41 protein-coding genes and 1 tRNA gene (2 of these 42 cut by a window edge) are annotated in these 57,671 nt (G+C 51.0%); 19 read left to right on the top strand and 23 right to left on the bottom strand.

From position 1 onward, the window contains the following. The 6 genes from HF894_RS08800 to HF894_RS08775 all read left to right on the top strand — a co-directional run. Positions 1 to 444 carry the 3' portion of a FecR family protein gene (locus tag HF894_RS08800; protein ID WP_246593185.1) on the top strand. It extends 573 nt beyond the left edge of the window, so the window shows 444 of its 1,017 coding nt (coding positions 574-1,017); the start codon falls outside the window, past its left edge; the stop codon is at positions 442 to 444. A gap of 17 nt (positions 445 to 461) precedes the next feature. Further along, entirely contained in the window at positions 462 to 3,872 is a 3,411-nt protein-coding gene (locus HF894_RS08795; RefSeq protein WP_204971669.1) for a TonB-dependent receptor, read from the top strand. 23 nt (positions 3,873 to 3,895) lie between these two features. After that, the gene (locus HF894_RS08790) at positions 3,896 to 5,695 is read left to right on the top strand and encodes a RagB/SusD family nutrient uptake outer membrane protein (protein ID WP_022021797.1); all 1,800 of its coding nucleotides are present in this window, start codon (positions 3,896 to 3,898) and stop codon (positions 5,693 to 5,695) included. Between the two features lie 85 nt (positions 5,696 to 5,780). Continuing rightward, positions 5,781 to 7,169 carry a sulfatase gene (locus HF894_RS08785; protein ID WP_239481086.1) on the top strand — a complete coding sequence of 463 codons (1,389 nt, stop codon included), beginning with the start codon at positions 5,781 to 5,783 and terminating at the stop codon, positions 7,167 to 7,169. A 276-nt stretch (positions 7,170 to 7,445) separates the two neighbouring features. Further along, positions 7,446 to 9,488 carry a beta-glucuronidase LacZ4 gene (lacZ4, locus tag HF894_RS08780; RefSeq protein WP_204971668.1) on the top strand — a complete coding sequence of 681 codons (2,043 nt, stop codon included), beginning with the start codon at positions 7,446 to 7,448 and terminating at the stop codon, positions 9,486 to 9,488. Between the two features lie 117 nt (positions 9,489 to 9,605). Next, positions 9,606 to 10,499, top strand: coding sequence for an EamA family transporter (locus HF894_RS08775; RefSeq protein WP_246593184.1), 894 nt, complete (start codon positions 9,606 to 9,608; stop codon positions 10,497 to 10,499). 30 nt (positions 10,500 to 10,529) lie between these two features. Here the strand turns inward: HF894_RS08775 and HF894_RS08770 are convergent, their stop codons facing one another. Then, entirely contained in the window at positions 10,530 to 11,279 is a 750-nt protein-coding gene (locus HF894_RS08770; RefSeq protein WP_246593183.1) for a class I SAM-dependent methyltransferase, read from the bottom strand. 199 nt (positions 11,280 to 11,478) lie between these two features. Between HF894_RS08770 and HF894_RS08765 the strand changes: the two genes are divergently transcribed. From HF894_RS08765 to HF894_RS08755, 3 genes are all read left to right on the top strand, one after another. Further along, positions 11,479 to 12,012, top strand: a complete 534-nt coding sequence (locus HF894_RS08765; protein WP_246593182.1) for a Crp/Fnr family transcriptional regulator — start codon at positions 11,479 to 11,481, stop codon at positions 12,010 to 12,012. Between the two features lie 87 nt (positions 12,013 to 12,099). Then, positions 12,100 to 13,254 (top strand): acyltransferase, encoded by a 1,155-nt coding sequence (locus HF894_RS08760; protein ID WP_204971666.1) that lies wholly within the window; start codon positions 12,100 to 12,102, stop codon positions 13,252 to 13,254. 12 nt (positions 13,255 to 13,266) lie between these two features. Then, complete coding sequence (locus HF894_RS08755) at positions 13,267 to 13,932, top strand: DUF1349 domain-containing protein (protein WP_204971665.1); 666 nt, start codon at positions 13,267 to 13,269, stop codon at positions 13,930 to 13,932. Between the two features lie 518 nt (positions 13,933 to 14,450). Here the strand turns inward: HF894_RS08755 and HF894_RS08750 are convergent. Then, a tRNA-Gln gene (locus tag HF894_RS08750) sits at positions 14,451 to 14,521 on the bottom strand. Positions 14,522 to 14,665: 144 nt separating this feature from the next. Between HF894_RS08750 and HF894_RS08745 the strand changes: the two genes are divergently transcribed. Further along, a complete protein-coding gene (locus tag HF894_RS08745; protein WP_204971664.1) occupies positions 14,666 to 17,905 on the top strand; it encodes a S41 family peptidase in 3,240 nt (1,079 codons plus the stop codon). 100 nt (positions 17,906 to 18,005) lie between these two features. Here HF894_RS08745 and topA read toward each other — a convergent pair whose 3' ends face one another. The 4 genes from topA to HF894_RS08725 all read right to left on the bottom strand — a co-directional run bounded on the left by topA (position 18,006) and on the right by HF894_RS08725 (position 25,786). Beyond that, positions 18,006 to 20,360 (bottom strand): type I DNA topoisomerase, encoded by a 2,355-nt coding sequence (gene topA / locus HF894_RS08740; protein WP_204971663.1) that lies wholly within the window; start codon positions 20,358 to 20,360, stop codon positions 18,006 to 18,008. Positions 20,361 to 20,453: 93 nt separating this feature from the next. Then, entirely contained in the window at positions 20,454 to 22,112 is a 1,659-nt protein-coding gene (locus HF894_RS08735; protein ID WP_204971662.1) for a TonB-dependent receptor, read from the bottom strand. A gap of 30 nt (positions 22,113 to 22,142) precedes the next feature. Further along, positions 22,143 to 25,175 (bottom strand): tetratricopeptide repeat protein, encoded by a 3,033-nt coding sequence (locus HF894_RS08730; RefSeq protein WP_204971661.1) that lies wholly within the window; start codon positions 25,173 to 25,175, stop codon positions 22,143 to 22,145. Between the two features lie 83 nt (positions 25,176 to 25,258). Continuing rightward, positions 25,259 to 25,786, bottom strand: a complete 528-nt coding sequence (locus tag HF894_RS08725) for an NUDIX domain-containing protein (protein ID WP_204971660.1) — start codon at positions 25,784 to 25,786, stop codon at positions 25,259 to 25,261. Positions 25,787 to 25,912: 126 nt separating this feature from the next. Between HF894_RS08725 and HF894_RS08720 the strand changes: the two genes are divergently transcribed. After that, positions 25,913 to 26,716, top strand: a complete 804-nt coding sequence (locus HF894_RS08720; protein ID WP_204971659.1) for an inositol monophosphatase family protein — start codon at positions 25,913 to 25,915, stop codon at positions 26,714 to 26,716. 11 nt (positions 26,717 to 26,727) lie between these two features. Then, on the top strand, positions 26,728 to 27,435 hold the full coding sequence (locus HF894_RS08715; RefSeq protein ID WP_204971658.1) for a ComF family protein: 708 nt from the start codon (positions 26,728 to 26,730) through the stop codon (positions 27,433 to 27,435). A 161-nt stretch (positions 27,436 to 27,596) separates the two neighbouring features. Here HF894_RS08715 and HF894_RS08710 read toward each other — a convergent pair whose 3' ends face one another. The 5 genes from HF894_RS08710 to HF894_RS08695 all read right to left on the bottom strand — a co-directional run bounded on the left by HF894_RS08710 (position 27,597) and on the right by HF894_RS08695 (position 33,203). Then, positions 27,597 to 30,137, bottom strand: coding sequence for a TonB-dependent receptor domain-containing protein (locus HF894_RS08710; RefSeq protein ID WP_204971657.1), 2,541 nt, complete (start codon positions 30,135 to 30,137; stop codon positions 27,597 to 27,599). Between the two features lie 181 nt (positions 30,138 to 30,318). Continuing rightward, positions 30,319 to 31,608, bottom strand: a complete 1,290-nt coding sequence (locus HF894_RS08705) for an MgtC/SapB family protein (protein ID WP_204971656.1) — start codon at positions 31,606 to 31,608, stop codon at positions 30,319 to 30,321. Positions 31,609 to 31,683: 75 nt separating this feature from the next. Continuing rightward, complete coding sequence (locus tag HF894_RS08700) at positions 31,684 to 32,151, bottom strand: CYTH domain-containing protein (RefSeq protein WP_021848791.1); 468 nt, start codon at positions 32,149 to 32,151, stop codon at positions 31,684 to 31,686. Further along, positions 32,152 to 32,286, bottom strand: coding sequence for a hypothetical protein (locus tag HF894_RS15275; protein WP_021848792.1), 135 nt, complete (start codon positions 32,284 to 32,286; stop codon positions 32,152 to 32,154). A gap of 146 nt (positions 32,287 to 32,432) precedes the next feature. Further along, the gene (locus HF894_RS08695; RefSeq protein WP_204971678.1) at positions 32,433 to 33,203 is read right to left on the bottom strand and encodes a carboxylesterase family protein; all 771 of its coding nucleotides are present in this window, start codon (positions 33,201 to 33,203) and stop codon (positions 32,433 to 32,435) included. Between the two features lie 388 nt (positions 33,204 to 33,591). Here HF894_RS08695 and HF894_RS08690 point away from each other — a divergent pair, with 388 nt between their 5' ends. The 4 genes from HF894_RS08690 to HF894_RS08675 all read left to right on the top strand — a co-directional run bounded on the left by HF894_RS08690 (position 33,592) and on the right by HF894_RS08675 (position 38,201). Further along, positions 33,592 to 35,907 (top strand): GH92 family glycosyl hydrolase, encoded by a 2,316-nt coding sequence (locus HF894_RS08690; RefSeq protein ID WP_204971677.1) that lies wholly within the window; start codon positions 33,592 to 33,594, stop codon positions 35,905 to 35,907. A 15-nt stretch (positions 35,908 to 35,922) separates the two neighbouring features. After that, a complete protein-coding gene (locus HF894_RS08685) occupies positions 35,923 to 36,723 on the top strand; it encodes a basic secretory protein-like protein (RefSeq protein WP_204971655.1) in 801 nt (266 codons plus the stop codon). Positions 36,724 to 36,952: 229 nt separating this feature from the next. Next, entirely contained in the window at positions 36,953 to 37,369 is a 417-nt protein-coding gene (locus tag HF894_RS08680; RefSeq protein ID WP_021848796.1) for a hypothetical protein, read from the top strand. A gap of 22 nt (positions 37,370 to 37,391) precedes the next feature. Further along, on the top strand, positions 37,392 to 38,201 hold the full coding sequence (locus HF894_RS08675; protein ID WP_218417850.1) for a hypothetical protein: 810 nt from the start codon (positions 37,392 to 37,394) through the stop codon (positions 38,199 to 38,201). A gap of 434 nt (positions 38,202 to 38,635) precedes the next feature. Here HF894_RS08675 and prfB read toward each other — a convergent pair whose 3' ends face one another. Then, positions 38,636 to 39,754 carry a peptide chain release factor 2 gene (gene prfB, locus HF894_RS08670; RefSeq protein ID WP_021848799.1) on the bottom strand — a complete coding sequence of 373 codons (1,119 nt, stop codon included), beginning with the start codon at positions 39,752 to 39,754 and terminating at the stop codon, positions 38,636 to 38,638. Between the two features lie 80 nt (positions 39,755 to 39,834). Between prfB and HF894_RS08665 the strand changes: the two genes are divergently transcribed. Then, entirely contained in the window at positions 39,835 to 42,762 is a 2,928-nt protein-coding gene (locus tag HF894_RS08665; protein ID WP_204971653.1) for a M16 family metallopeptidase, read from the top strand. A gap of 87 nt (positions 42,763 to 42,849) precedes the next feature. Here the strand turns inward: HF894_RS08665 and HF894_RS08660 are convergent, their stop codons facing one another. From HF894_RS08660 to HF894_RS08640, 5 genes are all read right to left on the bottom strand, one after another. Beyond that, positions 42,850 to 44,061, bottom strand: coding sequence for an acyloxyacyl hydrolase (locus tag HF894_RS08660; protein ID WP_204971652.1), 1,212 nt, complete (start codon positions 44,059 to 44,061; stop codon positions 42,850 to 42,852). A 25-nt stretch (positions 44,062 to 44,086) separates the two neighbouring features. Then, positions 44,087 to 45,118: a hypothetical protein gene (locus HF894_RS08655; RefSeq protein ID WP_204971651.1), complete on the bottom strand. Its 1,032-nt coding sequence runs from the start codon at positions 45,116 to 45,118 to the stop codon at positions 44,087 to 44,089. 59 nt (positions 45,119 to 45,177) lie between these two features. Further along, a complete protein-coding gene (locus HF894_RS08650; RefSeq protein ID WP_204971650.1) occupies positions 45,178 to 46,014 on the bottom strand; it encodes a DUF6261 family protein in 837 nt (278 codons plus the stop codon). Between the two features lie 238 nt (positions 46,015 to 46,252). Beyond that, positions 46,253 to 47,356: a hypothetical protein gene (locus HF894_RS08645; RefSeq protein WP_204971649.1), complete on the bottom strand. Its 1,104-nt coding sequence runs from the start codon at positions 47,354 to 47,356 to the stop codon at positions 46,253 to 46,255. Positions 47,357 to 47,397: 41 nt separating this feature from the next. Further along, a complete protein-coding gene (locus HF894_RS08640) occupies positions 47,398 to 49,179 on the bottom strand; it encodes an AMP-binding protein (protein WP_436627457.1) in 1,782 nt (593 codons plus the stop codon). 182 nt (positions 49,180 to 49,361) lie between these two features. Between HF894_RS08640 and HF894_RS08635 the strand changes: the two genes are divergently transcribed. Beyond that, entirely contained in the window at positions 49,362 to 50,432 is a 1,071-nt protein-coding gene (locus tag HF894_RS08635) for a M20 family metallo-hydrolase (protein ID WP_204971676.1), read from the top strand. Position 50,433: 1 nt separating this feature from the next. On the opposite strand, the gene HF894_RS08630 is transcribed toward HF894_RS08635, so the two are convergent. Genes HF894_RS08630 through dut form a run of 4 tightly spaced genes read right to left on the bottom strand, consistent with a single transcriptional unit; the run spans position 50,434 to position 54,561 of the window. Continuing rightward, positions 50,434 to 51,723 (bottom strand): murein hydrolase activator EnvC family protein, encoded by a 1,290-nt coding sequence (locus HF894_RS08630; protein WP_204971648.1) that lies wholly within the window; start codon positions 51,721 to 51,723, stop codon positions 50,434 to 50,436. Continuing rightward, complete coding sequence (locus tag HF894_RS08625) at positions 51,720 to 52,304, bottom strand: DUF4292 domain-containing protein (protein WP_204971647.1); 585 nt, start codon at positions 52,302 to 52,304, stop codon at positions 51,720 to 51,722. The genes HF894_RS08630 and HF894_RS08625 overlap by 4 nt, the downstream gene beginning before the upstream one ends. Beyond that, complete coding sequence (locus tag HF894_RS08620; protein WP_204971646.1) at positions 52,288 to 54,096, bottom strand: tetratricopeptide repeat protein; 1,809 nt, start codon at positions 54,094 to 54,096, stop codon at positions 52,288 to 52,290. Before HF894_RS08620 ends, HF894_RS08625 begins: the two co-directional genes overlap by 17 nt. Before the next feature lie 33 nt (positions 54,097 to 54,129). Continuing rightward, positions 54,130 to 54,561, bottom strand: coding sequence for a dUTP diphosphatase (gene dut, locus HF894_RS08615; protein WP_075319191.1), 432 nt, complete (start codon positions 54,559 to 54,561; stop codon positions 54,130 to 54,132). Between the two features lie 145 nt (positions 54,562 to 54,706). Between dut and HF894_RS08610 the strand changes: the two genes are divergently transcribed. Continuing rightward, a complete protein-coding gene (locus HF894_RS08610) occupies positions 54,707 to 56,035 on the top strand; it encodes a deoxyguanosinetriphosphate triphosphohydrolase (RefSeq protein WP_204971645.1) in 1,329 nt (442 codons plus the stop codon). 14 nt (positions 56,036 to 56,049) lie between these two features. Here the strand turns inward: HF894_RS08610 and HF894_RS08605 are convergent, their stop codons facing one another. Together HF894_RS08605 and HF894_RS08600 are read right to left on the bottom strand one after the other, a co-directional pair. Then, positions 56,050 to 57,018 carry a GNAT family N-acetyltransferase gene (locus HF894_RS08605; RefSeq protein ID WP_021848811.1) on the bottom strand — a complete coding sequence of 323 codons (969 nt, stop codon included), beginning with the start codon at positions 57,016 to 57,018 and terminating at the stop codon, positions 56,050 to 56,052. A gap of 33 nt (positions 57,019 to 57,051) precedes the next feature. Then, a protein-coding gene (locus tag HF894_RS08600; RefSeq protein ID WP_021848812.1) for a 1-acyl-sn-glycerol-3-phosphate acyltransferase crosses the window boundary here: on the bottom strand, positions 57,052 to 57,671 show its 3' portion. Its footprint extends 202 nt past the window's final position; only the last 620 of its 822 coding nucleotides appear in the window; its start codon lies beyond the right edge, outside the window — the gene reads right to left on this strand; it ends in the stop codon at positions 57,052 to 57,054.

Here is a 57,671-nt window from a genome sequence, read left to right as displayed (position 1 = left end):
GTATTGGGAACAGTCTTTGACCTCTGCGCTTACAGTGGCGACGAGATGGTGACAGTGGCTCTGGTGGAAGGATGCATCGCCATGAAGACCCCTCGAGGCACGGGGCTGGAACTGAAACCAGACGAGATGGCAAGTTATGACCGCCGGACGGGGAAAGTGGTGAAAGCCAGGACGGACGCGCGAAGAGTCGGTGACTGGACGGATGGCGGGTTGACCTTTGACAATACCCCATTTGAAGACATCGCCCGAAAACTGGAAAGAAAGTTCCAGCTGAAAATACACATTGGAAGTGAACGCCTGAAGAGAGAATGCTTCTCGGGATGCTTCGACCGCGATCAGGGACTGGACGACATCCTGCGGGAAATCAACGTGGACGGACGCTATACTTGGCACAGGAAGGATGGTACAATAACCATCATGGACAAAGCCAAACATTCATATTAACCATTAATCAACATTCCATGAAACTAAGAAAAATCGTCGTGGCGTTCCTGCTGGTTTGGGCAGGAAGCTCATGGGCGGGATTACCGCTGGAGGCCCAGGACCAGGGCCGGAAGTTCACCGTCAGGGTGGAAAACGTGACCATGAAGGAAGCTATTGAGGCAATCAAGGAAAAAGGTGATTATTCGTTCCTGATACGGAACAAGGATATCGACCTTACAAGAAAAGTTACGGTAGACGTCAATGAGGGTACCCTAGAAGAGATGTTGCGCCAGATGCTGGCAGACACCGACATACGCTATGAAGTGAACGGCAACCGTATCGTAGTGTTCCACTCGGCACCCACACAACAGGCGCGGGGTTCGTTCGTGCTGAAAGGTAAGGTCGTAGACGTACACGGTGAAGCTGTCATAGGTGCCAACATACGGGTGGTGGACGGCACGGGAGGTACCATTACGGACGTGGATGGCAACTTCAGCCTGGAGGTGAAGCCAGGTGACCGTATCACTGTTTCTTACATCGGCTACGCTTCGACGGAAATGGCCGTGGGCGATGGACAGCCTATTAGTGTGACGTTGCACGAGGACTCGCGCATGATAGATGAAGTGGTGGTCGTAGGCTACGGTGTGCAGAAGAAAGCTAACCTGACAGGCGCTGTTAGCAGTGTGAAGATGGATGAGGTGCTGGGCAACCGTCCTGTCGTGTCGGTGAGCAACGCTTTGATGGGCGCCATGCCGGGTTTGCAGGTGACAGGTACCTCTGGACAACCAGGTTCGGAACTCTCTTTTAATATTCGTGGTACGAACAGTATCAATGGTGGTAGCCCGCTGGTGTTGGTGGACAACGTGGAGATGGACATCAATATGCTGGATCCGAATGACATCGAGTCGGTAACGGTGCTGAAGGATGCGGCAGCTTCGGCCATCTACGGTGCGCGGGCGGCCTTCGGTGTCATCTTGGTGACGACCAAGAAGGGCAGCGAGGACAAGCGGTTGACCATCAACTATTCGAATAACTTCTCGTTCAGTACACCGATGAACATGCCCAAGAAAGCAAGCCCCATGGAGACCGTGCAGGCTTACAAAGACATGGGTTGGAATGGCACATACCGCACGGGTGAGGACATCGATACGTGGCTGGGTTTCTTGGAAGAATACCGTCAGAACCCGGGCAGCTATCCGGAAGGATATGCCGAGGTGGACGGCATGCGCTACCAGCTGGCTGAGACTGATCTTTTCGATGACATGCTGGAGACGGGCTTCCAGCAGACGCATAACCTAGCCGTGAGCGGCGGAACGAAAGGCTTGTCCTACCGCATGTCGGCCGGTATGGTGAGCCAGGACGGTGTGATGGTGACGAATAAGGACCGTTTCAAACGTTACAATATCTCGTCTTACATCCGTTCGGATGTCTATTCGTGGATTACGCCGGAGCTGGACATCAAGTACACCAATATGTCTTCTTCCATGCCCAACTCGTCGGCAGCCTATGGCATCTGGGGTGCGGCGGTGGCTTTCCCGTCCTACTTCCCGCTGGGCGAGGTGGAAACAAGCGACGGTGCCCTGTTGCCTGTCAACAGTCCGCGCAACCAGATCATGTTAGGAGCACCTAAACTGAACGACCGGGATAATGTCCGTATTTTTGGGAAGGTGACCATTACACCCTTCAAAGACCTGAAAATCATCGGCGAATATACGTTCAACCGGAAGGATAAGGAAAGTACGACCAATATCAACAAGTTTGACTATGCCAACGGCAACAGTAACTTCAGTCAGGAGACATCCACACCTAACTCAAGCTATGAGGTTGGCCGCGAAACGACTGACTATACCGCACTTAACTTTTACGGCACGTATGCCAAGACCTTCGGCAAGCATGATCTGACCGTCATGGGAGGCTTCAATCAGGAAAGCAGCTCTTACCATTACGTATGGGCACAACGCTTAGATATGATTAACGAAGACCTGCCGTCACTCTCGCAAGGCACGGGTGAATACAAGAACTCTGAAAGCTTCTCAGAATACAAGGTACGTGGCCTGTTCTACCGTATTAATTATGACTTTGCAGGCAAATACCTGATAGAGACCAACGGGCGCTATGATGGCTCGTCGAAGTTCCCGTCAGATAGCCGCTTTGGCTTCTTCCCTTCCGTATCGGCCGGATGGCGCGTCAGTGAGGAAGCGTTCATGGATTGGAGTGACTCTTTCCTTTCCAACCTGAAGCTGAGAGGGTCGTGGGGAAACATTGGTAACCAAAGCGTGGATCCCTACCAGTTTGTGCCTGCCATGAGCGCCGCCAATCCCAACTGGGTGGTGGACACGATCAAACCGACTACGCTGCAGCCGCCCGCATTGGTGAGCAACTCTTTCACTTGGGAGAAAGTGAGCACGCTGGACTTCGGCTTTGATCTGGGACTCTTCGACAACCGTCTGAATGCCACATTTGACTGGTATCGTCGCGATACGAAAGGTATGTTGGCGCCGGGCATGGAACTTCCTGGCGTATTGGGAGCCGATGCTCCGACTCAAAATACGGCCGATCTTCGTTCCAAAGGATGGGAAATCTCGGTAGACTGGAACGACCGCATAGGTGACTGGAGCTACTACGTGGGCTTCAACCTCTATGACTCGCGCACGCACATTACTAAATATAATAATGAGTCTCAGCTGCTGGGAGATAGATATTACCGTGAAGGCATGGAGTTGGGCGAAATCTGGGGATATGACACTGACCGTTTTTATACGGTGGACGATTTTGAAGAAGGCACGTTGCAGGCTGATCTCACGGGCGGCACCCTGAAACCGGGCATTCCCAAAGTGGAAGGATACAACCCTAATCCGGGCGATGTGCTCTATGTGGACCACAACGATGACGGCATCATCAACAACGGCGACAATACGGCGCTGAACTCCGGTGACATGCGCATCATCGGCAATAACACCCGCCGCTATCAGTACGGCATCCGCGGCGGTGCAAGTTGGAAAGGGATATCTCTCTCTTTCATCCTGCAAGGCGTGGGCAAGCGCGACCTTTGGATTATGAACGAATTGTTCTATCCGCAATATGACCCTTACAGCACTATCTTTAATACGCAGCTCGACTACTGGACCCCTGAACGTACGGATACGTATTTCCCGCGTCTCTATACGCAGGCAGCAGGTAACTCGGCTGCCAACCGCATGACGCAGACGCACTTCCTGCAAAACGGGGCTTACCTGACGATACGGAATATCAGCCTGTCATACACGTTCCCTAAACAATGGCTCAACCCTTGGGGCGTGCAAGGCTTGCAAGTGTTCTTCAGCGGTGAAAACCTCTTCACCTTCGATCACCTGCCGAAGGGGCTCGACCCCGAACGTTCGGCGGAGTATCGCGGTTTCAACTATCCGTACCTGCGCCAGTTCTCGTTTGGTATCAACCTGACTTTATAAACCCTAAAAACGACAGACAGAATATGAAAAAATATATTATGAGCATAGGTATCTGCCTGTGCATGGCATCCTGCCTCAACGACGGCTTCCTGGACGTAGATCCCAAAGACAGACAGACGGAAGCCACCGCCTTCAGTACTTACGACAATTTCAAAACCTACGCTTGGGGGCTGTATAATATCTTCTATGGATATGGTAATGATCAAAATATGAACTATTTCGAGGATGAATATAATGCTGATAATATGATACGCGCCGTCAGCGGCTTCGAAAGTCAGTATGCCTACCAGACCGCACGAGTAGAAGCGACGGATACGGAACACTGGGATTACAAATATATCCGGAGGGCTAACCTGATGTTGGACAATATTGATGGCTCGTCTTTGACGGAGACGGAGAAAGAGCACTGGCGCAGCGTGGGCTACTTCTTCCGTGCCTACAAATATTTCATGATAATGTCCGATTTTGGTGATATCCCTTGGATAGAACATGTGCTGACAGATGAGAGTCCCGAGCTGTACGCTCCCCGTGATTCGCGCGACCTAGTGGCAAAGAACATTCTGGAAAATCTCCAGTATGCCGCACAACATATCAAAGCCGAAGGCGATGGGGAAAATACCATCAACGCCGATGTGGTGAACGCATTGATTTCCCGTTACGGCCTCTTTGAAGGCACTTGGCGGAAATATCACGGGCTACAAGATGCGGAAACTTACCTTCGCGCTAGCGTAGAGGCTTCAGAAAAGGTGATGGCCAATTATACTACCCTGCATACGCCTTACGATGAGTTGTTCAATTCGGAAGATCTATCAGGAGTGGAAGGTATTATTCTTTACAAGAAATACGAGACTGCTCAATTGTGCCATGGCCTTACCCGTATGGTGCGTACTGGTGAATCGAAGATAGAGATGACCAAAGATGCTGTGGATAGCTATTTGTGCAGCAATGGTTTACCCATTGGCAATGTTAATAGTCAATATGGAGGTGACAAGGATGTCTATGCCCAGTTCACGGACAGAGATTATCGTCTTTACTTTACCGTATGCCCGCCTTATCGGGTAAACCTTACGGGCGCGGCGGCTACGTCTACCGGTTATGAGTTGACCGGAAATGCTCAAGATGAGCAGTTCATAAACCTTATGGCCCAAATCTCTGGCGAAACTTACCATCGCCTGCCCACACTCAACTTCAAGGGATTCTATGTGAAAGAGCAGCCTCACTTCACTTCCTATAACTGGAGTACGGCATGGAATGCTTCTGAAATGGGCTTCTGGATGTGGAAGTACTACAACATCCACACGGATTGCACCAACGCTACTGGTGTAAATACCACAGACGCACCCTTGTTCCGCCTAGGCGAAATCCTGCTGAACTATGCTGAAGCCAAGTGGGAACTGGGTGAGTTTGACAACAGCATAGCTGACTTGACCATTAATAAGCTGCGTCAGCGTGCCGGTGTGCAGCCGATGAACGTGGACGTCATTGGCGCCGATTTCGACCCGGCAAGAGATCCAGACGTGGATCCTGTCTTGTGGGAAATCCGCCGCGAACGTCGTGTTGAGTTGATGGGCGAAGGTTTCCGCTTCGATGACCTGCGGCGCTGGAAGAAAGGTGAGTACCTCAACAAGCAACCTCTCGGTGTCTACGTGGCTGATCCGTCTTACTACAACAATGCTGTGAAAGTCAATGCCGACGGTTACGCTTGGTTCTTCAACGAACCGTTAGGATGGCTGGACAAATATTACTTGCGTCCCATCCCGCTGAATCAGCAGGCGCTCAACCCACAACTGGGCCAAAATCCTGGCTGGGAGAACGAGAATTGATGTTTTTTCTTAATTTTATTACATCAATTTCTGAATGGCCATGAGCGTATTGAGACCATATACTCTGCTTTGCTCCGCCCTGCCGATGCTTTTTGCTTCGGCAGGGGCGGACGCCCAGGAACAACGTATGAATGTTCTCTTCCTGATGGCGGATGACATGCGCCCCGAACTGGGCTGTTACGGAGTGGAAGAAGTCAAAACTCCCCATATAGACCGTTTGGCAGCCGAGGGAGTCGTCTTTCGCAACGCCTATTGCAACATCCCCGTGAGTGGCGCCTCGCGCGCCAGCTTGCTCACTGGTGTCTATCCCCGTTATCCGGATCGTTTCATTCACTTCTCTGCCCGTGCCAGTAAGGACTGCCCCGAAGCCATACCGATCTCCGGATGGTTTACCCGCCACGGCTACCATACTGTGTCCGATGGCAAAGTGTTCCATCACATCGAAGACCATGCCGATTCGTGGAGTGAGCCACCTTTCCGCACTCATCCGGATGGATATGACGTCTATTGGGCGGAATATAACCGTTGGGAGTTGTGGATGAACTCCGAATCGGGTCGTCACATCAATCCGCGTACTATGCGGGGACCTTTCTGCGAACAGGCTGAAGTGCCGGATACCGCTTACGATGATGGCAAGCTGGCTCTGCGCGCTATCCGCGACCTGACTCGGTTGAAAGACTGCGGAAAACCTTTCTTCTTGGCTTGCGGTTTTTGGAAACCCCATTTGCCGTTTAATGCTCCCAAAAAATATTGGGACCTTTATCCACCTGGATCTATATCGCCTGCTCCGGATCGCTTCCGTCCTGAAGGGCTGCCACACCAAGTGAAGAACTCTGGTGAAATCAATGCTTATGCTTGTGTGGGAGACCCGACTGACACAACTTTCCAGCAGCAGGTAAAGCGAGGTTACTACGCTTGCTTGAGCTATGTGGATGCCCAAATAGGCAAGGTTCTCGATGCCCTCGACTCATTGGGATTGGCAAACAATACCATTGTCGTACTGCTGGGCGACCATGGGTGGAACCTGGGTGAACACAACTTTATTGGGAAACATAACCTGATGGACCGCTCCACGCATGTGCCCCTCATTGTCCGTGTACCGGGTATGCAGAAAGGCGACTGTCGCTCCATGGTGGAATTTGTCGACCTTTACCCCACTTTGTGTGAACTGTGCGGCCTACCTATGCCCGACGGACAACTGGACGGCAAGAGCTTTGCCCAAGTATTTCAAGACCTGCAAGCGCCTACCAAGTCTTGCGTCTACATCCAGTGGGAAGGGGGTGATAACGCTGTGGACAACCGTTTCAGCTATGCGGTATGGATGAAAGACAGTTTGCGGGCGGCCCACATGCTCTTCGACCACCATATTGATCCGCAGGAAGACCGCAACCGGGCGGATTTGCCGCAATATGCCGATGATGTCAGGCGTCTGTCTCGTTTCATCCGGCAAGTCAAAACTGAAAATATTCCTTGATAATAGTAATAAATAAATGTCCGCAAGAAGCCAATGTCATTCCCGCGAAAAGAGGATGACTAAGTACTGACGAGTTCTAGAATAGGTGGCACCTATTCCTAAAAAAGGTGGCACTGATTTATAGAAAAGGTGGCACTGATTTCTACAGTCCTCCTATGCAATACTTTGCCGACTCCGTACCTTGACATGGCTAAGTCGCAGGATAGACGATGGAAAGTCCAGAAGAAGACTTGGCTTCATGCGGATATTCATTAGTAATATTTAATCCCTGCTCTCATGCGCATTTTTCATTTTCTCTTGGCTGCCTGGCTCCTGCTATCCGCCACAGCCTCAGCTCAGCGTCAGGACATCTTGCTGGACAATCAGTGGGATTTCCGTTTTTCGCATCAGGTAGAAGGCAAGACCATCCGTGTTGATTTGCCGCATACCTGGAACGCCCAGGACGCCCTTTCCGGCAAATTAGATTACAAACGCGGCATCGGTAACTACGAACGCTGTGTTTTCATTCGTCCCGAATGGGAAGGTAAACGCCTTTTCCTTCGCTTTGAGGGGGCGGGCAACGTGGCCGATGTTTTTATCAACCATCGTCACGTGGGTCAGCATATAGGTGGTTATGGTGCTTTTGTGTTCGAGATTACCGACCGGGTAATTTATGGGAAAGACAACTCCGTACTAGTGCGTGTCAATAATGCCGAACGCCTTGACGTGATGCCCCTCGTGGGGGACTTCAATATGTATGGCGGTCTCTACCGTGACGTTCATCTCATCGTCACCGATGAAGTCTGTATTTCTCCCCTCAACTACGGTTCGCCCGGCGTACGCTTGATGCAAGACAGCGTATCGCATGAGTATGCCGCTGTCCGCGCTTTGGTAGATCTTTCCAATGGCACGTCTCAACCGCAGAAGGTGGAACTGAAATTTTGCCTGAACGATGGCGGCAAAACGGTCCGTGAGCTTCGGAAAGAACTGACCCTGCCCGCAAACAGTACCGTTTGCGATACTTTGCGCTTCGATCTTGCCAATCCACACCTGTGGGATGGCCGGCGCGATCCCTTCCTCTATCAGACTGAAGTAACCCTCACACGGGGAGGTAGCATTACAGACTGCGTCATTCAGCCCTTGGGGTTGCGTTTCTTTCACATCGACCCTGACCGAGGCTTCTTCCTCAATGGACGACACATGCCCCTTTACGGTGTATGTCGCCATCAGGACCGTCCGGAGATAGGCAACGCTCTGCGCACTTGCCATCATGATGAAGACGCCGCCCTCATGTTTGAGATGGGTGTCAACGCCGTACGCCTTGCCCATTATCCGCAGGCTACGTATTTTTACGATCTCATGGACCGTTACGGCATTATTGTGTGGGCGGAAATTCCATTCGTGGGCCCCGGCGGGTATGCCGACAAAGGCTTTGTAGACCTGCCCGACTTCCGTGCTAACGGTAAAGAACAACTGAAAGAACTCATTCGCCAGCATGGCAACCATCCGTCCATTTGCGTATGGGGGCTTTTCAATGAACTGAAAGAAACTGGAGACAATCCTGTAGAATATGTTCGTGAACTTAACGACCTGGCTCATCGCGAAGACCCTACCCGTCTTACCGTCTCCGCCAGCAATCAGTCCCAAGGCAGCCTCAACTTTGTTACCGACGCCATAGCGTGGAACCGTTATGACGGTTGGTACGGGGGCACCCCTGCCGACTTGGGCCGCTGGCTTGACGAGACCCACGGCGACCATCCGCAGCTTCGTATTGCTATCAGTGAATACGGTGCCGGTGCCAGTGTCTACCATCAGCAAGATACTTTGGCCAAACCTCAACCTACTGGTACCTGGCATCCGGAGAACTGGCAGACTTATTATCACATAGAAAACTGGAAAACCATTTCTTCCCGGCCTTATCTGTGGGGTAGTTTCGTATGGAACATGTTTGACTTCGGAGCCTCCCATCGTCATGAAGGCGACCGCCCCGGCATCAATGACAAAGGTCTGATCACTTTCGACCGCCGCACGCGCAAAGACGCCTTCTATTTCTACAAAGCCAACTGGCGTCCCGATGAGCCCATGCTCCATCTGGCCGAGAAGCGTTGCGTCCTTCGCACGCGTCCGCAGCAAACGTTCATGGCCTTCACCACTTGTTCTCAGGCGGAATTGTTTGTCAATGGGAAAAGCTATGGGAAAGTTGCGGCCGACGCATATGCCACTGTACGCTGGGAAGGCGTCACTCTGCAACCAGGCCTCAACGAAATACGGATAGAGGCATCCGCGGGCAAACGCCAGATCTTGACGGACAGCATGACTTGCACGTATCAGCCGCGCTGACAGTGTAGGTCCGATGAAAGACAAAGGAGGACGTGCCAAAATGAATGAGGGCACTTCCTCCTTTATTCGTTTTTTTCTGTAATTTTGCGGCCTGAAATTTTTAGCCAATATACAGAAATGATAAAGACCCTCAGTAAAAACGCCATTATCGGTTATCCGGCCGGTGTCATCACCGGCATCACGTATGGATTGAACCCCTTGTTTGCTGTTCCGTTGATGAAGGACGGGGCTTCGATTGAGTCTATCCTGTTCTTCCGTTATGCTATTGCCGTGCTGTTGCTGGGGGCGTTCCTGCTGTTGCGCAGGCACAGTTTTCGGGTCACGTGGAAGCAGGCGTGCGTGTTGCTCGTGCTGGGTTTGCTTTATACGACCAGCAGCCTTACCTTGTTCGAGGCATACAGGTACATCGCTTCGGGGCTGGCTACGACCATCGTGTTCCTCTATCCGGTCCTGGTAGCCATCATCATGGTCTTTCTGAAGGTAGTCCCCTCGTGGCCGGTATGGCTCTCCATCGGCATGACGTTCGTAGGGGTGGTCATCATGATGCAGAGCGATTCGTCGCAGACGGTCAACCCGATGGGCCTTCTGCTCTCCTTCGCCTCGGCTCTGGTGTATGCGCTGTTCATCGTCATCATCAACCGCAGCAAAGTCATCGGCAACATTTCGAACAGCCTCCTCACCTTTTACGCCCTTTCGGTAGGTACGATTGTCTTTCTGGGCAAGATTGCACTGTCCGATACAGGGGTAACGACGGGTCTGACGGGCCACACGGCCTGGCTGAGTCTGGTAGGGCTCGCCGTACTGCCTACCATCGTATCCACCGCCACGCTGGCCATCGCTACCCGCAACATCGGGGCCACCAAGGCTTCCGTGCTCGGTGTCTTCGAGCCCGTCACGGCCATTCTGGTAGGAACACTCGTCTTCGGCGAAGCGCTTACGACGAACATTGTTGTCGGTATTCTGATTTCGATGGTGGCCATCACGTTCATGATTGCCATGACCAAGCGATGAGGGGATTCCAAGTTACCGTCTCTCTCCTTCTTACATCTTTTGAGCAATATAGAAACCGTAACTATAATAGTCTTTATATTGCTTGTAGAAGTCAACTTCTTGTTTGTCCATCGATACAATGTTTCGTGCTACTTCCAGATGCCCGAACTCCTTCATAAAAGAGGGATGCCTTTCCAGCAATGGAAGGTAATAATTCTCCATCCAGCAATATTCGGGCAGAATGAAGTGGCCTAACACCTTGTATCCCAAGTCTTCCAGAACTCTGATTTTATTGGATACGGTATCGACTTCGGGATAAGCTTCTTTCCAAAACTGTTCTAACTCATTGGGACGCGAGCCTGTTGTCCACGACAATTCGGATACAGCCAGAATACCACCTTCTTTCAGAAAATTTTTCCAATAACCGGCTCCTTTCCGAAAGCCGATATTGTAAACCGCACCTTCGGACCAGATGATATCAAATTCGCCTTCGGCAAAAGGCAGATGATCTATGGAAGCCGCCAAAGAAGTGACAGAAGCTTTAAGGTGTGCGTTATGTATCCGTTCCTGCATCTTTTCCAAAAAGGTCTCAAATAGATCGACCGCCACTATTTCACCTTGTAGTTCTTGAGCCAGCGTGAGTGTCTGTGCACCAGTGCCGCATCCCAAGTCTGCCATTCTGTAGCACGTAGCCTTGTCAACTCGCGCTATATCCAAGGCAAGACGGGTCATTTCTTCACTACCCGGCCCTTGTCGGTCATTATTCAGATGCAAATGCATCATTAACTCCATTTCGTTCATGAGGGATCGTTTTATTTGTACAAATATAACAAAAGTAGAATAAAAAGCCAAACGGCCTCAATCCTGAGATTTATTTCAGGCTATAATATTCAATATATCAATCTCTTTTTGATTATAAATGACACATTTCCTATTTTTGTCCAACCTTACAACAAACATTATGGACCATATTATTGATTCTATAAAAAGCTTTATCGATATGGACAAGGAGACTCTCGATATATTCGTGAGCCACCTTCGTCCGATTAGAGTACCCAGGAAAACAATCTTGATCAAGCCTCTTGTCAAAGACAACAATGTGTACATGATTGAAAGAGGTATTGCCCGTTCTTTCAACCTCATCAACGGAAAGGAGATGACTTCCTGGTTCAGCCAGGAAGGAGAACTGATATATTCTACCAACAGTTTTTACGGTACAACGGAAGGATATGAAAACGAGCGGGTACAGGTACTCGAAGATTCGTTGCTCTACTATATTCCCATACCCGAATTGAAAGGACTCTGCTTCCGGCATATCGAGATATCAAACTGGTTGCGCCTGTTGCATCAGAAAGCTTTTGTCGAAATGGAAAGGAGACTCATCTACCGTTTGTACATGTCGGCAGAAGAGCGTTATAAAGATTTATATCAGAAAGATGCAGGAATATTCCAACGAGTCAATCTGAGTTATATCGCTTCCTATCTGGGAATATCACCCGTTACGCTGTGGAAACTAAGAAAGGACATTAAATAGTTAAAGAATTACTCCGCACAAGTCGTTCTGTTTTGTAACCTATGATACAAAATTGTAGTTTTGCGGCTGAACTTATACATAATACTCATGCCGCAAAATTTATCAACCAATCAGACATCAAGAATCGTCTGGCTTGATGTGCTAAGACTGTTTGCCATTTTTATGGTCATCTGCATCCATTGTTCAGATCCCTTCAATGTTTCGCCGGAAGCGCGCTCAAACCCGGAATTCAACCGTTGGGGAAGTATCTACGGTTCATTCCTCTGCCCGTGCGTACCCTTGTTCGTCATGATTACAGGCATATTGTTGTTGCCCGTAAAGATGTCTTTCGAAGATTTTTATAAGAAACGGCTCCTCCGAATAGCCTTCCCTTTTCTGCTGTGGTCGGTTTTATACAACCTGTTTCCTTGGATTACAGGGGTTCTTGGCTTACCGCAAACGCTGATATCGGATGTTTTTGCATACGCGCCAGCCGATGCTTCGCAATCATTCGCCGACGCAGCCAGGAATATTGCTCTGATTCCTTTCCAGTTCAATGTCTATACCGTACCGATGTGGTATCTGTATATGCTGCTAGGCCTTTACTTGTATATGCCATTTTTTTCTCTGTGGGTGGAACGGGCTACGGTAAAGCAGAAAAGGATATTCCTGGGATTGTGGTGTCTGACTCTTTTCCTGCCGTACGCTTATTCGTTCTTCTCGCCCAACTTGCTGGGTATCAGCGCTTGGAATTCCTTCGGCACACTTTATTATTTTGCCGGATTCAACGGTTATCTTCTTCTCGGACATTATCTGGCCAATGACGTCAGGGAGTGGAGCTGGACGAAAACACTTGCCGTCACTCTGCCTATGTTTGTGGCGGGCTATATTGTCACATACACAGGATTCAAGACCATAACTGCCAACCCCGACTGTTCGGAGCAGGAAATGGAGTTGTTCTTCTTGTATTGTTCCCCCAATGTGGCACTCATGACCGCTGCCCTGTTTCTCGTTGTCCGCAAGATTAAGATAAAGTCAGACAAGCTCATTTCTCTCCTCGCCAACATTACAAAATGTGGTTTGGGAATCTATATGGCCCACTATTTCGTTGTGGGGCTGGGATATGCCCTGGCCGATGCGATGGCCATACCTGTATCGCTCCGCATTCCGGTCACGGCAGTCATAGCTTTTGCCATCTGCTGGGCATTTGTTGCGCTTTGCTACAAGTTCTCTCCCAAGTATTCAAAATGGATTTTCGGATAATAACAGCCAATTATGAAACATTTAATCTTAATATCACTTATGTTTATAGGATGTAACCATACTTCCAACAATGAAACACCCGAACCGAAAGAATGCCGGGCAGGTAAGTTTGACCTGTGTATCAACTCACCTGAATATACTGTTCAAAATGACACACTGACCATCTATTGTCAGGAAAAAACCGACTTCTTCAACGCTCCCGACGGTATCCCACATACAGCAAACGCACCCTTGCTGCTGAAGGAAGTGGACAACACGAAACCTTTTACCTTCTCTGCACGGGTAGAACCAACTTTTCACGAGACGTATGATGCAGGAGCCATTTATATCTTCCACAGCAACCTGCTATGGCAAAAGTTTGCTTTCGAAATGGACGAACGGAAGCAGACAAGGCTTGTCACTGTACGGACGGCAGAAACATCCGATGACAATAATCATGATGCGATTACAGAAAAAGCTGTCTATATGAAGATTTCGTCGGATACGAAGCAGGTGGGTTTCTATTATTCCGTTGAAGGAAGCGTATGGCAACTGGTTCGCCTGTACCGAAACATATATCCTGCAAAGATTTATATGGCTATCAGCGTCCAATCGCCGATAGGCAAGGGTACCCGGGCAACTTTCTCCAACATAGAATTTACAGAGAACTGCATCGGAAACTTCAGGCTAGGTTTGTGACAGATTGACATTTTGACGCGCCGACCGCCTGAGAATCGCTCCGTTCGGCCCGATGGTAGGGCTGATGCAAAAAAACGAAGAGCGGAAGGTCTTATCCGTTCATTGTTAATGCGATAGCGAAATCCTTACAAAAATTCTGGAAGAAAAACGAGGCGGAAAGCCGCTCTATCAGGAGTCGGAAGCCCTAAAACGAAGGCTTTGAAGCCCGAAAACGGGGAAAATATAGTCTTTTCCCTCGTCAAACATTGCTTTTGCCGAGGGAAAACATACACTTTGCCGAGGGAAAACATGCAATCTGATGTGGGAAAACATGCACTTTGCCCCGCTTAAACATGCATTCTCCTGCCGGAAAGGGAAGCAGGAGGGCTGTTTTTCCCTCCCGTTTGCCTGATTTAAAAAAGGAACGTGCCAGCGAAAAGCGTGTTTTGCTGGCATTTTGTATCTGTTTCTGCTCGAAACGATGACACATTGAAAACAAAAACTCCGACATTCACGAGGAACATCGGAGTCTTTGTTCGTTGGACTACCAGGATTCGAACCTGGACAAACAGAACCAAAACCTGTTGTGCTACCATTACACCATAGTCCAAACTTTAGGTGCTTTCTGTTAAAAAGCGGTGCAAAGATAGGGGTTTCGGTGATAGCTTCCAAATATTCGGCTGTTTTTTTCAGAGGATTTGTTGATTTTGTCCTATCTTTGTGTTAGAAAATATATCTTATCAATACATTTTTTATGAAAAGACTGACATGCTCTATGCTGTTGGGCCTCACTGTTGCAGCTTCGGCTTTGGCCGGAACTCCGCTTTGGATGCGTGACGTACGCATCTCGCCCGACGGTACTCAGATCGCCTTTTGCTATAAGGGCGACCTCTACAAAGTGAATGCACAGGGAGGCGAAGCCGTAAGGCTCACCTCGCAGGTCTCTTACGAATCGTCGCCCGTGTGGTCACCCGACGGCCGTCAGATAGCTTTCGCCAGCGACCGTGAAGGCAATATGGACGTCTATGTGATGTCCGCCGATGGCGGAAGCGCGCGACGCCTTACCTATAACTCGGCTTCCGAAGTGCCCACGGCTTTCTCGCCTGATGGCCAGAAGGTCTATTTCAACGCTGCCTTGCAAGATCCCGCCTCGAGCGCTCTTTTCCCCACCTCGGCCATGACGGAGCTCTATGCCGTGCCTGTTGCAGGCGGACGGACAGAGCAGGTACTGGGCACACCTGCTGAAATGATTTGTTTTCTGAATGACGGCCAGGGTTCCTTCCTTTACCAGGATCGCAAGGGTTTCGAAGACGAATGGCGCAAGCACCACACGTCGTCCGTCACGCGCGACATCTGGCGCTATGACGCCACCACGGGCCGCCACACTAACCTGACCAACCGTGCTGGTGAGGACCGTAATCCAATCTTGTCGGACAACGGCACGGAAATTTATTTCCTGAGTGAACGCGACGGAGGTTCGTTCAACGTGTGGCGCATGGGACTGAACAATCCACAGGCCGTACTGCCTGTTACTACCTTTAAAACACACCCAGTGCGCTTCCTCTCACAAAGTAAGGGTACCCTTTGCTATACCTATGACGGTGAAATTTATACGCAGACCGTAGGCGGAAAGCCACAGAAAGTAAAAATTAGTCTGACGGAGGATGACGCTGATAATGTGGCTCGCCTCACTTTCTCGAGCGGAGCTACCTCGGCTACACCCTCAGCTGACGGCGAGCAAGTGGCCTTTATCGTCCGCGGCGATGTATTCGTTACTTCGGCCGACTATGCCACCACCAAGCAGATTACCCATACCGCGGCAGCCGAAGCCGACGTCTGCTTCGCTCCCGACGGACGCACCCTGGCCTATGCCAGCGAGCGCGGAGGCAACTGGCAGCTCTACCTGGCCAAGATAGCCCGCAAGGAAGACCCTAACTTTGCCAACGCCACCCTGATAGACGAGGAAGTGCTGTTGCCCTCCACGACTGTAGAGCGCACTATGCCAACCTTCTCGCCCGACGGCAAGGAGCTGGCCTTCATTGAAGACCGCAACCGCCTGATGGTCCTCAACCTTGAGACGAAGAAGGTACGCCAGATTACCGACGGCTCCACTTGGTACAGTACCGCAGGCGGCTTCACCTACCGTTGGTCGCCGGATGGCAAGTGGTTCGCCCTCGAGTTCATCGGCAATGGCCACGACCCCTATACCGACATTGGCTTGGTGAGCGCCGACGGCAAGGGACAGATCTTCAACTTGACGGGCAGCGGCTACTTCAGTTCTTCGCCCCGTTGGGTGATGGACGGCAATGCACTCCTTTTCAGCACCGAACGCTACGGCATGCGTAGCCATGCTTCGTGGGGTTCGTTGGAAGATGTTATGCTGGTATTCCTCAACCAGGATGCCTACGACAGGTATCGCCTGAGCAAGGAGGACTATGAACTCCAGAAGCAGGAAAAGGCCGAAGCCGACAAGGACAAGAAAGACAAGGACGATGATAAAGATAAGAAAGACGGCGATAAGAAGGACGAAGTGAAGCTCATTGAGGTAGAACTGGACGGCATCGAGGACCGCATCGTGCGCCTCACGCCCAACTCCTCACGCCTAGGCGACGCGATTCTCTCGGCCGACGGCGAAAGCCTCTACTATATGTCGGCTTTCGAAGGAGGCTTTGACCTTTGGAAGATGGACCTGCGCAAGCATGACACCAAGCTGCTGAAGAAGATGGACGCTGGATGGGCCTCGCTCACGCTGGACAAGAAAGGCGATAACCTCTTCATCCTAAGTGGACGCAGCATGCAAAAGATGAATACCAAGAGCGACAAGCTGGAATCCATCACCTACCGTGCTGAAATGAAGATGGACCTGGCCGAAGAGCGTGCCTATATGTTTGACCATGTCTATAAACAGGAAAAGAAGCGTTTCTACAACCTGAACATGCACGGCGTGGACTGGGACAAGATGTCGGCCGCCTACCGTAAGTTCCTGCCCCACATCAACAACAACTACGACTTCGCCGAACTGCTGAGCGAATGGCTGGGTGAATTGAATGTGTCGCACACGGGCGGACGCTACTATCCCTCGCTGGCTACCGACGCCACCGCCAGTCTGGGTCTGCTCTACAGCTGGACCGACCGTGGACAGGGGCTGCTGATAGACGAAGTGGTGGAGAAAGGGCCCTTTGATACGGCCAAGTCTAAGGTAAAGGCCGGCGACCGCATCGAGAAGATCGACGGGCAGACGCTGGATGCCAAGACCGACATCAGCCAGCTGCTCAACGGCAAGGTAGGCCGCAAGACGCTCGTCTCCTTTTACAGCCCTGCTTCGGGCGAACGCTGGGGCGAAGTGGTGAAACCTATCAGCAGTGGTGCCCTGAACGGCCTGCTCTACCAGCGCTGGGTGAAGCAGCGTGCAGCCGACGTAGAGCGCTGGTCGGGCGGACGCCTGGGCTACGTACACATCCAGTCAATGGACGACGGCAGCTTCCGCACCATCTATTCGGACATCTTGGGCAAGTATAATAAGTGCGACGGTATCGTCATCGATACCCGCTTCAACGGCGGCGGACGCCTGCACGAAGATATAGAGGTGCTGTTCAGCGGAGAGAAATACTTCACACAGGTAGTGCGCGGACGCGAAGCCTGCGATATGCCTAGTCGTCGCTGGAACAAACCCAGCGTTATGCTGCAATGCGAGGCCAACTACTCTAATGCCCACGGTACACCTTGGGTATACAGCCACCGCAAGCTGGGCAAGCTGGTGGGTGCGCCCGTACCCGGCACCATGACCAGCGTGTCGTGGGAAACTTTGCAGGACCGTTCGCTGATATTCGGTATTCCTGTAGTTGGTTATCGTTTGCCCGATGGCTCTTACTTGGAGAATTCCCAATTGGAGCCTGATATCTTGATACTCAATAATCCTGAGACCATCGTCAAAGGTGAGGATACGCAGTTAAAAGCTGCGGTAGATGAATTATTGAAGGAGATTGGAAAATGAATTATTAGTCCAGTGAAGATTTCTTAGAAATAGAAAGAGCCATATCGAACTCACTTAGAGTAAAGATATGGCTCTTTTTTTATCCTTTTAATATGATTTTTCACGTCGTTTTTTTGTGTGTGGTTTTGCCACGACGTGTTTTAGGTTTATTGGGGTCACTTTGGATTTTAATTAGATCCATACAAGCTTGTAGGTTAAGATCTTCGGGTGTAATGCCTTCAGGAATTTTATAGTTGCTTCCCTTATATGAAATGTAAGGGCCATAGCGACCATTCATAATTTCAAGCTCAGGATCCTCGTCAAATTTCTTGATGTGGCGTTTGGCTTCAGCTTCTTGTTTCTCTTTGATGAGAGCTACAGCTTCATCCAGTGTGACGGTCAGTGGGTCGATACCTTGGGGTAGGGAAGCGAACATGCTCTTCCACTGGGCGTAAGGACCGTAGCGGCCACTACTTACTTTGATTTCAGCTCCTTCGTATTCGCCAAGTGTGCGAGGTAAACGGAATAGCTTTAATGCTTCGTCCAGTGTGATGGTCTCAATGGACATTCCTTTCTCTAGGCGGGAGAAACGTGGCTTCTCGCCATCATCAGCACTACCTATTTGTACTACGGGTCCGAAACGACCTATTTTTACCGATACAGGTTTACCGCTTGCAGGATCTGTACCCAACAAACGTTCGCCTGCTTTATGCTCGTTTTTGGTAGCAAGTGTTTTCTCTACTGAAGGGTGGAATTTACGATAAAAGCGGTCGAGTACGGTAGTCCATTTTGTTTCACCTTCAGCAATTTCGTCGAACTGCTTTTCGACTGTGGCTGTGAAGTTATAGTCAAGAATATCGGGGAAATACTCAGTGAGGAAATCGTTTACTACCATGCCGATATCGGTGGGGAGCAATTTGGATTTCTCGGCACCAGTCAGTTCTGTGCGAATATCTTCGGTTATGTTCTTTCCTTTTTCTAGGGTCAGTACTTCGTATTTACGTTCTTTACCTGGCTTTTCGCCTTTCACTACGTATTCTCGTTGCTGGATAGTAGAAATAGTAGGGGCGTAGGTAGACGGACGTCCGATGCCCAGTTCCTCTAGTTTGCGTACCAAACTAGCTTCGGTGTAGCGTGGAGGTTGGAGGGTAAAACGTTCGGTAGCAGTCACACTGCTATAGTCCAGTGTCTGCCCTTGCGTGAGCGGAGGAAGCAATCCTGCTACATCGTCGCCTTCAGCTTCATCATCATGTGATTCGCGGTATACGCGTAGAAAACCATCAAATTTGACAACTTCTCCTACTGCGGTAAATTCTTCATTGGTATTGCTGAGGCCGATAGTGACGGTAGTCTTTTCCAATTCGGCGTCAGACATTTGTGAAGCCAGTGTACGTTTCCATATCAGGTCGTAAAGACGGCGTTCTTGAGCGGTAGCCTCTATTTTGACATTCTCCATGTAGGTGGGGCGGATGGCTTCGTGGGCTTCCTGTGCACCTTTGGTTTTGGTTGTAAAGTGCCGTGAGTGCAGGTATCGTTCACCCATCTTGGCAATGATGGTTTCGCGAGCGGCGTTGATAGCTAGCTCAGAAAGGTTTACCGAGTCGGTACGCATGTAGGTAATGTGTCCCGATTCGTAAAGGCTCTGCGCTACCATCATAGTCTGTGCTACGGAGAAACCCAGTTTGCGAGCTGCTTCCTGTTGAAGGGTCGAAGTAGTGAAGGGGGCAGCAGGACTTTTTTTCAGTGGGCGTGTAGCAATGTCTTGAATAGTGAAAGTAGCATCTTTGCACTTTTCAAGGAAATGATGTGCCTCTTCTTTGGTTTTGAAGCGGTGTTCCAATTCTGCCTTCATGTCTACCAGCTTACCGTTAGCATCGGGCACGGGGAAGATTGCTGTTACGCGGTAGGCTGCTTCGCTATGGAAAGCCTGAATTTCACGTTCGCGTTCAGCGATGAGGCGTACGGCTACCGATTGTACACGTCCGGCTGAAAGAGCAGGTTTTACTTTACGCCACAATACAGGCGAAAGTTCAAAACCTACGATACGGTCCAATATGCGTCGTGCTTGTTGGGCGTCCACCAGATTCAAGTCTATCTGTCGTGGATTCTCAATGGCACGCAAGATTGCGTTTTTGGTGATTTCGTGGAAGACAATGCGCCGTGTGTGTTCTGGTTTCAGGTTTAGCACTTCATACAAATGCCAGGCGATGGCTTCTCCTTCACGGTCCTCATCGGAAGCTAACCATACCGTTTCGGCATTGGAAGCTTCTTCTTTTAGTTGCGCTACAAGTTTCTTTTTGTCCGCTGGTATTTCGTATTGCGGTTCGAAATGGTTGTTTACGTCTATACTGAAATCTTTCTTCCGTAAGTCACGGATATGCCCGTAGCTGGACAAGACTTCAAAGTCCTTTCCCAAGAATTTCCCGATGGTCTTGGCCTTGGCAGGTGACTCAACAATGACTAAATTCTTCTGCATAAAATCTTACTTTGTAGCGGACATATCCCGCTGATTTTGTCCGCAAAAGTAGGAAAAAACAAATTTCCCACCTTAATAATATAAAGAAAAAAACTAAAAACGGAAACTTACGCCTCCCAAGAAGTTAATACCTTGGGCTGGACATTCTTCATAATATTGGTAGTCCTTGTTCAACAAATTGTTGAGTCGGGCGTAAATAACTATGTTTTCAAAAACTTCGTAGTTGGCGGATAAGTAGAGATTGCTGACAGCATCTGCGCGTTCACCTTCTACTTTGCTACGTTCGATATGCTGATAGCCTAACGATAAACGGAGTGCCGAAAGTGGAGATACATCGATTCTTACATTGGCTTCCAAAGCAGGTTTGAAACCAAGAATGATACTTTCGGTATAAGTGGCGTTTTCATTGCTAGGTGTATTCCAGTTGCGGTAAACAGCCGATGCGTTGAACCCAAACAATTGCTTGTAGCTGTAGGTAATCTCACCGCCTGCATAGACGTTGCGTGCATCAGCCTGTCCGAGGAGCAGACGTGTTTGTGGAGAAGAACCGCCTGTTATAAAATCGGGTACGAGGAAAAGGTCATCTTTTAAGTCCTGATAGCCGGCATACAGATGGAACCACAAATCATTAATGGGACTGGCTTTGAAGCCGATGGCTGTGTTCAGCTGCTCGTAGGTGGCATCAAGCTGGTTTTGTAATAGTCCGTAAGGATTGTAGCTTTCCAGTTGTCGGAAGTCGTTCTGTCGCTTGCCTCCTGTACCTTGTACGTAAAGCAGGTAGCTGTCCGAGAAATTATATTGTATCTGTACATCAGGGGCTACGCGGACTTCTTTGCCGAAACCGATTGCAAAGTCAACGTGTGCACCAAGTTTCAGTTTCCAATCGTCATTTTGGAATTGGTAGCTCGGATTCAGTTCGATGGAAGTGCAATTCTCGAAATTGGCTTTTTGGTAGAATGCGTTATCCATGTTGAATGCGATATGGATAAGTTGTTCGTCCGAGATATCTCCCGACACTTCGGCTTTGGTGCGTATCATGCTTTCTCCTGTATTTTCAGCAGCAGGGTCATATTGGCGCTGGTAAAGGAGAAGATTGGTTTCAACGGCATAGTCCAACGGAAGATCCTTGTTGCGGTTCTTGAAGCTGAGGTGTACGTCACCAGAGGTAAACTTCTGTTTATTGGCATCCCATTCAGGCATGAAATTGAAGTTACTTAGACCGAAATGACCGCCTAGATTCAAGTCCAGTGAGCGGAAACGATGCTGGTAGTCTATGCCTGCACGGGTGCGATAATAACGTGATTCCCATTTCTCTTGTCCTTCACCCATATTCAGTTTGCCGTTCATGCCGTTCATATCGAGGTGCAGATTCAGCCGATCGTTGTCTGAAAGGGTGAACAGGTAGTTGGCCAGCAGGTCGAGATTATTATAATTGCCGTATCCCAGACGTGCATATCCTCCCTTGGCTTTAGCCAAAGTCTCAATGCCGGTATAGGGTTGCATGGTCGTTGCGGGGATTTGTGTAGCAGGCATCAGTGTCTCGTTGTATTCCACTGCTTTCTTGGTCACAACTGGTACTTCTATCTGTGGAAGAACATTGATTTTCGAAGCATCCATGATGTCTGGATTGTATTCCTGCTCTACCACCACAGTGCGCACCAGCGTAGTGTCCTGCGTTTGCTCCTGTGCTTGCAAGGTCAGAGGTAGTCCTATCAGGGCTGCTCCTCCGAGTATATATCGCATATTTTTCATATTCGTTTGTTATTTATGAGGAAAATCTTGTTATTCTTTCAGTTTAGCCAGTCTTTCTTCGATCATGCCGGCAATGTCGTCATCGGCCTGGTAATTCTGTTGCAGGCTGAGGAGGTATTGGCGTGCATCGAGCTTCTTGTCCATGGCTACATATACGTCGGACAGGAGGATAAAGCTGCGTGCCAGCCAGTAGGCATGCGGAGTGCTTTGTTCAATGAAATCAAGCACTTCCTTTTCGGCTGCTGTGTAATCGCCGTTGTCATACAGTTGTTGGGCAAGCAGGTATTTTGCTTCGGCACCATAGAGTATTCGCGTATCCTTAGCCAGTATCTGCAGGTCTGCGGTTGCCTTTTGCTGTGCCTTTTGGTTGAGGTAGGCCTTGGCACGATAGTACAGAGCTTCGTTTTGCAGTTCAGGTGTCAGTTTGGTCTCGGACAGTAGAGCAGTGGCTGCATTGATGGTTTCTACATCGTCTTTCAGGAGTACGCCACAACGCAGTACGCCTGTAGCCCCTAACTGTCTGTGCTCAGTGGTAGTAGCGCGAGCCTGTAGTTGTTTGTAGTCGGCCAACGCCAAGTCGTATTGCTGGCGGTTGAAGAGGATTTCTGCATGCATGGGCAATGCTTCTTCAGCATAAGGACTGTTGGGGAATTCGAGCAATTTGCCTGCATGTAACAATACGGCTTCGTCGTCTTTTTGTTCTTTGCCGATGAGGCAGAGGTAATAGTGGGCATTCAGACGGAAGGCACCTTCTGGATAGCTCTGGATGTAGCGTTCGAAGCTTGTCTTGGCGGGTGCGATTTCCCCTTTCATGTATACTTTCTCGGCGGCAATGTAGGTCAGTGAGTCTTGTTCGCTGGCTTCGAAACGTATTTGTCCTGGCATCTGTGCCGCCAGGGCAGCATATTCGTCCACGCGGTTGGCATCTACGTAGATGGATTTCAGGTCGCGCATGGCCAGGCGGGCTTCTTCACTGCCTGGATATTGCGTGATGACGTGCTTGTAGGCTTCGATAGCACGGTTGTAGTCTTCATTCTGATAGTAGAGAAGGCCTATTTCAGCGGCAGCCTTGCGGGCTATAGGACTTTCGGGATATTTGGATAATAGCTCGCGGAAGGTTGCGATAGCTTGAGTGCTTTGATTGTTTTGTACATACGAACGTCCCTTTTCATATAGACCGTTGATGGCATAGGGCGAATTGGGATATTTTTGTGCCAGTCGGTCGAGCAGCGTTATCTTACCGTTGTAGTCCTTTTGCAGACCGGCTACCAAGGCCAATTGGTAGTAAGAATAGTCGCCCGAGGCCGTTCCCATATTCTCTGCACGGGTATAGTAACGGGTGGCTTCATCGAAGCGGCGTGCGTGGAGGCAGCAATCGCCCAAGCGGTTATAGGCGTCGGCCAAGGCTGCCGGGTTCTGTCCTTTCTCCAGTTGGGTATAGCGATTGAAATAGCTTTCGGCACCCGTGTAGTTCTTGCGATGGAAAGCAATGTATCCTAAGTTGTAGTGAGCCAGCGCATACATCTCATTACTCGTGTCGGGGTTGTAGTTCAGATAGCGGTTAAAGTCGTCGGCTGCTTGCTGCATCTGCCCCAGGCGGTAGTAGGATTCTCCACGCCAGTAGGCTGCTTTGCCTTGTTCTCCTTGGCCTTGCTGGCCGAAAAGGGCCGCATACTGGAAGGACTGTCCAAAATAATCGATTGCTTTCTGGAAGTCGGCGTTGGTAAAGGCTTGTGTACCCAATTGGAACAGGATGCGCACTTTGGCTTTCTGTATGGCTGAATTAGGTGACTTGATGCGGTTGATGGATTTCAGGGCTGCTTCGTAGCTGCGTGTCTCCATATATACTTCCACCAGATAATCGCTCACCTTGTCAGCATAGGCCGATTGTGGAAAATCATTCAGGAATTTCTCGAAGACAGTGACCGATTCGCCGAAGGCAGAATAAGACGTTTCGTGGATGCAAAGGGCATAATTGTAAGATGCCTGTTCTTTTATGGCTCTGTTGGCGTCCGAAGCGGCTGCTTGCTCGAATGCCATGCGGGCTTTATTCTTTTCAGCCAATTTGAGGTAGGCCAAGCCCATGTGTAGGTAGGCGTTCTGGCTCAGCGCATCTTTTTCCTGCGTGACGCTGGACAACAATACGGGCACCTGACTATAGACACCGCAATGATAGCTGGCCAAACCATACATGTACCGGGCGTCGCGACGGGTGGCGGCACCATTCTGTTCGAATGCCTGCATGGCTTCATGGTATTTTCCCATGTGGTAGCAGGCCGATCCGATGATGCGATACATCTCTGCCGTATTCTCGTTGCCAGGGTAGGCGGAAAGATAGTTTTGCGCCACAATCTCCGCTTTGTCGTATTGTTTCTTTACCAGATAGATTTCTGCGATGTAATAAGGAACCAGCGCTTGGTACTTGTCGTTGTTCTGCAAGGCGAGGAAGCCGTTCAGGGCCTCGTCGTAGCGTTGCTGGGTGTAGCGGATGTAAGACAGATAGTAGGTACAGTCTGTCTCATAGCGTGTGCTGGTGTTCTTTAGCGTTTCGAACCAGATAGCTGCTTCTTTCACTTTGCCTGTTTCCAGGTAGCACATAGCCCTGCGGTATGTCATGTCATCACGTTCATTGTCTGCCAGCAGGGATAGATCGGAAGCGTTGAACAAGGCCAATGCATTGTCATAGTCTTGTGCGAAGAAATAGTTGGAAGCCATCAGCGCGTAGATACGGTTGGCATGAGGTGTATCGGGATGATTGTCCAGGAAGTTCTGTAGGAATTCATTGCTGCGTCCGTCTCTCATTTCATAGGCGGAACAGGCCAACATGTATTCGGCTTCCAGTACTTCACCAGTATGTGACGGCTGAGAGCCTTCGGCTTCAGCTTTCTGTAAGAAAGCCCGTAATGGGGCAATGGCAGCTGAATAGGCTTTTTCTTGGAACAAAGTCTTTCCTTCCTGATAATATTGTTGCAGGGGAGCAGCTTTTTCGTTGTTCTGTGCCGCTACAATTAGCGGAGCACAATACAGTGCCGCACAGAGTATACGTGAGAATTTATGCTTCATGTTCTTTATGGTGTAATAAGTATATTTACAAAAGTACGTTTTTTGACTGGCATTTGTTTGCCCTGTTGATATTTTTTAGGATATCACACAAATTCTTTCAGGAATTTCTTCAATCCTTCTCTGATGGAGGCAAGTCCGAATTCCTCTGGTTGTAATTTCTCAAAAGGAACAAAGAAGGTATCTGCCGCATCGTCCATAGCCTGAAAATGGAGTGTGTCTTTTACCTGACAGCGGAAAAACATGTCGAGCGTATGGACTGTGAAGCCTGAGTAAAGATACAGGTTGGGCAGGGAGAACAGATATTGTGCTTGTGTAACAGTCATGCCGGTTTCTTCCAGAACTTCACGTGCTACACCTTGTTCGGCCGTTTCATACATGTCGACAAAGCCTCCGGGCAAGTCGAGTGTTCCCTTGGCAGGGTCCTTGGCACGTCGGCATACGAGCAGCTCGTGTCGTTCATTGACGATAAAGGCCACGGTGGCCGAGGACGGGTTGAAGTAATAGACAAAGCCGCAATCGGGACATTGTTTGGATTTCCCGTTATGTATCCCGAAACGAGGAGAACCGCATTTGGGACAATAAGTGAATTGCGAAAGAGGATGCTCAGTCATGCTCATCAAAGTATTTGGAATGTTGGTATATGCCTGCAAAGGTAAGCAATTAGTAAAATCTTGGGATATATTCTTTGGTAAATGTGCAGGAAACCGCTATTTTTGGTTGAATTTAAGAACTGGGATATGGATAATTTGGAATGGCTGACAGGGGAAGTCTGTCGGATAGCTCGGGAAGCCGGACATTTCTTGAAGGAAGAGCGGAAGAATTTTCGTCGGGAAGCGGTGGAGCAGAAGAATGCTCATGACTATGTGTCGTATGTCGACAAGGAGTCTGAACGACGGGTGGTGTCGGCATTGCGTGCCTTGTTGCCCGAAGCGGGTTTTATTACAGAGGAAGGCTCGGCTGACTATCACGAAGAGCCTTGCTGCTGGGTTGTCGATCCGTTGGACGGCACGACGAACTATATTCACGACGTGGCACCTTATTGTGTGAGTATTGCCTTGAGGAATCGAGACGAGCTGTTGTTGGGCGTGGTCTATGAGCCTGTGCGCGACGAATGTTTCTATGCCTGGAAGGGTGGGGGAGCTTACTTGAACGGAGATCGGATGCAAGTATCCGATGTCGCTTCTTTAGACGATGCCTATGTCGTGGTGGAACTTCCCTATAATGCCCGTCAATATGCCCCTACGGCGCAACATCTGATACAACGGCTTTACGGGAAAGTAGCCGCTATCCGTATGAACGGGTCGGCAGCTTTGGCACTCTGTTATGTGGCGGCAGGGAGATATGATGCTTGGCTGGAGGCTTTTATTGGAAAGTGGGACTTCTCGGCTGCTGCATTGATGATACAGGAAGCCGGAGGACGAGTGACCGATTTTAAAGGAAATATTATGTTTCTCGAAGGGCATCACATCGTAGCGACCAACGGTGCCTTGCACGATACGTTCCTGGAAGTTATTCAAGAATGTCTTCCCGAAGGCTTGTAAGGGCAGAAGAAATGGGAACTGGTAGTTGGAAACTTTGGCTACAGGGGCTGGCACACCTGTTTTTCCCGCGTCGGTGCGTTGTATGTGGGAATTGTTTGCACGAAGGCGAAGAGGTGATTTGCCTGCGTTGTAATATTGACATGCCTCGCACAAACTGGCACCTGGAACGGGACAATCCCGTGGAGAAACTGTTTTGGGGAAAGATTCCGTTGGAGCGTGCCACCTCTTATTTCCTCTATCACAAGGGAAGTAATTTCCGCCATATCCTCCATCTGCTGAAATATGAAGGAAGGTCAGATATTGGCCGGACGATGGGGCGCTTTATAGCGGAGGAAATTGCTAAAAGCGGTTTTTTCGACGGGATAGATGCCATTGTGCCGGTTCCTTTGCATCCTCGTAAACTGCGGGCGAGAGGTTATAATCAAAGCGAATGCCTGGCCTCCGGTATTGCGGATGTGACGGGAATTGAACTGGATGTACAGGCAGTAAAAAGATGTGTACACAGCCAGACACAGACACGCAAATCGGCTTACGAGCGTTGGGAGAATGTGGCAGGAATTTTTCGGGTAGACCATCCCGAACGCTATGCAGGCAAGCATATTTTGCTGGTGGACGATGTGCTGACTACCGGTTCTACAGTGACAGCCTGTGCCGATGCTTTTGCCGGTGTTGAGGACTTGCGCATCAGCGTGCTGACGCTGGCGAAAGCTGCGATTTGACGCTGCACTCCAGTTCCTTCCGTTACCGTATTTTCTTGTGTCCTGATACTATATATCCTGAGGGGCTCATACAGTGCTTCCTCACCTCCTCATAAAGCACTGTATGAGAGGATGAGGAAGCACTGTGTCAAGACATCATAAAGCACTGTGTTACGACGGCATCATTCACCGCCTCCACCACCGGCAGCGCCGCTGCCGCCACCCGACTTCACGTCGTCGTTCGTAATGGTACGTGCGGCTTTTTTTACGCTGGCTTTCAGTTCACCGATGCGGTAGCTGACACTAAGTCCGAAGCGCATTTGTGGGTACTTGTTCCAGCTGTCCTGGATGAATCCCTGTCCTTCGATGTGCGACTTAAACTTATTGTATTTCTGGAAGAAGTTGCTTGCAAAAGCTGACAGCGACAGGCGTCGGTTCATGAACGACTTGTTCAGATTCAGGCTGTAGCTGAAGAAGCTGCTGCCTTTACCCTGTAGCATGATCCACGGTGTTTGGCCAAAGATGTTCATACTCAGACGCCAGTCGTGTTTGAAAGTCTGCTGTGCACCACCATAGGCGAAGAGGTTCCAGCCGTCGTTTTCCAGTCCATTGGCACCTTTTAGGCTGGTATAACCGCCGAACAGATTGGCGTAGACGCGGGTGTCTTTCGTAGCGTTCCAGTTGACATAGGCGCTCAGGTTGAGGTTACGGCTCTTGCCGATGTTCTGATAGGTCGTGTAGAGTACGTCCTTGCCTGTTTTTTTGTCTTCGGAGAGATCGGGAATATCATCTTCGGATACAAGACTGGTAACAGACTGGATGCTGTTGTTCGTAAACGAATAGCGGGCAGATACGTTGATGTTGAACTTCGGCGTAAAGTTGCTGTAACTTAGGTCAAAAGCATGGCTCTTTTCACTGTCCAGTTCCGGATTACCCTGGCTGAGGCTGGACGGGTTACTATCGTTCAGATAAGGATTCAGATACCAGATGCCGGGACGATAGATGCGCATGTTATAGCCCAAACGTAGGTTGGACAGGTCGGTTAGTTTCCAGCCCAGCGAAGCGGAGGGTACTACGTCGTCATAGTTCTTGCGGAAGTCATCGCCGCGTCCCAATAGGTATTTTACGTCTTCGATGGTATGCTCATAGCGTACGCCCAGACGTCCGGACAGTTTCTTCCATTTCAGACCGTAACCCAGATAAGCCGCGATGATATCGTTCTGATGGCGGTAGTGTGTGCTGTATTCTTCGTCGAACACATAGTCCGAGTTGTCGGCTGCTGTCCGCAAGTAACGGTCGTTGTCCGAAGAGTTGTTACGTAAGATATACTTTACACCCGATTCGATGGTATGCAGTTTGCCGATGGGGGTTGTGTAGTCTGCCTGGAACGTGTGTTCGGTTGTATTTTGGCTTCCGTCATTGTGTTGGTCTTCCAGACGGCGCAGGTAGTCGGTCCAGTCATCATGGCCATAGGCGATGTCATATTCCGAATAGGAATCCGATGTCTGTGGACGGGTATTCACCTTATAAGACAAGGTAAACATGCGTCCTTTTATGGTGGGGGAAAGACGTTGGTAATCGATTCCGCCATCGATAGAATACCAGGATGATTTGCTGTGACTTCCGATACCGTACTGATAAAGCAAGTGGTTGTCCAGTGGTGAATTACCCACATAATTGCTTCCGCCGTTACTGTTGTTTCCGCCGCCCCACAAACCGAATGAGGCAGAAATCAGGTTCAGTGAATCGATTTCATAGCTGGCTTCCATACTGCCCGACTGGAAGGAACCGTCGCCTTTGCTGCTGCCTTCATAGTCCAGGTTGGCAACCTCTGCACTGGTATCTGTAGCCCGTTGCGTTCCTCCTGAATAACTGCGTGGACTGTCGTTGTAATTGTAATTGTAGCGGGCGCTCACAGTAAACTTGCCTTTCTGTACCGTACCGAACAGACCACCGCCTGCGCCACGGTTGCTTACGTTACCGCTCAGCGTTACGGTATAGCCTTCAAATCCACCGCCTTCGGTCACGATGTTCAGGATACCTCCCACACCTTCGGCATCATACTTCGGCCCCGGGTTGGTAATGACTTCAATATGTTTGATGGTATTGGCGGGCATACTTTTGAGTACTTCCGTCGGGTTGTTGCTCATCATGTTGTTGGGCTTTCCGTTTACGTAGACCTTGAATGAGCTACTACCATTTACCTTGATGTTATCTTCTCCGTCTACGGTTACGAGTGGTACCTTACGGAGCATTTCGAGCAAAGTATTGGTTTCCGAGTCGGGATCGTCTTTTACATTGTATTCAATTTTGTCGATATCAGCTTTTACCAGTGGTTTCTGTGCTACGACTTCCACTTGTCCCAGTTCATTGGAGGCATCAGTGACATATAACGTACCAAAATCCACCATTTTTTGACCGGCTTTGACAGAGAAGTCTTTTACAATGGGATTGCGTCCTACTGAAGTGATGGTCATAATGAAACTTCCGGTTCCTTTTACATTCTCCTGAAACCGTCCTTTCATGTCAGAAACCATCATTTTTACCGGCTTATTGGGTGCCGATTTACGTGCCACACGGATAGTAGCATAAGGTTCTCCTTCCTGCGTCAACGAGTCGAGCAGAATTCCTTTCAGCTGGAAAGAAGAAACAGCTGAGTTTTGTGCTGCTGCCAGCCCGGATATGAAAAGTATCCACAGCAGCACGGTAGCTTTTAAGTTCATGCGTTTTTTTTCTAATTTATTTGACTATTCTTGTTATCGTCTTATTAGACGTTGCATGTGCTCCTAAATCACATGCGGACAGCAAAAATAGCTGCTTTTATCGCAATTACGATATCTTCGGAGTTAAAAAAGGTCAATAGTGGATGACTTCACCGTTTCCGTTATCTGTGGTGGCTGTTGGTTACACCAGATAGAAGAACAGGAGTAGGAACAGATTTATGGTAATTACAGTCCCGAATCCTCGTAAGATCCAAGGGCGGAGAGCACTTTTTCGTCCGGCGAAAGCCCAACCGTAACACATATTTACGATGATATTACTGATGATGGCTTGCATACTGCAAGCTGTGATAACGATGGTGGCAACTCCACCTGTACCTTGCAGTAAGTTGAGGATAAAAGGGGTTATGTCACTGAATCCGGAGATGAAAGAAAGTAGGTTCAATCCTTCCGTTCCGGCATAAATCAAGGTATAATGAGTGGCTATTGTGAATACGACGAATAATACTGCGAAGATTAGTGCAACTTTAAACTCCAGTGGATTGCTACTGTCTTCTTCTTCTACTTTACCCATTACAGAAGCTGGCAATTTGGAGTGTATATACCAGGCTACACCAGCTGTGACCAGTGCCATAATCAGTAGATAAGGGTAGATACAGGCTAATGTTTCACGGCTGAAGATACCGATCAGTATCAGGAAGCGTAAAAACATCATACTCACAGCCATTAACATGGAAGCTACATATTCAGGCGCCTCTTCTGCGGTAGCCGTACGGCTTTTACGTGCCAGTACGGAAATGGTGGCCGTACTGCTGTATAGTCCGCCTATGATACCGGAAACCAGCAAGCCTGACTGATGGAACACATACCGTCGCAGCAGATAAGAAAGGTAGGAGATGCCCGAAACGACAACTGTTGCCAGCCAGATGCTGTAAGGTGCCAGGTCGATGCCTGGTATCAGGTTTTCTTTGGGGAGCATGGGGAGGATGATACCACTGATGGCTAGAAACTTGGCCAAAGTGGTCATTTCATCGTTTTTCATGCGTTGGGCCAGTTCGGTGAAAGTATGCTTTAGTTCGGTGAACAGCAATACTGTTACGACTACCATTACATAAAACCAGGAAGGTTGGGTTGCTACGATAGGAGCCAGGCAGTAGGTAATCAAGGCTATGACAATAGTTGTCACGCCAAACACATGGTAACGTGTCTGTTTTACATAATAGTTTAGAGTCAATAGTAACCCTAATATTGCACCTCCTCCCATGAACAGCCGATAGTCTGTAGGATCAAGAATGTAGAGCAGGTAGCCCAGAATACCGATGAAGGTGAACGTACGGTCGGTTCCGAAAAGTGTAGTCTCACCCTCACGCTTCAGGCTGATTCTTCGTTGTGAAAGCCCGATGAGCAAGGAAAAAAGGGTTACCAAGACGAAAGTAACCAATTCCTCAGGCAAGTATTGATACAATTTTTCCATAAACGGCCCTCTGTCCCTGCGGTATTCTTGTCAGGGGAATTATAAATATATAATGTATGCAGGCCCTTTCCGCCACTACCACTGTGTATAGGGGTGTTTCATCAGTTGTGAATTATAGTAACGTATGTCACCGGTCACCTCTTGTCCGATAAAATCCGGCTTTTCAAAAGTTTCATCTTCTGAGGCAAGTTCTACTTCTGCGATAACCAGTCCTTCGTTGTCACCGTAGAACTCGTCCACTTCAAAGACATGTTTTCCGCTCTGTACCAGGTAGCGCGTCTTGTCTATGACTCCCGGTTCACAGAGCTTCATCAGTTCCTGTGCCTCATCGAGAGGTATTTCTTTCTCCCATTCGTATCGGCTCAAGCCTGTGGCATCCGATGCACCTTTGATGGTGAGGTAACCTTTGGTTCCACGGATTCTGACACGTACAGTTCGCCCCCTTGTGCTACAGATATAACCTTGCACAATGCGGCTATGGGCATAGGCTTGCGATTTGTATTCTCCTTCAACCAGGAATTTGCGTTCTATTTCCTGTCCCATTTATGCCAGATAAGTGAAGGCAACAAACATCAGGATTGCTAAAATTACTGCTGCTACTCCCAGACCGATCATTACCTTTTTACCTTGTTGTTCTTCCTTGCGGGTGTGCATCACTTTCTTTTCTTTCTTTCCCATAATACTGTTTCATTTAAAGTTCAACGTTGAACAAAGTAAGAGAGAATTTGGGAAGAATGCAAGCGAAACGGGATATTTTTTCAAGAACTCATTTTCTTTGTTATTATGCCTCCAGTTCGTTTGCCGGCAAATATCTGTTTTCTATCTTACTTTTTTTGTTCGAACAGCCAGCTCATGAAGTCAGGAAGGTTGAAAGCAGGATTCCAGCTTTCATGCATACATCCGGGGAATTCTGTGTACTTCACGTCAACCCCTAGTTCCTTTAATGCCCGATAGGCGGCGCGCGAACCTTCTACAGGCACCACGTTATCAGCGTCGCCGTGGAAGATGCGGAATTTTACTTGCTTCAGTGCCGGAGTGAAACGGGCAGGATTGACCGTACCGCAAATAGGAATGGCGGCGGCAAATAGGTCGGGGTGACGAATCGCCAAATCATACGTGCCCATTCCTCCCATTGAGAGTCCCATGATGTAGATGCGGCTTTTGTCTATTTCAGGCTTTGCCAACCAGGTATCGAGCAGTTCTTCTAGTGTGCGAAGCAGCGGAGACAGAGGTACATCCACAGGCATATCCGATGGTTGTAGCGAAGCTGGACGTCCGATATAAGCCCAATAGTCGTCTGGCGGACATTGAGGCATCAGAACGAAAGCGGGATATTGTTCGCGGTTCACGGGATTAAGCCACATTTGTGCTCCGTGTTTCAGTTGTTTTTCATTGTCTGTACCCCGTTCACCAGCTCCGTGCAGAAACAGAACCAGCGGATATTTTGCATTGGGCTCCAAAGTTTCCGGCTCCAGCAAACGATAGCGTAACGTGTCTCCACGATCGGAAACATAATCTTTACGTAAAAAGGCCTCCTGCGAGGAAGCGGCTGCCCATACCAACAACAGGCAGAGAAAGTTTATCATGCGTTTCATAGTCATAACCTGATTTTTTCCGTAAAAATAGAAATAATTCTCCGCATAACAAGAGTTTTCGAACAAAAGGAACTATCTTAGCCGAACTAAACTTTACCTGTGATAATCATGAAAACGTTCAATCAATTTATTACTCCCTGTCGGGTATGCCTTTGTTCGTCTGATGAACTTAATCGCTTGTACGAACAGAATATTGGGGGTAATGGACAGGATGAACGATAAACGGTATTTAAAACTTGCTGAATTGTCGTCAAAATCCTATTTTTGTCTTTATAAATAGAATTCTTCAACTAATACCCTGAATATGAATCAATTATTTTTAACCACCTGGTACAGGTTTATCATAAAAAACTGTACGTTCCGTCAATTAAGTAATGTCTATATTAAAATGGGTGCTGCACTGATTGTCCTTCTGACAGTTATTCTGCCCGTCGCGGCCCAGCAGCCGACAGATTATGTCAATCCCCTGATAGGGACCAACGGGATGGGGCACGTCTTTCCCGGAGCCTGTACTCCCTTCGGCTGGGTACAGCTCAGTCCCGATACAGACACCATCCCCCACAACGTAGGCGGAGTGTATCAGAAGGGCACGTATGCCTATTGTGCCGGATACCGTTACCAGGACCCCACCATCGTGGGTTTCAGCCATACCCACCTCAGCGGAACAGGCCACTCGGACCTGGGCGACCTGCTGCTGATGCCGGCCACCGGCCCACTGAAGCTGAACCCCGGCCGTGCTGACCACCCCGACGAGGGCTACCGCTCGCGTTTCAGCCACGCCACCGAGAAAGCGGCGCCGGGCTACTACGAAGTCATGCTGGACGATTACGGCATCCGGACGCAGCTCACCGCCACGCAACGGGTCGGCATCCATAAATATACGTTCCCCGAAGGAGAAAAGGGCCATTTGATTCTGGACCTGGTGCACGGCATCTACAACTACGACGGCAAAGTGTTGTGGAGCAACCTCCGCGTGGAGAACGACACCCTGCTGACCGGCTACCGTATCACCAACGGATGGGCACGCACCAACTACACGTACTTTGCCATCTCCTTCTCGCAGCCCATCCGTGATTATGGTTACCAGGAAAAGGAGAAGACGCTGTACAACGGTTTCTGGAGACGCTTTGACGTAAACAGGAACTTCCCCGAAATGGGCGGCCGCAAGGTGGTGGCCTATTTCAACTTCGACACCGACCGTCAGTCGGAACTGGTTGTCAAGGTAGCTCTCTCGGCCACCAGTACGGCAGGAGCCCTCAAGAACCTGCAGGCCGAAGCTGCACAGAAGAGCTTCGGGCAGCTGGCCGCGGAAGCCGGAGAGGAGTGGAACCGACACCTGGGCATCTTCGAGATAGAAGGCACCCCCGACCAGAAAGCCATGTTCTATACCTCGCTCTACCACACGATGATCAATCCTTCGGTCTACATGGATGTAGACGGTTCCTACCGCGGTCTGGACCACAACATCCACCAGGCCCAGGGATTCACCAACTATACCATCTTCTCCCTGTGGGACACGTACCGGGCGGAACACCCGCTGCTGAACCTCATCCAGCCGGCCCGGAATGCCGACATGGTGACCTCCATGATCCGGCACGAGCAGCAGAGCGTACACGGCATACTTCCCATATGGAGCCTGATGGGGAACGAGAACTGGTGCATGAGCGGTTACCACGCCGTGTCCGTACTGGCAGACGCCATTGCCAAAGGTAACTATCCCCCTGCCGACGAAGCCCTGGCTGCCATGGTCAGCACCTCGACGGTACCCTACTACGAAGGGCTGGAAGCCTACATAAAGCTGGACTACGTGCCCCTCGAGCAAAGTGCCACCGCAGCCTCCACGACGCTGGAGTATGCCTACGACGACTGGACCATCTACCAGACGGCTCTGAAAGCCGGCAACGAGGAGGTAGCCCGCACTTATCGCGAGCGCGCCCTCAACTACCGCAACCTCTTCGACCCCAGCATCGGCTTTGCACGTCCCAAGCTGAAGGACGGCTCGTTCAAACCTGACTTCGATGTACTGCAGACCCACGGGGAAGGCTTCATCGAAGGCAATTCCTGGAACTTCTCCTTCCACGTACCCCACGACGTGGCGGGCCTCATCCCGCTGATGGGTGGCGAAAAGGCGTTCATCGACAAGCTGGACAAGCTGTTCACGATGCACCTGCCCAAGCAGTTCTACGAACAGAACGAGGACATCACGGAGGCATGTCTCGTAGGCGGATATGTGCATGGAAACGAACCCAGTCACCACATCCCCTACCTCTACGCATGGACCTCGCAACCGTGGAAGACCCAATACTGGCTACGCGAAATCCTGAACAAGATGTACCGCAATGCAACCGACGGACTGGGAGGCAACGACGACTGCGGGCAGATGTCGGCCTGGTACATATTCTCCGTCATGGGCTTCTACCCCGTATGCCCCGGTACCGACCAATACGTGCTGGGAGCCCCCTACCTGCCATACCTGAAGCTGAAGTTGCCCAACGGGAAGACGCTGGAAATCAAAGCGCCCGGAGTGAGCGACAAGAAGCGCTACGTACGTTCGCTGAAAATCAACGGTACCGTTTATGACAAGATGTACATCACCCACGAAGACCTGATGAAAGGCGGTGTCTTCGAGTTCAGCATGTCGTCCTCGCCCAACAAGCGCCGCGGACTCTCCGTCCAAGACAAACCTTATTCATTAACTCAATAATACCAATTCAGACCTATGAAGAATCTAATGTTTTTATTCGTATGCGTAGCCTGCCTGCTTACCAACGCAGCAGCCTGCACCACCAGTGACAATCCACAGCCGGACCAGACAATCACCGTATGGGACCGTTACAACGTAGGAAGTGTCCTGTTCGAGGACAAGGCGCCCGAAACCGCCGGGTCGGATATCTACCGCCACATCATCCCCCGGTCCGAAAGCTACATCAAGGAACAGGCCCGCACCGTGCTGGCCACCCTCTACACGTCTCCCAAAGACAGCATTCCCCGTGTCTACCAGATACACTATACGCTGGAAGACATCGAAGGCGTTTCGGCCAAGAGCGGCGGAAACGGTTACGTCAGCATCTTCTACAGTACCCGTCATATCGAGCAATCGTTTGGTCAGGACGACACGGCCAAGGTGCTGTTCGAAACCCGCGGCGTACTGCTCCACGAACTGACACACGCCTACCAGCTGGAGCCGCAGGGAGTGGGCAGCTACGGAGACAGCCCGACGTTCCGCGCCTTTATCGAGGGTATGGCAGACGCTGTGCGGATAGCCAACGGAGGCTTCGAAGGCCCCAGTGCGCGCCCGAAAGGTGGCAGCTACATGGACGGATACCGTACGACCGGTTACTTCCTCGTCTGGCTACGCGACCACAAAGACGCCGAATTTCTGCGCAAGTTCAACCGGAGCGCGCTGGAGGTCGTTCCCTGGTCGTTCGACGGAGCAGTGAAGCACATCCTGGGGCAAGACTGCAACATAGATCAGTTGTGGCGTGAATATCAGATAGCAGTCGGCGATATACAGCCTTAAAAAGAGATAAAAAAACAAGGAGGAGTGCAGACCGTTCATGAGATATGAATAGAATTCATTTTCGATAACTATACCATGAAGAAAAGACTTGTACAAGGTTTGTGCTTTGGAATCTCATTCCTTTTTTGACAGTCGGTTGTAAATCCTCAACATAGGTTGAGAATTATACTGAACTGTTGGAGTTTTTAGCTCTATTTTGTAATTTTGAACCCCTGATAAACCGAACAACATGAAAGAATGCAAACGATATCTGTTTAGTTTATTCTGTTTTTTCGTTCTTTTGACGGTGGGAGGCAGTTGCTCCATCGGCGAAAGTGACTATGACGGAGGAACCGGAGCCACAACCTGGGAGCTATGCGATCATCTGTGGGAAGCCAACTATTCGCTGGAAGACGGAACGTTCGTCAACCATCAGATAATTTTCTATCCCGGTGGTATGGGCGACGAATCGTTGTTATATAACTATTATGGAGAGGTATGGGAAGAAACTTACAGCTTCTATTGGCGATGGGCCAACAATTTGCAGAATTCCATTGCCTTGAGTTATCCGGGAGGCGGAACCATTTACATGGACCATGTTTATATCAAACTTGATGTCTTCTCCTGCCTGTTAGACGGTACTTTTGTAACTTTCCGCGGACAATAATAGACTAAATACAGAAAAAACTATGAGACGAATTCAGAAACAACTCGGAATGCTTTTCGTATTTCTCTGTACTGTTATTCTGACAGGATGTAACGACGAAGAGAGTAATCCGCTTCGCTTCGACCAGTCGGTTGATGAAGACAACACCGTAGATGTATGTTTCCCCCGGAGCGAAGAGGACGGAAGTGCAGGCGCCGTTACCATCTTGGGCGGCGACGGCAACTACACCGCACAATGCGACAATGCCGCCGTACTGAAAATTGACATGAAGTATCCTAACGCCTTCGTACTTTATCCGCAGGACTGGGGCGAGGCACATGTCACCGTGACCGACGGCACGGGTGCGTCCATCGTCCTGAAAGTGGTAGTCTATCAAAGCAAGCAGACGCTGACCGTCGGCTACATGGATGTCCTCATCACGGGAGGAGAGCAACTGACGGAGGAACAGCTGGAGAAACTCCGTGAAGAAGCCCTGGCCACCGTCCCCGTAAAGCAGGCCGGCGGAGGCTATCGGATGATATTCGACAATCCCCAAGACTCATACAGCGGCACGCTTTGCTTCTATCCCACGAAGATGGATAAGGAGGAAGAAATGGTGAAGGGAACCTTCATTGTCAACTCCGACCGAAACGAAGAGAATCTTTGGAATTATCGTTTCCAACTGGAAGAGAAAGAACACACGCTGGTATTTGTACCTTATAGCGACAAGAAGACTGTTACAAAAGCAGATGTACTCCCCACTGTAGCCCTACTGGAAGACGTGACCGGACAGATTCCGACGTCCTATCCCGGCGTGGAGGTGTTTACGCAACAGGTCATTCAGAGACCTTAATACATACATTGGTAGGTTTACATCATTATGCTGACAAAGTGGGTAGTTACGTTTCTCAAGTAGATAGTTACGTCGCTAAAGTAGATGTTTATAAACTTGGAAAACATCTTCATGGAAATGTCTTTCCCGAAAATAGCTTTCACGCTTTCACGCGTAGGCAAAAGGCTGATAGTCTGTTTCTTGGTGTGAAAGCAGATGTTTCACACAACTCTATTGGTTTCACAATAATCTGCTCAACAACAAAGAATTACTGTGAAATCACATCATAGAAAAAGCACTTCTTGATAAGTTGGCAGCCTTTTCGCTCCGTTCTTTCAAGAAGTGCTTTTTGATATAAAGTCGAGAGTCTAAATGTCCCGTATTTTTCTCCAGTTAGGGAAAAATTATTCTCTGACTGGAGAATTTTATTTTCCCAGTAGGGCAGTATTTCTACATTAAGCCTCGCCCGCTCCTGCGAACTCCATCAGGTAGGCCTTGACGAAACCGTCTATCTTGCCGTCCATCACACCGTTCACGTCGCTGGTCTGGTAGTTGGTGCGGTGGTCTTTCACGCGGCGGTCGTCGAAGACGTAACTGCGGATCTGCGAGCCCCACTCAATCTTCTTCTTGCCCGCCTCAATCTTGGCCTGCTCAGCCATGCGGTGCTTCATCTCCTTATCGTAGAGCATGGAGCGGAGGAGGCGGAGGGCATTCTCGCGGTTCTTGGGCTGGTCGCGCGTCTCGGTGTTCTCAATCAAGATTTCTTCTTCCTCGCCCGTATAGGGATCCTTGTACTGGTAGCGCAGACGGACGCCGGACTCCACCTTGTTCACGTTCTGGCCACCTGCGCCGCCGCTTCGGAAGGTATCCCAAGAGATGCGGGCCGGCTCGATGTTCACTTCGATGGTATCGTCCACCAGCGGAGTGACGAATACGGAGGCGAATGATGTCATACGCTTGCCTTGGGCGTTATAGGGCGACACGCGCACCAGGCGGTGCACACCGTTCTCACCCTTCAGGTAACCATAGGCATAGTCGCCGCTGATTTCGATGGTACAAGTCTTGATGCCTGCCTCGTCGCCTTCCTGCAGGTTGGCAATGGTAGCCTTGTAGCCGTGGGTTTCAGCATAGCGCAGGTACATGCGCATCAGCATGCTGGCCCAGTCTTGGCTTTCTGTACCACCTGCACCGGAGTTGATTTTAAGCACACAGTCCATTTGGTCGGCTTCCTCGCGCAGCATATTCTTCAGTTCGAGAGCTTCGACAGCTTCGGCTGCTTTGGTATAGGCCTCGTCCACTTCCTCTTCAGTCACCAGCTCGTCCTTGTAGAAGTCGAATGCCAGTTGCAGTTCGTCCGAAAGGGTTTTCACTTCGTTGTAGCCGGAAATCCACTGCTGGAGTCCTTTCACTTTCCTCATCTGTGCTTCGGCGGCCTTCTGGTCGTCCCAAAAGCCGGGGGCCTGTGTGCGAAGCTGTTCTTCCTCCACCTGAATTTTCTTGCCTTCGATGTCCAGGTAGCGGTTCAACGCCTCGGTACGGTCTTTGATATCTTTCAGTTGTTCAGCGGTTATCATAATGAAAATACTTTGTTTCGGAATGCAAAGGTATGAAAAAAACGAATAACTTTGCAGTTATCATTCTAATAAGTCTATTTATGAACACATTACTCAAGAAAATCGGCCTGCCGCTGCTTTGTTTGGCAGCCTTGGGCCTGAGCAGCTGTACGCAATCGAAGTACAGCTACGAGACTGTTCCCAACGACCCGCTCCAGGCGCGCATCTACACGCTGGACAACGGCCTGAAAGTGTACATGACTGTCAACAAGGACGAACCGCGTATCCAGACGTACATCGCTGTGCGCGTAGGTGGTAAGAACGACCCTGCCGAAACTACTGGTCTGGCCCACTACTTCGAACACCTGATGTTCAAGGGAACCAATCATTTCGGCACGATGAATTATGAAATAGAGAAGCCTTTGCTCGACCAGATCGAACAGACCTTTGAAATTTACCGCAAGACTACCGACGAGGCTGAGCGTAAAGCTATCTATCATACGATCGACAGCCTGTCGTACGAAGCTTCGAAGTATGCCATCCCCAATGAATATGACAAGCTGATGGCCGCCATCGGTGCCAACGGTACCAATGCCTACACCAGCTTCGATGTGACTTGCTACACTGAAGATATCCCCAGCAACGAGGTGGAGAACTGGGCCAAGATTCAGGCGGACCGCTTCAAGAACTGTGTCATCCGTGGCTTCCACACTGAGCTGGAGACAGTGTACGAGGAAAAGAATATGTCGCTGACCCGTGATGCCCGTAAGGTGTATGAGCAGACACTGGCCGCCCTCTTTCCTCATCATCCCTATGGTACGCAGACCGTGCTGGGTACGCAGGAGGACCTGAAGAACCCCTCCATCACCAACATCAAGAACTACTATAAGACGTGGTATGTGCCCAACAACATGGCCATCTGTCTCAGCGGTGACTTTGATCCCGACCAGATGATTGCCACTATCGACAAATATTTCGGCGACATGCAGCCTAATCCCAACCTGCCAAAGCTTAACCTGCCTAAGGAAAGCGACATCACGGCTCCCGTGGTACGTGAAGTGTTGGGTCCTGAGGCTGAAAACGTGACGCTGGCTTGGCGCTTCCCCGGTGCGGCCAGCAAAGAGCTGGAAACGTTGCAGATTCTGTCACAAATCCTGTATAACGGTCAGGCCGGTCTCATTGACCTTGATCTGATGCAACAGCAGAAGACGCTGAGCGCCTATTGCTATCCGATGGCCATGAGCGACTACAGTGCCTTCATGATGGCCGGACGTCCTAAAGCCGGACAAACATTGGACGAGGTGAAAGATCTGTTGCTGGGTGAACTGAAGAAACTGCGCGACGGCGACTTCGACGAGAGCCTGCTGGAAGCCAACATCAACAACTTCAAGCTCTACCAGCTGCACCAGCTGGAAAGCAACGGTGCCCGTGCCGACTGGTTTGTACAGTCGTTCATCAACGGCAGCAACTGGGCCGACGAAGTGACCGCACTGGACCGCATGGCCAAGCTGACGAAACAGGATATCGTGGACTTCGCCAACAAGTATCTGAAGGACGACAACTACGCCATTATCTACAAACGTCAGGGTAAGGATCCCAACGAAATGAAGATTGCCAAGCCCGAAATCACACCTATCGTGATGAACCGCGACACAGCTAGCGCCTTCTTGAAGGAACTGCAGGCCGAGGCCAAGAACGTGACACCTATCGAGCCTGTCTTCCTGGATTACAGCAAGGACCTGACGCAGCTGACCACCGGCAAGGGTGTGCCCGTGCTCTACAAAGAGAACACTTCCAACGACCTGTTCCAGCTGATTTACCTCTTCGATATGGGTAACAATCAGGACAAGGCGCTGGGTACCGCCGCCCAGTATCTGGAATATCTGGGCACGTCGGACATGACGCCCGAACAGGTGAAGAGCGAATTCTATCGCATGGCCTGCTCGTTCTACGTATCGCCGGGTAGCCGCCGCACATACGTTACCCTCTCCGGTCTTAACGAGAACTTGCCCGCCGCCATGGCTTTGTTCGAGAAGCTGCTGGCCGATGCACAGGTGAACGCTGAAGCCTATACCAACTTGACCAATGACCTGCTGAAGGCACGCAAGGACGCCAAGCTGAGCCAGGGCACCAACTTCGGTCGCCTCATCAGCTACGTGAACTACGGCCCGAAGAACCCTGCAACAAATTTGCTGAGCGAAGCCGAACTGAAGAGTATGAATCCGCAGGAACTGGTGGACCGCATCCACAGCCTGAACAGCTACAAGCACCGCATCCTGTACTACGGTCCGAGCAGCGACAAGGAACTTGTAGCCCTGCTCGACAAGGAGCACCGCACGCCCGACACGCTGAAGGACGTACCTGCCGGTGAGGACTTCAAGCAGCAGGCCACGCCCGAGACGAAGATTTACTTGGCTCCCTACGAAGCCAAGAACATCTATATGTCGCAGATATCCAACCGCGGCGAGAAGTTTGACGCAGCCATCGAGCCTGCCCGCCAGCTCTACAACGAATACTTCGGCGGAGGCATGAACTCCATCGTCTTCCAGGAGATGCGCGAGAGCCGCGGACTGGCCTACTCGGCCTGGGCCGGACTGAACGAGCCGGGGTATGCCGACGAGGACTACTACTTCATCTCGCAGATTTCGTCGCAGAACGACAAGATGCTTGACGCCATCAACACGTTCAACGACATCATCAACAACATGCCGCAGTCTGAAACAGCCTTCAAGCTGGCCAAGGAAGGCATGATAGCCCGCCTGCGCACCGACCGCATCACGAAGATGAGCGTTATCTGGAGCTACATCAACGCACAGGATCTGGGCCAGACGGTAGACAGCCGCATCAAGCTCTTCAACGACGTGCAGGGCATGACGTTGCAGGATGTCATCGACTTCCAGCAGAAGTGGATCAAGGGACGCACGTACAGTTACGGCATCTTGGGTGACAAGAAAGAACTCGATATGGAAGCGCTGAAGAAAATCGGTCCGGTCATCGAACTGACGACGGAAGATATCTTCGGATACTAAAATTTGAGTGATTGGCAGTAAGCGGTTAGCGGTCAGTATAGCGACTGACGGCTAACCGCTTTTTTTATGCCCGACGCTCACCGCCAATCAGAACTTTCCGAAGCGCCAGCCCAGGCCGAGCATCAGGTTGTTGGGGTCCTTGAAGTCGTGGAGCTGGTAGCCCACGTGGAGGAAGAGGCGGCGCGTGACGAACGCCTTCAGCGCCAGAATCTGGTAGAAGCCGCGCGTGTCCTCGCCCTGCTGGATGAGGTTGCGCCCGATGCCGACGTTTACCGAGAAGATGGGCATGTTCAGCTCGGCGCGGAGGGAGAGGCCGGCGGCAAACTGCTCGCGGAAGGGCGGGCGGTAGAACTTCAGCCCGTCGCCGCTGGTGCCTTCGACATGATGCGCCTTCAGGTTGGCACTTTCGTCGTACTGGGCGTCGAGCGAGAGGCCGGCGCGGAAGTATTTGTTGACGCAGTACATGGGGTTGAAGTTGAGGCCCGCCACGGCAAACGAGCCGGGGATGAGCTCGGCGCCGCTGTCCAGAAAGAGACCCCGCTTGCGGGTGGAGCCGTAGAGGACGACGTCGTAGCTGATGCGCGCGGCCAGCGAAGAGGGTTCGTCGGTATGAATAGTGGAGGCGGAAGCCTCGGCCGGCGAGCCGCCGAAGGTGCGCATCACGCCGATACGGGCGCCGACGGTGTTGACGCCCGCGTTGGGATAGTTCGAGTTGCCGTTGGAGTAGTGTGTCAGGTCGATGCCCGCCGTCAGGCTCCACTGCGGCGCCAGCTGCCAGTTCAGGAAGAGGCCGGCGTTGATGTAGGCGTTGATGCGTGAGCCGACCACGTTGTTGTAGAAGTTGGCGTCGGGGGCATACTTCTGCCAGCCGAAGGAGGCGCCGAAGTTCCATTCGTAGTCCAGCGTCAGGCGGGGAGCGAGCCGCGCGATGCGTGCGCCCTGGAAGACGTAGATGGCCGAGGGCGTGCCCACCTCGTCGGCGTTGAAGAACGTGTTCCAGGCCATGCCGATGCCCTGATAGGCCGACGGATAGAGGCGGCCCAGGCGCGACTGGGGCGAGAAGCGGAAGGCGTATTTCAGGTGGACGCCCAAGGTTGTGTTGATGGGGCTTTGGGCGGCGTTGTCGCCCCGGAAGAAGCCGGCGGTGGGGAAGACGTAGCCGGGGCGGAGGTCGATGCCGATGCCGTGCGTCGGGCGGTGGCGGAGGGTGTCGGCAGCCGTCTGTGCGTGGAGAGCGGCGCCTGTCGCGGGCAGCAGCAGGAGGGCTGCCAGCAAACTGGAGAGCAAAGTCTGTTTCATGGTCGGGGAGTCGGAGGAAAAGGGGTTACTGTTGGATGTTCACGTCGCGCACGGTGGTTGTCAGCGAATAGCCTTGCGGGTCGTAGAGGTCGGCGCGGCCTTCGAGCACACGGCGGCGGCCCGTCTGCGGGCAGCTGGCATAAATCTTGTAGGGGATGCCCGTATAATGGAACCAGCACTTCACGGCGCACTCCACTGCCTTGCCGGGCGGGACGACGACGGTGTCTGTCACGGCCAGCCATTCGTCGGACAAGGGGAATTCATACGTTTCGCCCGAGAGCGGGAGCTCGTCGCCCAGCAGCGCGGGCCGGTCGTATTTGCCCAGACGGGGCACGGGGACGACGGGCATCTCGGTGCCGAACATCTGGAGCTGCGACGGGTCGATGCCGGGGCTCCACTCGTCGCCGCCTCTGAAGGTGAAACTTCGGCGGAAGCTGTCATAAGGATGAAGCGGATATTTCCAGGGATTGTCCGTAAGATTGGTGGGAGAGATCATCATTCGCTCTGTTCTCGCACTGTCTTGCTCCAAGTACCAGGAATCCAGCGAATAGACGATGCTGTCCAGCCGGTAGCGGGGCGAGGGTTCGAGGAGCAGCTCCACTTCGCGGTATTCGTACTCGTTGCCCACGCCGAGGGAGAGGCGGCACGTCTCCAGCCCGATGTTTTCGGCGTCCGAGAGGCGCAGTTCGCGGTCGGCCGTACGCTCCAGCGTGAGCGAGAACTGCGGATAGCTGGCAACGTACTTCGCCCGTCCGAGGTCGCTGAAGTGGAAGGGGACGTCGAAGTAGAGCTGGGTGCCGTCGGCGTCGTAGATGTCGCCCCGGATTTCTTCGTACAGGCCCTGTTTTTTCAGGAAGAGGCCGCGCACGTACCAGTTGCCGCTGCCGAAGCGGAGGGTGGCGGCCGTGCCGTCGGCGGGCACCTGAAGCTGGTCCGTCGCGGGGGCGCACGAGTCGATGAATACGTCGGGGTTGCAGCTGCCGAGGAGGGCGGCGAAGAGGAGGGGGAGGAACAGGCCGGGTTTCTTCATGTCGTTTGCAGTTTGATTGGACTGCAAAGAAAGGGATTTCCGCCCATATCTCCAACAGTCCAATCAAACTATCAACACACAGAGGTTTACGCTTCCGGCGCCGGCGTGTCGTCGGCCGCGTCGCCGTCGGCGGTCGTCGTGCCCTTGGAGCGCTGCTTGTAGGCGGTGCGCACCTGGGCGAAGAGGTAGTTGGCCTCGCGGATGAAGGTCGTGGCCTCGTCCGAGGGCTCGAGCAGGCTGCTGGCGTTGGCCAGGGCGCACATGTCGTCCAGCAGGTCCTGCGCCTGGGCGGCGAGGGTTTTGGAGTCCGGCGTGCCGGTGCGGGCGGAGCGTTCCTTGTCGCGCTGGGCGGCGAGCTGGGCGTAGGCCTCGTTCAGGCGCTGCATCTCGGCGATGTAGGGGGCCAGGCCGAGGGTGGTGACGTCGTCGGCCAGGTCGGGCTTGGCCAGGTCGGCGGCCAGTCCGCGGATGACTTCGGTTTCCTGACTGACGGGCAGGGAGGCGATGCCGGCGTAGGGACGTACGACGGGCTCCAGTCGGCGGGCGGCTTCGCGTTCGGTGGCGAGGGGGAGGCGGTCGTAGTCGGCGATGCGGCGTACGATGTAGTTGGCGGCGACGTCGCGGTCGGCCTCGAGCTGCTGCATTTCGGGCGTTTCGGCGGCCGAGGTGGCCTGCATGGTGAGTTCGCTCATCTGGTCGATGAGGGTGTTCATCTGTTCCACCTGCTCGGCGCTGATGTTCAGCGCGGGCACGCCTTCGGTGGCTGCGCTCAGGGGCGATCCGCCTTCTCCGTCGCCGTCGTCGCCACCGCCGCCCTGCGTCGTGCCGGGCATGAGGGCCATGAAGCGTTTGAGGAGGTTGAGGCGTTCGGCTTTGTTCAGTGCGCCAATGGACATTGGCCCGATTAAAGTGTAAGTTCCCATAATCTTAGTCTTTTAAAGGTTAATAAAATGTGGTTTATTTTTGGTTTGAGGGGTCAGAAACCTCTTTCCGGTTTCAGAAAATGGTTTCTGAGGGGTCAAAATCCATTTTCCGGTTTCAGAAAACGGTTTCTGAGGGGTCAAAATCCATTTTTCGGTTTCAAAAAATGGTTTCTGAGGGGTCAAAATTCATTTTCCGATTTCAAAAAATGGTTTCTGACCCCTCAGAACGTTTTCCCGCTCAATTCCGCTGCGGATAGTATTCTTCGCTGCTGCCGAAGCCGGGGAAGATCCTGAGGGTCACGTCGTAGTGGTTTCCTTGGTGATGGATGAAGCGCAGGTCGGTCTCGCGGTTCCATTCTTCGTCGAACCAGATGCGCACCTCCCACCCGTATTCATACCAGTGTCCTTCTAGGACAGTGCCGTCGGCTTCCGTCAGTCGGGCCACGGTCGGGTTGTTTTCCCTGTCGCATTCCAGCTCGATGAGGCGGTAGCTGTTGTCCTCGCTGTAGCTTTTCCAGGTGCCTTCCAGGCTGTAGGCATTGCCGTTCGGAATCCATTCATAGGTTTTCAGCATCTCGCGGTACGCGTTGTATTCCTCGTTCGGGTTGAGGCGTATGAGGTTCGGTGCCGTCATCTGTCCCACCTCCACTTCGCTGCCCCTCTCGTCGAAGAGGAGGAGGAAGTTGTCGATGGTCTTCCAGGTGTAGCGTATCGCCGGCCCGTGGTCGTTGCTCGTGTATTTGATTTCCTCGGCGGTCATGTCGTCCTTGAAGACGATTTCGCGCAGGTAGCTGCTTGCTTCGATTCGCCAGGTTCCGGTGATTTGCATCACGGTGTCGGGGTGGTTGACGGTGCCTCCACCCGGCGGTGTCGGGGGGAAATGCTCGGTGGGCCCTTTCGAGCAGTTCGCGTCGCGGTAGAATGTCACGAACCCGTTGGGGTCGTTCAGCGTCAGCCCGAGCGTCTTCCCGTCGCGTATTTCGCCCATGCTCCAGTAGCTTTCCGTGTCGCCCGTCTCGAAGAGGTAAAGCCGTTTGTCGCCGCGGGTTTCCCATTCCAGGATGCCGTCCATCAGGATAAAGTCGTCCTGGTCGGGGTTGAGCGGGTGGAGATATTGTACGAATCGGGCCTTCATGTCTTCGTAGAGGGTTACATGAAAATCGTAGTTGCTGTACTTCGTGTGCCAGCAGCCGATTACCTGCTCGACTACTTCCGGCTTGTTGAGTTCCCCTTCTTTCTCTTTGTCGTTTTCGAATTCGCACGAGAGGAAGGCAAACAACGTGGCGATGAGGATCGTGGCGATGGCGGATGTCCGTCGTAGGAATGAGTAGCTGTTTTTCATGTTCTGATGTTTTTTAAATGGTGAATGACTTGGTTTCTTTTTTACTCCTCGTACATCCGGTCGATGACCTCCCGATAGTTCTCGGCGACGACGGCGCGGCGCAGCTTCAGCGTATTGGTCAGCTCGCCGCGCTCCATGCTGAAGGGCTGGGGCAGGAGGGTGAAGCGCTTCACCTGCTCGTAGTGGGCAAACTGCTGCTGCAGCGTGTCGATGCGGTCGCGGTAGAAGGTGCGGACGGCTTCGTTCTCCACCAGCTCCTCGCGGCTGCCGAAGGCGATGCCCTGCGTGCGGGCATACTGCTCCAGCAGGTCGTAGGTGGGCACGATGAGGGCGGAGACGAACTTGCGCTGGTCGGCGATGATGGCCACCTGGTCGATGTAGCGGTCTACGATGAACTTCGTCTCCAGCGCCTGCGGCGAGATGTACTTGCCGTTCGACGTCTTGAACAGGTCCTTGATGCGCTCCTTCAGGTAGAGCGTGCGGCCCTCCAGGCGTCCGGCGTCGCCCGTGTGGAACCATCCGTCCTTGTCGATGGCCTCGGCCGTCGAAACGGGTTTCTTATAGTAGCCGCGCGTGATGGTCCGTCCGCGCAGCAGGATTTCGTCGTCCGGCCCGATCTTCACCTCCAGGTCGGGCATCACCTCGCCCACCGAGCCGATGACGAACCCCGTGGCGGGGAAGCACGACACGGTGGCGGTCGACTCCGTCAGGCCGTAGCCGACGACCATGTTGATGCCTACGGAGTGGACAAACTCGCACACCTCGTCCGATACCGCCGCGCCGGCCGTGGGGAAGAACGTGCCGCGCTCGATGCCGATGGTCTTCTTCAGCAGGGCGTAGACGGTCTTCTCGTAGAACTTGTAGCGCAGGTGGAGCATCAGGGGCGGCGTCTTGCCCAGGCGGACGTACTGCAGGTTGTGTTCGCGGCCCGTGCGGATGGCGTCGAGCAGCATCGTCCGGCGGATGCCCGTCTCCTGGGCGATGCGTTCCTGTACGCCCTGGTACACTTTCTCCCAGAAGCGGGGGACGCTGCACATCACCGTGGGGCGCACCTCTTTGATCGTCGTCTGTATGTCCTGCGGATGCAGGTTGATGCAGATTTGCACGCCGCGCTCCAGGCAGACATACGTCCAGCCGCGCTCGAAGACGTGCGTCAGCGGCAGGAAGCACATCGACACGTCCTGGTCCGTCACCTGCGGCAGGCGGATGTGGTGCGTGCGGAAGGCCTCAAGGTAGTTTGCGTGGTGGAGCATCACCCCCTTCGGTTCGCCCGTCGTGCCGGACGTGTAGAGGATGTTGGCCAGGTCGTCGGGCGACGCCTTCGCCGTGCGTTCCTCCACCACCTCGTTGTGCGGCAGGCCTTCACCCAGTCGCATGAACTCGTCGAAGTAAAGGGAGGTCGTGTCGCGCGCGTCGCGCACCACGTTGCGGTCGAAGATAATGAGCCGTTGCAGCGACTGGCACAGCCCGATGACGCGGAAGGCAGCGTCGTATTGGAACTGTTCGCCCACGAAGAGGAAGCGTATCTGCGCGTCGTTGATGATGTACTGTGCCTGCGTCGGCGAGCTGGTGGCATACAGCGGAATGGTCACCGCGCGGTTGGCGAACGCCGCAAAGTCGACGTACAGGCATTCGGGCTTGTTCTGCGAAAAGATGCCGACATTCTCCTGCTCGCCGATGCCCAGCGCCACCATTGCGTTGGCGGCACGGCGTATGCGCTGGGAGAATTGTTCCCACGTCACCGGAATCCATTGTGCCGTTTCATAGTCCCTGTATTTCAGGGCCACTTTGTCTCCATACTTCTCTGCCTGACGATGGATCATGACAGATAAATGATGATAAGCCATGACTGAGTGAATTGGTTAATATGCTGCAAAGGTATTAGTTTTATCTGAAACTAATTCATAAATTGCAAAAAAATGTAACATTTCCTTCCTTTGTTCCTGCAAGTTTATCCGATTTTATCCGTAAGTTTGCATTCGCAAAAAAACTAATAACAGAAGACATGACCTACGACATTCCCACTCTGACCTCCGAGGCCGTCGGCCTGCTCAAGTCGCTGATCAGTATTCCATCCGTCAGCCGCGACGAAGCTCGTGCCGCCGACTGCCTGCAACAATACATCGAACAGCAAGGCATGCAGACCGGCCGCAAAGGCAACAACGTCTGGTGCCTCGGCCCCGGTTTCGACCTGAAGCGGCCCACACTGCTGCTCAATTCTCACATCGATACCGTGAAGCCCGTGCAGGGCTGGCGCAAAGACCCCTTCACCCCCCGCCTCGAACCCAACGGCAAGCTCTACGGTTTGGGGAGCAACGACGCGGGTGCCAGCGTGGTCAGCCTCCTGCAAGCGTTCCTCACGCTGAGTCGTACAACGCAAAAATACAATCTCATTTATCTGGCTTCGTGCGAAGAAGAAGTGTCCGGCCGCGAAGGCATCGAGAGCGTCTTGCCGCAATTGCCGCCTGTCAGCTTCGCCCTTGTGGGTGAGCCTACGGAAATGCAGCCTGCCATCGCCGAGAAGGGGTTGATGGTGCTCGATGTCACCGCTACCGGTCGTTCCGGCCACGCCGCCCGCGACGAGGGCGATAATGCTATCTATAAGGTATTGGAAGACATCGCCTGGTTCCGCGACTATCGGTTCGAGCGCGTTTCACCCCTGCTGGGTCCTGTGAAGATGAGCGTGACGATGGTTAGCGCCGGCACGCAGCACAACGTCGTCCCCGACCGCTGCACGTTCGTCGTAGACATTCGCAGCAACGAGTGCTATACCAACGAAGAACTGTTCGAAGAAATCAAGAAGCATATTCACTGTCAGCCGCAGGCCCGTTCGTTCCGTCTGGGCTCGTCGCACGTCCCGCCCGAGCATCCGCTGGTGCGCCGCGCCGTGGCGCTGGGCCGCACGCCCTTCGGCTCGCCCACATTGTCCGACCAGGCGCTGATGCCCTTCCCCTCCATGAAGATGGGGCCCGGCAAGAGCTCGCGCTCGCACACGGCGGACGAATTCATCTTTGTCCGCGAGATAGAAGAGGCTATCGGTCTGTATCTGGAACTGCTGGACGGGGCGGAGCTCTGAATCAGCGGTTGAGCCACGGTTCGGGGTTGAGTTTCTCCTTTTCCCGCCGTAGCTGGAAGTGGAGGACGGTGCGCCCGCCGTCTGCTCCGTCGGAGAAGATGGTGCCGAGCGTCTGCCCTGTCTTCACCGTGTCGTCCGCCTTCACCGAGGCTGTAGACAGGTTGCAGTAGACAGAAATGTAGGCGCCGTGGCGCACGAGGATGTTGAACAGTCCGTTCAGCTGGAACACGGCGGCCACCTTTCCGTTGAACACCGCCCGCGCCTGAGCTCCGGGCTTGGCCTGGATGTCGATGCCCTTGTTGTCGAGCTTCACGCCCCTAAGACCGGGCACGGTGTATTCGCCATAGTGGCTGGTGATGATGTAAGGACCCGTGACAGGCACAGGAAGTTTTCCGCGGTTGCTGGCGAAGCTGCCGGAGAGTTCGCGGTCGGCTTTGTTCATCGTGTATGCCTCCAGCGGCTTGGCTTTCGGTTTGGCGGCCGACGGACTTTCTGTTTTTTCTGCTTTCTTGCGGGCAGCCGCTTCGCGCCGCGCCTCTTCTTCGGCACGTTTGCGTGCTTTTTCTATTTCTTCGGCAATCAGGCGGTCGATGCGGGCGTTCAGCTGGTTGGCTTCCTTGCGTTTCTTGTTGATTTCGCTCTGTAGGCTACGCTGCTTCTTGCGCAAGCTGTCTACCAGGGCTTTTTGTTCTTTTTCCTGCCGTTCGAGCGTTGTTTTCTCGTTCTCGCGCTCTTTCAGGAGGTTTTCCTTAGCCTTGCGGGCTTCGGTCAGCTCGGCGCGCTTGTCGTTGATTTGTTTCTGTTTCTTTTGGATTTCTTCGCCCTGCATGCGCTGGTAGGAAGCATACTCGCGGACGTAGCGCAAGCGCCGGTAGGTCTGCTCCAGGGTCTGTGCGGAAAAAATGAACAGCAGCTTGTCCTGAATCGTATGGTTGCGGTAAAGGTAGTTGACCGAAGCCGCATATTTTGTTTTTTTATCTTTTAATTCTTTCTGTAGCTGATTGAGTTGCCGTTCCAGCGAGACCAGTTCGCGATCGATGGCATCCATGTCGCTGTTGATGGCCAGAATGTAGCGTTTACGTTCCTCGATCTGCCCCGTCAGGGCGGCTAGTCCTTTCAGCTGGCTACCTACATTCTTGGTTGTGGTTTGCAACAGGCTTTCCGATTCGGCAATCTGTTTCTGCAAAGCGCCGCGCTTACTTTCCAGCTCTTTGATGAGCTTGTTCGACTGAGCCATTAGAGGCAGCAGCAGACAAAGGCATCCAGCTAACGCACACAAGAACCGTTTCATAGGCTCATCAACATTTCAAGTAGTTCATGAAGTTCCACCTTTTGATAGCGGGAGGAAAGTTGTGTCGGAGTCAGGTTAAAAGGTTTGGTGGAAAAGTCTGTCAACTCTATTTTTCCTTTCTCCAGCGAAGGAATGCCCAGTTCACTACCGGTCAACGTATTCTTTCCACCGGGACGTGAAGCCGCATAAAGTAACTTTTCCAAGTGTTGGAAAGTCGCTTTCTTGGGAAGCATGCCTTTCAGTTCCTGACGTGAGGCCTGCACGTAGCGTTTGCCCATGCGGTCTACCAGGATTACTTCGTCGGGCGTGATGTCAATGCGCGCCACTTCGGAACGCAATATCGGCATGAGGAAGGAAAGTTGCATCCGTTCACCGTTCTTTAGTTTCATGGTGCCGTTAACTGTCAGAACAGCATCCTTGGTAGGCACGGTCAAAGTCACTTTGGACGAAAGATAGCCGGTTTCGTTGCTTTTACTCCCTGCTTGACGGGAAGTCTTACAACCGGCCAAGCCTATCAGCAAAGCCATTAGACACAATAGCGGCATAAATGGCCGCGTACGGAATTTATTCTTTACATTCATTTTTATTCAGTCTTTTTTCGGGTTCGCGGATGTATTTTCGTTGCTTTATCTTCTGTTTCAGTGTTTCCGAATCGCTGCCCATATCGAGTGCCTGCTGCCAATATTTCACAGCTTGTTCTACTTCGTTTACCATGTAATAAATGTCGCCGCAATGTTCTACTACTTCGGCGCTTTTTTCTTCATCACTCTTCATGGCTTGGTCGATATACAGGCGGGCTTGTACATAATTCTCTTTTTCGAACAGAATCCAGGCGTATGTATCCAGATAGGTCGCATTTTGAGGTTCGGCTTTCACCGTTTTATAGCTCATTTCTTCTGCTTTGTCCAGATTCTTGCGTTCCAAAGAAAGATAGTAAGCATAGTTGTTCAATGCTCCTATATTATTGGGGTTATAGACCAAGGCTGAATCGTAAGCGGCGTAGGCCTCTTCATTCTTGTCTTTTGTATGCCAGGCGTCGCCAATGATGGCATAAAAGTCGGATACAACTTCTTTTTTACTATCTTTAGTGACGTGCGTTAATGCTTTTTGACAAATAGCAAGTGCATCGTCTGTTCGTTCGGCTTGGTTGTAGGCGATAGCCAGGTAAAAATAGAATTCCAACATATCAGGGTTGGCTTCAACTCCAGCTTCACATAAACGGATGATTTCCTGATAATCTTCGCTACGAACAGCTTCGCCCAGTAGCGTCATACGAGCTGCCGTATTGGTCGGATCGATGTCGAGTACTTTGTTGAGTACAGGAATAGATTGTTTGTTCATGCCTTTTGACAGAAGGTATTGTGCGTATAGCATTGGCATGTTGGCATCATCAGATTCCTGTTCCATGATACGGTCGAACAAGGTTATGATACGAGTACTGTCTTGGCCAGCTTGTTCGTTCTGTACAATTAGTCGGCGCATAACTTCCAGTTTGGTGGCTGGTTCTACTTTCTTGTTCAGCAAGATGGTATCAAGCTGTTGGTTATAAAGTTCTTTTTGTCCGGTTTTCTCATAATAAGAAGCCATTGAATAGAGAGCCATCGCATTGTCTGGTTCTTCGGTCAGTACTTTTTGATAAAGAGTATAGGCTTCTTCTGTTTTGTTGTTATCCAAATAGACGTCTCCTAATACTACTTGATAGCGAAGATCATTAGGGTATTCACTCACTAAACTCTCTATTTCGCGGAATGCATTTTTACGATCGTCTTGTTGCAGGTAGATACGGAACTTTTCCATACTGATTTGTTCGCTTTTACCAAGCTTTTCTTCCAGTCGGTTAAGTAGTACCAGCACTTTGTCGTACAGTTGTTGGCGGTTATAGATATCCAGCAGATTGTAAATAGGATCTAGTTTGTCAGGAAAGCGTATTGTCATGTCTTCCAATAATACAGTGGCTTTCTCTGTGTTCTGTTGTTGCAGATAGAGATTGACTAATCCTTGTGCATACCAATAATTATCTGGAGCGTAATGCACTGCTTTTTCCAGTGAAATTACCGCTTGTTCTTCCTGTTTCAAGGCCATGTAAAACTGCGATAATTCGAACAGTGCTGAAGGAGCATTGGGACGGATACGTAGACAATGTTGTAATAGGTCGAAGGCGGCATCATATTTCTGCTGCGTTTTCATCCGTACTGCTTCCAGAAAAAAATAGTTATATTTGCGTTGGAGAGCTGGAGCCAAAGTATCTGCCATGACTATTGTTGTTGTGCTCGCGGAAATCTTTGTTCTGTTTCCTTCACGAACCATTCCGCATGACATCAATAGGCATATCGCAAGAATTGTTCCCAGCCATTTGTTCAGTTTGTATCTCATTACTCGATTTATTCGTTTTTTATTTACAGATTTCTACATACCTGTATGTCCGAAACCGCCAGCACCGCGTTGTGTTTCATCCAATACTTCTACTTCTTTCCAAATGGCTTGCTCATGACGGGCTATAACCATCTGTGCAATGCGTTCTCCGTCCTCAATAACAAATGGTTCGGCTGACAGATTGATCAGGATGACACATATTTCTCCTCGATAATCAGCATCTATCGTGCCGGGGGAGTTGAGCACCGTTATTCCTTTCTTTAGAGCCAATCCGCTGCGAGGGCGTACTTGTGCTTCAAAGCCAGGAGGAAGTGCAATGTACAGTCCAGTAGGTATCAGACAGCGTTGCATGGGTGCGAGAGTCATCGGTTCGGACAGGTTGGCACGTAAATCCATGCCTGCCGACAGTTCAGTGGCATAGGCTGGAAGCGGATGCTTTGAACGGTTGATAATCTGTACTTTCAGCATATTTGGTATCATCTAACTAATTTTATATACTTATTTTAATGGGCAAAAGTACGGATTTTGAAGCAAATAGTCATACATTTGCAGTTAAATATAAGTAACTGCATTCTTGTTTTCTCAAACGTCAAACTTATAAAAATCTAAGATGAATTGGAATACCCTTTTGTCAGCCAAGCGTTTCGGATTGGAAGAATTTCATCAGGAACGTCACGAGAATCGTTCAGAGTTTCAACGCGACTATGATCGCCTGGTCTTCTCAGCCCCTTTTCGTCGCTTACAGAACAAAACGCAGGTTTTTCCTTTACCGGGCAGTATTTTTGTGCACAATCGATTGACGCATAGCTTGGAAGTATCATGTGTGGGACGTTCATTGGGGAACGATGTTGCTAAAGGGATCTTGGCTAAGGAACCAGATTTACAGCAGAGTTTTCTTCCAGAAATAGGTTCTATTGTTTCAGCCGCTTGTTTGGCTCATGATTTAGGCAATCCGCCGTTTGGGCATTCAGGGGAACGGGCTATTTCTACTTTTTTCTCCGAAGGAAAAGGACTTATTTTAAAAGGTGAACTGACAGAGGCGCAGTGGGAGGACTTTACTCATTTTGAAGGGAATGCCAATGCTTTCCGTCTTCTAACTCATCAGTTTGAAGGAAGACGTCCAGGTGGTTTTGTACTGACCTATTCGACTTTGGCCAGCATTGTAAAATATCCCTTTTCATCGAGTTTGGCGGGAAAGAAATCTAAATTCGGTTTTTTCATCAGTGAAGAGGGAAGTTTCCGTCGTATTGCTGAGGAACTGGGCATGATAAAGTTGAATGAACAGCCGCTGAGATATGCTCGTCATCCATTGGTTTACTTGGTAGAGGCGGCTGACGATATCTGCTATCAGATGATGGATATTGAGGATGCGCATAAATTGAAAATATTGACTACAGACGAAACGAAAAGTTTGCTTCTTTCTTATTTTGACGATGAACGTAAGGCGCATATGGAACAGACGCTGAAGATCGTAAGTGATGTCAACGAACAGATTGCCTATCTGCGTTCCAGTGTCATCGGTTTGTTGATACGTGAATGTACCCAAGCTTTTTTGGATAACGAAAAGCAGATATTGGCGGGTAAGTTTGAGGGTACACTGATTAAACATATTAGTCCTCTTCCTGCTTCTGCTTATCATCTTTGCTCTGAAATATCGTTTGAGAAAATATATTGCTCGCGCGATGTACTCGATATTGAATTAGCAGGTTTTCGTATTATCGGTACGCTGCTGGAATTGATGACTGATGCTGTTTGTTCGCCTGAAAAAACTTATTCCAAACTGCTTATCAACCGGGTATCCAGCCAATATAACATAAAATCGCCCGTATTCTACGAAAGAATACAGGCGGTATTGGATTATATTTCGGGCATGACGGATGTCTTTGCCCTTGATCTTTATCGGAAAATAAACGGGAACAGTTTGCCGGAAATTAGCTGATGTTCCGTGCCTTTTCAGGCCTTCTTGTTGAACACGAAACGGTTCACATCTTGTTCGTTCTCTACAAACGATTGGATGTGGCGAATACGTTTTTCAGCTAAAATTTCATCGACAGCAATCAGGATGCCTGTTTCTTCTACATTGCCAAATTCATAATTGATAGCGGTACCGAACATGCGCATTGTGGGACTTAGGCTCATGTAGGCATTGACTAACGGGGGGATGTTGTAACCAAATTTTCTGATTTCAGCATTTAATATTTTGTAGTCTTCTTTGAATGAGTCTTTGCAGAATAATGCAGCCAAGTCGTTTTCATCTGCTTCTAATTTCAATGGTTCCATCGGAACAACTAACCCCTCCTTATCGCCAAAATGCTTATGCAGGAAGTAGAGAATCATGTCGCGACCCAAACGATGATAACTGGGGTACATGGTTACTTTGCCGAAGAAATACTTTACATTGGGCATGACGACCGTCAGTGCACCTAAACCATCCCACAAGTTGTCCAGTGCGAAAAGACCTTTGCTGTCTGTACGTGTGGATTGGTATTCCAAAGTGACGAATGAACGGCCTAGCTCAATGGTGGTAGGTAAGTATTCTTTCAAGAATTGTTCGGAGAAGTGGAACATGTGTGAAGTAGCCAAAATTGGGGCTCCCTGTTCGTCGAACCGAACGTCTGTTCCCAGCAGGTAGCGGTATCCACCCAGGATTTCCTCGGCTTCGGGGTTCCATACGATCAATTGCTTGTAGGGATTTTCCATGGTGTCGTATTCGTCTATGTCCATCGACATGCCGGTTCCACCACCAGCAGCTCGGAAAGCAATTTCTCGTAATCTGCCGATTTCTCTCATCGTGTTTGGGGCTTCATGTGCCGTAACGATGTATATCTGATTATGGCTGCGGTTTGTCATCCGTAAGCGCCTTTCTTCCGTCAGCTCCGCTTTCAGCAGTTCTTTGTCTACCGGTGCTATAATCTCTTCCATACTCATACCTATTTTTCTATAAACTCTGTGTCCTTACAATTTATATACGATATCCTTTACATACTGTGCCCATTGCGCGGGTGTCTTCGACTTGTCGAACGTTTGCCAGGGAATGGGTTTCCCGATGGTTACGGTAAAGGTCTTGTGTCGGTTTTTCAGCATTTCGTCGGCCAGATACAACATGGCGATGTTGAACTTGATTCCCAAGAACTTGCACAGGTTTGCCAAGTTGTAGAAAAAGTTGGAATTGCGTCCCTCGAAGTGGATGGGGACGACGTCGCGCTGATGTTCCACGCTTTTTACGATGAATGCCTTTTTCCAATCCAGATCAGCTATCACTCCGCCTTTCTGACGGCGGGAACAAAGGCCGGCGGGGAACATGATGAGCTGATTGTCTGACGCAAAACCGGCTTCTACCAGTTTAGGGAAGTCTTTGGCCTGGCGGCCGGTCTTGTTGATGGGAATGCAGAGGGGAGCCAGTCCGTGAAGGTTCATCAGCAGGTCGTTCACCAGATACTTCACCTTGCCGTCATAGTGTCGGCCCAGTATGTAGCCCAGGGAGATGCCGTCCTGTCCGCCCAACGGATGGTTGGAGACAAACGTGCACAGGCGGTCGTCCGGCAGGTTCTCGCGGCCTTTTACTTCGATCTTGG

Origin of the sequence: Caecibacteroides pullorum, assembly GCF_019239235.1 — a bacterium.
Taxonomy (GTDB): Bacteria; Bacteroidota; Bacteroidia; order Bacteroidales; family Bacteroidaceae; genus Bacteroides; species Bacteroides pullorum.
Note: the sequence above shows the minus strand (reverse complement) of the source record. Positions and strands in the feature narration are given on the sequence as shown.

Bases quoted from the DNA above. Each gene is read 5' to 3' on its own strand.
- HF894_RS08795 (WP_204971669.1), top strand. From the start codon at position 462: ATGAAACTAAGAAAAATCGTCGTGGCGTTCCTGCTGGTTTGGGCAGGA.
- HF894_RS08790 (WP_022021797.1), top strand. From the start codon at position 3,896: ATGAAAAAATATATTATGAGCATAGGTATCTGCCTGTGCATGGCATCC.
- HF894_RS08785 (WP_239481086.1), top strand. From the start codon at position 5,781: ATGCTTTTTGCTTCGGCAGGGGCGGACGCCCAGGAACAACGTATGAAT.
- lacZ4 (WP_204971668.1), top strand. From the start codon at position 7,446: ATGCGCATTTTTCATTTTCTCTTGGCTGCCTGGCTCCTGCTATCCGCC.
- HF894_RS08775 (WP_246593184.1), top strand. From the start codon at position 9,606: ATGATAAAGACCCTCAGTAAAAACGCCATTATCGGTTATCCGGCCGGT.
- HF894_RS08770 (WP_246593183.1), bottom strand. From the start codon at position 11,279: ATGAACGAAATGGAGTTAATGATGCATTTGCATCTGAATAATGACCGA.
- HF894_RS08765 (WP_246593182.1), top strand. From the start codon at position 11,479: ATGGACAAGGAGACTCTCGATATATTCGTGAGCCACCTTCGTCCGATT.
- HF894_RS08760 (WP_204971666.1), top strand. From the start codon at position 12,100: ATGCCGCAAAATTTATCAACCAATCAGACATCAAGAATCGTCTGGCTT.
- HF894_RS08755 (WP_204971665.1), top strand. From the start codon at position 13,267: ATGAAACATTTAATCTTAATATCACTTATGTTTATAGGATGTAACCAT.
- HF894_RS08745 (WP_204971664.1), top strand. From the start codon at position 14,666: ATGAAAAGACTGACATGCTCTATGCTGTTGGGCCTCACTGTTGCAGCT.
- topA (WP_204971663.1), bottom strand. From the start codon at position 20,360: ATGCAGAAGAATTTAGTCATTGTTGAGTCACCTGCCAAGGCCAAGACC.
- HF894_RS08735 (WP_204971662.1), bottom strand. From the start codon at position 22,112: ATGAAAAATATGCGATATATACTCGGAGGAGCAGCCCTGATAGGACTA.
- HF894_RS08730 (WP_204971661.1), bottom strand. From the start codon at position 25,175: ATGAAGCATAAATTCTCACGTATACTCTGTGCGGCACTGTATTGTGCT.
- HF894_RS08725 (WP_204971660.1), bottom strand. From the start codon at position 25,786: ATGACTGAGCATCCTCTTTCGCAATTCACTTATTGTCCCAAATGCGGT.
- HF894_RS08720 (WP_204971659.1), top strand. From the start codon at position 25,913: ATGGATAATTTGGAATGGCTGACAGGGGAAGTCTGTCGGATAGCTCGG.
- HF894_RS08715 (WP_204971658.1), top strand. From the start codon at position 26,728: ATGGGAACTGGTAGTTGGAAACTTTGGCTACAGGGGCTGGCACACCTG.
- HF894_RS08710 (WP_204971657.1), bottom strand. From the start codon at position 30,137: ATGAACTTAAAAGCTACCGTGCTGCTGTGGATACTTTTCATATCCGGG.
- HF894_RS08705 (WP_204971656.1), bottom strand. From the start codon at position 31,608: ATGGAAAAATTGTATCAATACTTGCCTGAGGAATTGGTTACTTTCGTC.
- HF894_RS08700 (WP_021848791.1), bottom strand. From the start codon at position 32,151: ATGGGACAGGAAATAGAACGCAAATTCCTGGTTGAAGGAGAATACAAA.
- HF894_RS15275 (WP_021848792.1), bottom strand. From the start codon at position 32,286: ATGGGAAAGAAAGAAAAGAAAGTGATGCACACCCGCAAGGAAGAACAA.
- HF894_RS08695 (WP_204971678.1), bottom strand. From the start codon at position 33,203: ATGAAACGCATGATAAACTTTCTCTGCCTGTTGTTGGTATGGGCAGCC.
- HF894_RS08690 (WP_204971677.1), top strand. From the start codon at position 33,592: ATGGGTGCTGCACTGATTGTCCTTCTGACAGTTATTCTGCCCGTCGCG.
- HF894_RS08685 (WP_204971655.1), top strand. From the start codon at position 35,923: ATGAAGAATCTAATGTTTTTATTCGTATGCGTAGCCTGCCTGCTTACC.
- HF894_RS08680 (WP_021848796.1), top strand. From the start codon at position 36,953: ATGAAAGAATGCAAACGATATCTGTTTAGTTTATTCTGTTTTTTCGTT.
- HF894_RS08675 (WP_218417850.1), top strand. From the start codon at position 37,392: ATGAGACGAATTCAGAAACAACTCGGAATGCTTTTCGTATTTCTCTGT.
- prfB (WP_021848799.1), bottom strand. From the start codon at position 39,754: ATGATAACCGCTGAACAACTGAAAGATATCAAAGACCGTACCGAGGCG.
- HF894_RS08665 (WP_204971653.1), top strand. From the start codon at position 39,835: ATGAACACATTACTCAAGAAAATCGGCCTGCCGCTGCTTTGTTTGGCA.
- HF894_RS08660 (WP_204971652.1), bottom strand. From the start codon at position 44,061: ATGAAACAGACTTTGCTCTCCAGTTTGCTGGCAGCCCTCCTGCTGCTG.
- HF894_RS08650 (WP_204971650.1), bottom strand. From the start codon at position 46,014: ATGGGAACTTACACTTTAATCGGGCCAATGTCCATTGGCGCACTGAAC.
- HF894_RS08645 (WP_204971649.1), bottom strand. From the start codon at position 47,356: ATGAAAAACAGCTACTCATTCCTACGACGGACATCCGCCATCGCCACG.
- HF894_RS08640 (WP_436627457.1), bottom strand. From the start codon at position 49,179: ATGATCCATCGTCAGGCAGAGAAGTATGGAGACAAAGTGGCCCTGAAA.
- HF894_RS08635 (WP_204971676.1), top strand. From the start codon at position 49,362: ATGACCTACGACATTCCCACTCTGACCTCCGAGGCCGTCGGCCTGCTC.
- HF894_RS08630 (WP_204971648.1), bottom strand. From the start codon at position 51,723: ATGAAACGGTTCTTGTGTGCGTTAGCTGGATGCCTTTGTCTGCTGCTG.
- HF894_RS08625 (WP_204971647.1), bottom strand. From the start codon at position 52,304: ATGAATGTAAAGAATAAATTCCGTACGCGGCCATTTATGCCGCTATTG.
- HF894_RS08620 (WP_204971646.1), bottom strand. From the start codon at position 54,096: ATGAGATACAAACTGAACAAATGGCTGGGAACAATTCTTGCGATATGC.
- HF894_RS08610 (WP_204971645.1), top strand. From the start codon at position 54,707: ATGAATTGGAATACCCTTTTGTCAGCCAAGCGTTTCGGATTGGAAGAA.
- HF894_RS08605 (WP_021848811.1), bottom strand. From the start codon at position 57,018: ATGGAAGAGATTATAGCACCGGTAGACAAAGAACTGCTGAAAGCGGAG.